At 61.1% G+C, this 45,428-nt stretch carries 40 protein-coding genes, 1 tRNA gene and 1 pseudogene (1 of these 42 running past the window's edge); 23 read left to right on the top strand and 19 right to left on the bottom strand.

The features are described 5' to 3' along the window. Positions 1 to 144, top strand: a pseudogene (locus LY631_RS18385) (autotransporter domain-containing protein); the annotation flags it as partial. Continuing rightward, positions 89 to 733: an autotransporter outer membrane beta-barrel domain-containing protein gene (locus LY631_RS18380; protein ID WP_338000449.1), complete on the top strand. Its 645-nt coding sequence runs from the start codon at positions 89 to 91 to the stop codon at positions 731 to 733. The pseudogene LY631_RS18385 and the gene LY631_RS18380, both read left to right, overlap by 56 nt. Positions 734 to 1,111: 378 nt before the next feature. On the opposite strand, the gene LY631_RS18375 is transcribed toward LY631_RS18380, so the two are convergent. The 4 genes from LY631_RS18375 to LY631_RS18360 form a co-directional block, all read right to left on the bottom strand. Further along, the gene (locus LY631_RS18375) at positions 1,112 to 1,558 is read right to left on the bottom strand and encodes a hypothetical protein (RefSeq protein ID WP_274427043.1); all 447 of its coding nucleotides are present in this window, start codon (positions 1,556 to 1,558) and stop codon (positions 1,112 to 1,114) included. A gap of 197 nt (positions 1,559 to 1,755) precedes the next feature. Next, entirely contained in the window at positions 1,756 to 3,132 is a 1,377-nt protein-coding gene (trkA, locus tag LY631_RS18370) for a Trk system potassium transporter TrkA (protein ID WP_274427042.1), read from the bottom strand. A gap of 13 nt (positions 3,133 to 3,145) precedes the next feature. After that, positions 3,146 to 4,507 carry a nitrogen assimilation response regulator NtrX gene (ntrX, locus tag LY631_RS18365; RefSeq protein ID WP_274427041.1) on the bottom strand — a complete coding sequence of 454 codons (1,362 nt, stop codon included), beginning with the start codon at positions 4,505 to 4,507 and terminating at the stop codon, positions 3,146 to 3,148. Beyond that, complete coding sequence (locus tag LY631_RS18360) at positions 4,497 to 6,758, bottom strand: ATP-binding protein (protein WP_445082908.1); 2,262 nt, start codon at positions 6,756 to 6,758, stop codon at positions 4,497 to 4,499. The genes ntrX and LY631_RS18360 overlap by 11 nt, the downstream gene beginning before the upstream one ends. Before the next feature lie 520 nt (positions 6,759 to 7,278). Between LY631_RS18360 and LY631_RS18355 the strand changes: the two genes are divergently transcribed. After that, the gene (locus tag LY631_RS18355) at positions 7,279 to 7,590 is read left to right on the top strand and encodes an autotransporter domain-containing protein (RefSeq protein ID WP_274427039.1); all 312 of its coding nucleotides are present in this window, start codon (positions 7,279 to 7,281) and stop codon (positions 7,588 to 7,590) included. A 744-nt stretch (positions 7,591 to 8,334) separates the two neighbouring features. Continuing rightward, positions 8,335 to 9,528, top strand: coding sequence for a GNAT family N-acetyltransferase (locus LY631_RS18350; protein ID WP_274427038.1), 1,194 nt, complete (start codon positions 8,335 to 8,337; stop codon positions 9,526 to 9,528). On the opposite strand, the gene LY631_RS18345 is transcribed toward LY631_RS18350, so the two are convergent. The 7 genes from LY631_RS18345 to LY631_RS18315 all read right to left on the bottom strand — a co-directional run bounded on the left by LY631_RS18345 (position 9,525) and on the right by LY631_RS18315 (position 17,376). Further along, positions 9,525 to 9,857, bottom strand: coding sequence for a hypothetical protein (locus tag LY631_RS18345; protein ID WP_274427037.1), 333 nt, complete (start codon positions 9,855 to 9,857; stop codon positions 9,525 to 9,527). The genes LY631_RS18350 and LY631_RS18345 overlap by 4 nt on opposite strands. A 455-nt stretch (positions 9,858 to 10,312) precedes the next feature. Further along, entirely contained in the window at positions 10,313 to 11,116 is an 804-nt protein-coding gene (locus LY631_RS18340) for a hypothetical protein (protein WP_274427036.1), read from the bottom strand. Then, on the bottom strand, positions 11,113 to 12,414 hold the full coding sequence (locus LY631_RS18335; protein WP_274427035.1) for an amidase family protein: 1,302 nt from the start codon (positions 12,412 to 12,414) through the stop codon (positions 11,113 to 11,115). The genes LY631_RS18340 and LY631_RS18335 overlap by 4 nt, the downstream gene beginning before the upstream one ends. Before the next feature lie 9 nt (positions 12,415 to 12,423). After that, on the bottom strand, positions 12,424 to 14,898 hold the full coding sequence (locus LY631_RS18330) for a glutamate synthase-related protein (protein ID WP_274427034.1): 2,475 nt from the start codon (positions 14,896 to 14,898) through the stop codon (positions 12,424 to 12,426). Positions 14,899 to 14,940: 42 nt separating this feature from the next. After that, a complete protein-coding gene (locus LY631_RS18325) occupies positions 14,941 to 16,128 on the bottom strand; it encodes a thiamine pyrophosphate-dependent enzyme (protein ID WP_274427033.1) in 1,188 nt (395 codons plus the stop codon). Further along, positions 16,062 to 16,670: a thiamine pyrophosphate-binding protein gene (locus LY631_RS18320; RefSeq protein ID WP_274427032.1), complete on the bottom strand. Its 609-nt coding sequence runs from the start codon at positions 16,668 to 16,670 to the stop codon at positions 16,062 to 16,064. Before LY631_RS18320 ends, LY631_RS18325 begins: the two co-directional genes overlap by 67 nt. A 163-nt stretch (positions 16,671 to 16,833) precedes the next feature. Then, positions 16,834 to 17,376 (bottom strand): YgjV family protein, encoded by a 543-nt coding sequence (locus LY631_RS18315; RefSeq protein ID WP_274427031.1) that lies wholly within the window; start codon positions 17,374 to 17,376, stop codon positions 16,834 to 16,836. Positions 17,377 to 17,553: 177 nt separating this feature from the next. Between LY631_RS18315 and arsH the strand changes: the two genes are divergently transcribed. From arsH to LY631_RS18300, 3 genes are all read left to right on the top strand, one after another. Next, positions 17,554 to 18,285: an arsenical resistance protein ArsH gene (gene arsH, locus LY631_RS18310; RefSeq protein WP_274427030.1), complete on the top strand. Its 732-nt coding sequence runs from the start codon at positions 17,554 to 17,556 to the stop codon at positions 18,283 to 18,285. Positions 18,286 to 18,352: 67 nt separating this feature from the next. Then, complete coding sequence (locus tag LY631_RS18305) at positions 18,353 to 18,673, top strand: ArsR/SmtB family transcription factor (protein WP_274427052.1); 321 nt, start codon at positions 18,353 to 18,355, stop codon at positions 18,671 to 18,673. A gap of 248 nt (positions 18,674 to 18,921) precedes the next feature. Continuing rightward, entirely contained in the window at positions 18,922 to 20,178 is a 1,257-nt protein-coding gene (locus LY631_RS18300; protein WP_274427029.1) for an MFS transporter, read from the top strand. Positions 20,179 to 20,271: 93 nt separating this feature from the next. On the opposite strand, the gene LY631_RS18295 is transcribed toward LY631_RS18300, so the two are convergent. Beyond that, positions 20,272 to 20,348 (bottom strand) — tRNA-His (locus tag LY631_RS18295). A gap of 436 nt (positions 20,349 to 20,784) precedes the next feature. On the opposite strand from LY631_RS18295, the gene LY631_RS18290 reads away from it, so the two are divergent. The 3 genes from LY631_RS18290 (at position 20,785) to LY631_RS18280 (ending at position 26,958) form a co-directional block, all read left to right on the top strand. After that, positions 20,785 to 23,973 (top strand): sensor histidine kinase, encoded by a 3,189-nt coding sequence (locus LY631_RS18290; protein WP_274427028.1) that lies wholly within the window; start codon positions 20,785 to 20,787, stop codon positions 23,971 to 23,973. A 169-nt stretch (positions 23,974 to 24,142) separates the two neighbouring features. Beyond that, a complete protein-coding gene (locus tag LY631_RS18285; RefSeq protein WP_274427027.1) occupies positions 24,143 to 25,198 on the top strand; it encodes a Fe(3+) ABC transporter substrate-binding protein in 1,056 nt (351 codons plus the stop codon). A gap of 59 nt (positions 25,199 to 25,257) precedes the next feature. Next, on the top strand, positions 25,258 to 26,958 hold the full coding sequence (locus LY631_RS18280; RefSeq protein WP_274427026.1) for an ABC transporter permease: 1,701 nt from the start codon (positions 25,258 to 25,260) through the stop codon (positions 26,956 to 26,958). A gap of 290 nt (positions 26,959 to 27,248) precedes the next feature. Here LY631_RS18280 and groL read toward each other — a convergent pair whose 3' ends face one another. Both groL and groES read right to left on the bottom strand, forming a co-directional pair. Continuing rightward, positions 27,249 to 28,898: a chaperonin GroEL gene (groL, locus tag LY631_RS18275; protein ID WP_274427025.1), complete on the bottom strand. Its 1,650-nt coding sequence runs from the start codon at positions 28,896 to 28,898 to the stop codon at positions 27,249 to 27,251. A gap of 62 nt (positions 28,899 to 28,960) precedes the next feature. Further along, the gene (gene groES / locus LY631_RS18270) at positions 28,961 to 29,257 is read right to left on the bottom strand and encodes a co-chaperone GroES (protein WP_274427024.1); all 297 of its coding nucleotides are present in this window, start codon (positions 29,255 to 29,257) and stop codon (positions 28,961 to 28,963) included. Positions 29,258 to 29,405: 148 nt separating this feature from the next. Between groES and LY631_RS18265 the strand changes: the two genes are divergently transcribed. Next, entirely contained in the window at positions 29,406 to 30,329 is a 924-nt protein-coding gene (locus LY631_RS18265) for a DMT family transporter (RefSeq protein ID WP_274427023.1), read from the top strand. Between the two features lie 9 nt (positions 30,330 to 30,338). On the opposite strand, the gene LY631_RS18260 is transcribed toward LY631_RS18265, so the two are convergent. Beyond that, a complete protein-coding gene (locus LY631_RS18260; protein ID WP_274427022.1) occupies positions 30,339 to 30,977 on the bottom strand; it encodes a DNA-3-methyladenine glycosylase I in 639 nt (212 codons plus the stop codon). Positions 30,978 to 31,209: 232 nt separating this feature from the next. Between LY631_RS18260 and LY631_RS18255 the strand changes: the two genes are divergently transcribed. Beyond that, a complete protein-coding gene (locus tag LY631_RS18255) occupies positions 31,210 to 32,016 on the top strand; it encodes a L,D-transpeptidase (RefSeq protein WP_274427021.1) in 807 nt (268 codons plus the stop codon). Between the two features lie 87 nt (positions 32,017 to 32,103). Here the strand turns inward: LY631_RS18255 and glcF are convergent, their stop codons facing one another. From glcF to LY631_RS18235, 4 genes are read right to left on the bottom strand one after another with little or no spacing between them, the layout of a single operon-like run. After that, positions 32,104 to 33,426, bottom strand: coding sequence for a glycolate oxidase subunit GlcF (gene glcF, locus LY631_RS18250; RefSeq protein WP_274427020.1), 1,323 nt, complete (start codon positions 33,424 to 33,426; stop codon positions 32,104 to 32,106). A 6-nt stretch (positions 33,427 to 33,432) separates the two neighbouring features. Further along, entirely contained in the window at positions 33,433 to 33,813 is a 381-nt protein-coding gene (locus LY631_RS18245; protein WP_274427019.1) for a DUF4870 family protein, read from the bottom strand. Between the two features lie 44 nt (positions 33,814 to 33,857). Next, positions 33,858 to 35,066: a glycolate oxidase subunit GlcE gene (gene glcE, locus LY631_RS18240; protein ID WP_274427051.1), complete on the bottom strand. Its 1,209-nt coding sequence runs from the start codon at positions 35,064 to 35,066 to the stop codon at positions 33,858 to 33,860. 59 nt (positions 35,067 to 35,125) lie between these two features. Beyond that, a complete protein-coding gene (locus tag LY631_RS18235) occupies positions 35,126 to 36,622 on the bottom strand; it encodes an FAD-linked oxidase C-terminal domain-containing protein (protein WP_274427018.1) in 1,497 nt (498 codons plus the stop codon). Positions 36,623 to 36,751: 129 nt separating this feature from the next. Here LY631_RS18235 and LY631_RS18230 point away from each other — a divergent pair, with 129 nt between their 5' ends. From LY631_RS18230 to yidC, 11 genes are all read left to right on the top strand, one after another. Beyond that, entirely contained in the window at positions 36,752 to 37,585 is an 834-nt protein-coding gene (locus LY631_RS18230) for an FCD domain-containing protein (protein ID WP_274427017.1), read from the top strand. Between the two features lie 4 nt (positions 37,586 to 37,589). Beyond that, on the top strand, positions 37,590 to 38,360 hold the full coding sequence (locus LY631_RS18225; RefSeq protein WP_274427016.1) for a (Fe-S)-binding protein: 771 nt from the start codon (positions 37,590 to 37,592) through the stop codon (positions 38,358 to 38,360). Next, positions 38,360 to 39,796 carry a LutB/LldF family L-lactate oxidation iron-sulfur protein gene (locus LY631_RS18220; RefSeq protein WP_274427015.1) on the top strand — a complete coding sequence of 479 codons (1,437 nt, stop codon included), beginning with the start codon at positions 38,360 to 38,362 and terminating at the stop codon, positions 39,794 to 39,796. Before LY631_RS18225 ends, LY631_RS18220 begins: the two co-directional genes overlap by 1 nt. Then, entirely contained in the window at positions 39,793 to 40,488 is a 696-nt protein-coding gene (locus tag LY631_RS18215) for a LutC/YkgG family protein (protein WP_274427014.1), read from the top strand. Before LY631_RS18220 ends, LY631_RS18215 begins: the two co-directional genes overlap by 4 nt. Beyond that, entirely contained in the window at positions 40,460 to 41,224 is a 765-nt protein-coding gene (locus LY631_RS18210; protein WP_274427013.1) for a metallophosphoesterase family protein, read from the top strand. The genes LY631_RS18215 and LY631_RS18210 overlap by 29 nt, the downstream gene beginning before the upstream one ends. Before the next feature lie 474 nt (positions 41,225 to 41,698). Beyond that, positions 41,699 to 42,193, top strand: a complete 495-nt coding sequence (locus LY631_RS18205) for a hypothetical protein (protein ID WP_338000447.1) — start codon at positions 41,699 to 41,701, stop codon at positions 42,191 to 42,193. A gap of 31 nt (positions 42,194 to 42,224) precedes the next feature. Further along, entirely contained in the window at positions 42,225 to 42,980 is a 756-nt protein-coding gene (locus LY631_RS18200; RefSeq protein WP_274427012.1) for a 16S rRNA (uracil(1498)-N(3))-methyltransferase, read from the top strand. Between the two features lie 87 nt (positions 42,981 to 43,067). Then, entirely contained in the window at positions 43,068 to 44,441 is a 1,374-nt protein-coding gene (locus LY631_RS18195; protein WP_274427011.1) for a glutamate--cysteine ligase, read from the top strand. 238 nt (positions 44,442 to 44,679) lie between these two features. Further along, a complete protein-coding gene (gene rpmH, locus LY631_RS18190; RefSeq protein ID WP_274427010.1) occupies positions 44,680 to 44,814 on the top strand; it encodes a 50S ribosomal protein L34 in 135 nt (44 codons plus the stop codon). Between the two features lie 25 nt (positions 44,815 to 44,839). Continuing rightward, positions 44,840 to 45,202, top strand: coding sequence for a ribonuclease P protein component (rnpA, locus tag LY631_RS18185; protein ID WP_274427009.1), 363 nt, complete (start codon positions 44,840 to 44,842; stop codon positions 45,200 to 45,202). A gap of 8 nt (positions 45,203 to 45,210) precedes the next feature. Then, on the top strand, positions 45,211 to 45,428 hold the beginning of the coding sequence (gene yidC / locus LY631_RS18180; RefSeq protein WP_274427008.1) for a membrane protein insertase YidC. The gene runs 1,621 nt beyond the window's last position; the window shows 218 of its 1,839 coding nt (coding positions 1-218); the start codon lies at positions 45,211 to 45,213; its stop codon lies beyond the right edge, outside the window.

Here is a 45,428-nt window from a genome sequence, read left to right as displayed (position 1 = left end):
GGGCTCCTCGCCGGCTACGGCCATTCCTCCTTCGATGTCGACGACCGAGCCTCGTCCGGCTCGAGCGACAATTATCATCTCGGGTTTTATGGCGGCGGCCGGTGGGATGCGATCCGCTTGTCGGGTGGGCTCGCCTATACGTGGCACGACATCGGAACGGACCGGTCGGTTGCCTTCGGCGGCTTTTCCGACAGGCTTTCGGCCGNACCGGTCGGTTGCCTTCGGCGGCTTTTCCGACAGGCTTTCGGCCGACTACGACTCCGGCACTTTCCAGGCCTTCGGCGAAGCCGGCTACCGCATCGACACGGCCGTCGCGTCATTCGAGCCATTCGTCGGCCTGGCGCATGTGAGCCTGCACACCGACGGCTTTGCCGAGGACGGTGGCGCGGCGGCCCTTTCGGCGGGCAGCCAGACCACAAGCACTACCTTCACCACGCTCGGTGTCCATGCCTCCACGCAGCTCGACTTGGGCGGCACGAGCGCGAGGGTGCATGGTTCGCTCGGCTGGCGGCATGCCTTCGGCGATACGGTGCCGCTCGCCACGCAAGCCTTTGCCGGCGGCGAGGCCTTTACCGTTGCGGGCACGCCGATCGCCGAGGACGCGGCCGTCATCGAGGCCGGGCTCGATCTTGGCATCTCAGACAGCGCCAGTCTCGGGCTGAGCTACAGCGGCCAGATCGCAAGCGAGGTGCGGGAGCATGGGTTCAACGCCAGGCTCAGCGTGAGATTCTGAGCCGGGATTTCTATCATTGGGGGACCACTGCATCGACCATCCATTTCTCCGAAGTTGGCTAAGTCCAAGACCACGCTGACTCACGATCCCAGGCGGAAGCGGCGAAAGCGCTGCTCGTGAGTGCGACATAGGCGCAACATAGAGGGAAAAAAGCGTTTAAAATCAATGGCGGGTAGAGTTCTGCAAATCCTTGCACCCCGGTTCGATTCCGGGCGAGGCCTCCATATTTCCACCGAGCATTTGAGGCTGCCTGCCCTCATGGCCACAGCTCTCCTTTGGCGCACGGCACAGCGAAACGCCAATAGGAGCAAATCCCGAACTCCCCGTCAGCCGCAGCCGACGGGGTGACAGTTCAGATCACACCACGCCGATAGCTGGTCAGGCGGCGAAGCCGAAGAAGCGGCGGACGGCATACCTCCAGCCGGCCCGCGCCTCCTTTCTTGCTATATAGCGGCGCAGCGCACTGGCGACGACCGGACCGGTCATCCTGCCGAGGTAATGGCAATCGCACAGGAGACGGTGAGCATCGGAGTCGTTGATTCCAAAGAAATCCGACGCGTCGCCCAGCCCGTCACTCTTCAAACCTTCGTCGCGCAGAGTCTGGTCTTCGTAAGCGATGGTCAGCGGCGTGTTGCTATCCCGGTAGGCTCTGCGGTCGGCGGGAGTAAGGTATTCGATCTCCCTGAGCGCGTTGAGCGGACCGCCATGGGCGTCGAGAAGCGCGGCCCAACGCTCGATGCGTTCGCGCTGGGACATCTTCTGTTGTTCCGGTGCTGGATAGGCTGTTGCGATAGCGGCAATTTCTTGCGGGCTTTGGTGCTTCATGACTACCTCCCTGCGATGAACAAACAGGTTTACAGATGAGGAGGTAGAGCGCGATTCTCGCTTCGACAGACGCTCACGAGAACTCACAGCGATCACAAATTGTATCATCGCCCGAATCGGTCGAAGCGAGGCGCAGTCCGCTGAATCACCATGCTTTGCCCGGCACATGAAAGGACCGGGACAACTTTCGAAGAAGCTTAGAAAAACTCCAGGCTCACCCGGAAAAGCTGCTCCACCTGCCGCACCGCGCTTTCCATGGCGAAAATAACAACGCGGTCCTTTGGCTTGATTCGCAGAGAGCCACTCGGCTTGATCACCTTACCCTCGCGATACACCGCGCCGACACGCATGCCGTCCGGCAGGCCCTGTTCGCCGAGCGGCGGGCCGACGAGTGGCGATGTTTCCAGCGCCTCGGCCTCGATGATCTCCGCCGCGCCGCGCTGGATGTTATGAACACCGCGAATGCGACCGCGGCGCACATGCTGAAGAACCCGCGAAATGGTCACTGCGCGCGGATTGACGTGGGCGTCGATCCCCAGCGTGTTGGCGAACTCGTGATAGGTTGGGTTGTTGATCAGCACCAGGTTGGATTTGCATCCCAGACGCTTGGCGATCACGCTCGAAAGAATATTGACCTGATCGTCATTGGTCAGCGCCACCATCAGGTCGGCGTGGGCGATATCGGCCTCCAGCAGAAGCTTCTGCTCCAGCGCGCTGCCGTGCAAGACCACGGTCCGGTGAAGCTGGTCGGCAACGCTGACGGCGCGCGTCCGATCGCTCTCGATCAGCTTGATGCGAGCGCTGCTCTGCTTGCGCTCCATGGCACGGGCGACGTAAAGGCCGATATTCCCACCGCCGGCAATGACGATCCGCGTCGCTTCCGTTTCCTCGTGACCGAACAGGCCGAGCGTGCGCCGCACCTGCTCGCGCGTGGTAACGACATAGGCCAGATCGCCGGCCATGAGCTGGTCGGCCGAGCGCGGGATGAAGAGCGAGCCGTTGCGCGAGACACCGACCACGGTCGACGGCAGGTCGGGGAAAAGCTCCGTGAGCTGCGCCAGCGGCGTGTTGATCACCGGGCATTCTTCCAGACACTCGATGGCCACCATCGCCACTTGCCCATCGGCAAACGAGACGACATCCGTCGCCCCCGGCAGGGCAATGCGCCTGAGCACCATCTCACCCACCTCGAGCTCCGGCGAGATGATCACATCGATCGGCAGGTGATCGCGCGAAAAAAGGTCCATATAGCGCGATTGCAGGTAGGACTGCGCGCGGATACGGGCGATCTTGGTGGGCACGTTGAAGAGCGAGTGCGCCACCTGGCAGGCCACCATGTTGATTTCGTCATAGAGCGTGACGGCAATGATCATGTCCGCTTCCTGAGCGCCTGCCTCGGCCATAATGCTGGGATGCGCGCCGTGGCCGACAAAGCCGCGCACGTCGAGCGTGTCGCGCACATTGCGGATCAGGTCCGGCGAGGTGTCGATGACCGACACATCGTTGCGCTCCGCCGCCAGGCGTTCCGCGATACCGTAGCCCACCTGGCCGGCACCGCAAATTATGACCTTCATGACGTACTCCGCCTTACATGCCCAGCGACTTCAGCTTTCGGTGAAGTGCGGAGCGTTCCATACCGATGAACTCGGCCGTGCGCGAGATATTGCCGCCGAACCGGTTAATCTGCGCCAAAAGATATTCCTTTTCGAACATCTCCCGCGCCTCGCGCAGAGGCAGTGCCATGATGTGCTGATCCGACTGATTCGGCACGCGCGGCATGACGTCGCCGATCTCGGACGGGAGGAGGTCCGCCGTGATCAGCCGATCCTCCTCCTCGCCGCGCGTGAGGATCAGCAGGCGCTCGATGTTGTTGCGCAGCTGGCGCACATTCCCCGGCCAGTCATGCGCCTGGAGCACGGCCATGGCATCCTCGCCCAGCCGGCGCGGCCTGATGCCGACCTGCGCGGCGATCTGCGCCATAAAGTGCTCCACAAGAAGGGGGATGTCCTCACGGCGCTCGGCGAGCGCGGGAACGTGGATGGGCACCACGGCCAACCGGTGGAACAGGTCCTCCCGGAAGCGCCCGTCCGCGATCATGCTCTCCAGATTGCGCGCCGTTGAGGAGATAATGCGGACATCCACCTTGACGCGCTTTGAGCCGCCGACACGCTCGAACTGCTGGTCGACGAGCACGCGCAGGATCTTCGCCTGGGTTTCGAGTGGCATGTCGGCCACCTCATCCAGATAGAGCGTGCCGCCATGCGCCTGCTCCAGCGCGCCGACCTTGCGTTCGCTGCCGTTAGACTCGGTTCCGAAGAGCTCTATTTCCATGCGCTCCGGCGTGATTGAAGCGGCATTCACGGAAACGAACGGGCCGCCGCTGCGCACCGAATGGGCGTGGATGGCGCGCGCGACCAGCTCCTTGCCGCAACCGGACGGCCCGATCAGCATGACCCGGCTGTTGCTTGCAGCGACCCGGTCGATCGCCTGGTGCAGATTGTTGATGGCCGTGGACGTGCCGATCAGATCGAAGCTCTCGCCGCTGCGCCGGCGCAGGTCCGAGACTTCGCGCTTGAGCCGTGACGTCTCGAGCGCCCGCTCGCAGATCAGCACCATGCGGTCGGCCTTGAACGGCTTTTCGATGAAATCGTAGGCGCCTCGCTTGATGGCGGAAACGGCGGTCTCGATCGTACCGTGACCGGAGATCATCACGACCGGCAGATCCGGGTGAATCTCCTTGATTTTGTCGAGCAGGGTCAAGCCGTCGAGCGTAGAACCCTGCAGCCAGATGTCGAGCAATACCAAGCTCGGGAGACGATCGGTGATCGCCGCCAGAGCGGAATCGCTGTCGCCCGCCGTGCGCGCTTCATGCCCCTCATCGTCCAGAATGCCCGCGACCAATTCACGGATGTCTTCCTCGTCATCGACAACCAGAATGTCAGACGCCATTGTTGACCTTTTCCGTTCCTGTGGGTTTGCCCGCCCCTGCCCTTTCATTGCCATCCGCCGCCAATCCCGGCAGAATCATGCGGATCATAGCCCCTTTTCCATTGTGAAAATCGGCCGGTGCGTCATGCAGCTCCAGCCGGCCCCCATGGTCCTCGATAATCTTTCTCACGATAGCCAGCCCCAGCCCGGTGCCTTTTTCGCGAGTTGTCATGTACGGCTCCAGGAGGCGCTGCCGGTTTTCCCGTGGCAGGCCCTTGCCATTATCCATGATGCAGATTTCGATTTCGCGACCACTATATGCGGCCTGGACCCGGATATAGCCGTGATAATTTTCCGTATCGCGCGCGCGCGCATCAATCGCCTCGGCAGCATTCTTGATCACGTTCCCAAATGCCTGGCTCATGAGCCGGGTGTCGAAGCGGCCGACCAACGGCACCTTACCAAGCGCCATTTCCACCGATGTGTCCGGGCGGCTGACGTCCACCAGGAACGCGGCCTCCCGCAGCGGCTCGCGCAGATCCAGTTCGCGGATATCCGGCTTGGGCATGCGCGCGAAGGCGGAGAACTCATCCACCATGCGGCCGATATCGCCCACCTGGCGGATGATCGTGTCCGTGCACTGGTCGAAGACCTCGCGGTCTTCCGTAATTACCTTGCCGTAGCGCCGCCGGATCCGCTCTGCCGAAAGCTGGATCGGTGTCAGTGGATTCTTGATCTCGTGGGCGATGCGCCGCGCCACATCCGCCCAAGCCGAAGTACGCTGTGCCTGCACGAGATCGGTGATATCGTCAACCGTCACCACATAGGAGTGGTCTTCAGCTTCGCCCCCTTCCTCCGTGGTGATCTGAACGTTGAAGGTCCGCTCGGCACCCATCCTGTAGAAGGTCACCTGATCCCGGTAAACCGGCCGCCCGGAGCTGCGTCCCTGCTCGAATACCCTTCCGATCTGGGGCAGAACCGTCGAAAGATTCTTGCCTACCGTCTCCGACGCGGAAATGGAAAGCATGGTCTCCGCCGAACGGTTGACGATGGAGACCGTGCCTTCTGCATCGACGCCGATCACGCCCGCGGTAACACCCGACAGGACAGCCTCGGTGAAGCGCCGGCGCTCATCGATGACGTCTCGCGCCGATATCAGCTCGTCGCGTTGCGTCTTGAGCTGGAACGTCATCTTGTTGAACGTGTCGCCGAGCGAGGCCACGTCGCCGTCGGAGGTGCGCACGGGCACCGCCACGTCCAGATTGCCGATGGAGACAGCCCCGGCCGCGCCGATCAACTGGCGAATGGGCCGCACCAGCCGGTCAGCGACGGCAATGCCGGTCCAGATCGCCGCCAGCACGATGGCAAGCGTCACGACAAGGTAAAGCAGCGCGAAGGCGACCTGCGTGTTGGTCCGGTTTGCTTCCAGCGCGCGGTATTCCCCGGTGTTCGACGCGACGATGCGTTGTGCTTTGATCACTTCCGAATCGAGTTCGCGCAGCGTGTAAAGGAAGGCGTCGGGAATTTCACGCAATCGAATCAGTGCACCGATCAGGTTGCCGGGCGGGATGTCGAAAAGCACCGGCCTACCTTCGGCAGCACTCTCCATCGCGCCATCGGGTGGCGCCGGGATCTGCACGGAATCCAGCATGTCCGCTGCCATGATAACGGACTGATCGTCCCTTAGCAGAACCGCATGATCGAGTCCCCGGCCGCTCGTTTGCTGCGTCAACAGCTGGCGAAAGCCGTTACGGTCGAGGCTGTAGAGGGTGCGCGACCGATCGAGATCGATCGCCATAGAAAGCGTCGTGCCCTGCAAGTTGCTGGCGTTCTCCCGCACATAGGCTTCCGCGATGGACATCGAAGACTGGACGATGGCCCGTGTGCGCAGTTCAAACCAGCGGTCGAGGCCGAGATCGAGCGTGATGGAGGCAATGACGGCAACGAGAATGGCCGGAATCGCCGCAACCAGCGAAAACATCGCGACGATGCGCACATGCAGCCTTGCCGCGGCCTTCCCGCCCTTGCGCGCGGCGTAAATCCGATGCGCCTCACGGGCGATAAGCGCCAGAAGCACAAGCACGAAGGCCGCGTTCACACCGATCAGCGCGAGAGTCGTGCCTGCATCGGGCGTTAACGGGGTCAGGCCCAACAGAACGGCAAAGGAAACCACGGCCGTCAGCAACGCCCCCGCCGTGGCGATGATGCCCGGCAACGCCATTAGACGCCGATTGTCATTCGGCGCAGACTGGTAAACCGCTTCTTCAGCCATAGTGGCGTGCGAACTCATAAATGGGCCCGGATTATGTCCGAGTGGCAGCGCGTGGCAGATATGCAACGCAATGTGGCAGGATTGCAACTAGCCGGCTTCATTCCTTGCCTTTACACAGGCGTGAGGCATCATTCAATCGGCGCATGCCTGATCTTCGCGCCCTGCGTGCGGCGCAAGCGACCGATATACTTACGAGCTGCCCCTTTCAGGACGGTGGTAACCGGTAAGAGCGGCACGAGCGCCCCGCCGCTTCCGGAGAACCATTCTCCATCCGAAGTGCAGTGGAGCATATCAGAGATCTGTTCCGTGACCGTGGGCTTGGCACGAACGCTCAGGCATGGATCCCAGGATAAAGTCCTGGGGTGACGGCCGAGGGAACGGCTCCGCTAAGCACCAACCTTCGAGATTAGCGCCGCCATCCCCGCCTTCGTCATACCACGGCTCGACCTTGGTATCCATGCCTGAGCGGAGACGAAACGCGCCGGCGCTTCCGGATAAGCACCCGGTGCGGGGATAAAAAATGGCGCCTCAGACATTTTCTCGGCAGATAACCCGTTGTTTTTACTTGATATCAGAAAAAGTTGGGANGCATGGCACGCTCGGCTGGCGGCACGCCTTCGGCGACACGACTCCGCTGTCGACACACGCCTTTGCCGGTGGTGATACCTTCACCGTCGCCGGCGTTCCAATCGCCGAGGATGCCGCCATAATCGAGGCTGGGCTCGATCTTGGTGTTGCCGAGAACGCCACGCTCGGCGTCTCCTACAGCGGGCAGATCGGAGACGGCGCACAGCAGCACGGGGCGAATTCCAGCCTGAGCATCCGCTTCTGACCCTAAACAATGGCCCTGCCAGAGCAGACGGATATTCACAAGTTATGCGGAACGTGACGGGGAACATGTAGCGCATTTCCGTACAATCCCCGTACGGCCCGGCCCCGTTATGTTCCGGCCGAGACGGTGACATCACTGCTCTAAACGCATAAGCCTTACGGATTATGCGACCAGCCGATCGGCTCTCTTTCCCGGACGCTGAAGGTCGTTCAGCATCGGCGTCCGACACTTACGACGCCCACGAACGCAAATGGAAAGCCTCAACATCATGCAGTGCACCCACCGGGGCGGGATGGAACAGATCTCACTGCGTCTGATGCAGGCGTTAATGGAGCGTGGTCATCGTTGTAGAAATCTTTCCTTGAACCCGCTTGGTCCTCTGCATCCGTTGCGGGATGCAACGGCATCTCGGCAGCCGGATTGCTACGCCCTTGGGTTCCAAAGCTGGCCGAGAGCGTGTCGTGACGCCCACCGCATTGCAAAGGAAATGAAAGTATTGTTGGCTGGTGGTGTCAGCAAGTCCGCTCGACGATTTTGACCAGGTAGCACCTCAATCAGACCCTGCATCGCTACGGCTTACATCATTGGTAACGTCCTCGCGTTTCTTGCGAAAAAAGGTGCTGCTGGGGTGCGGTTTTACGTTTTATGCAGGTTCATTAGCCTATACGACGCGCAGGGCCGGCCGCGTCTTCAGCGCATTTCGTGAACTCGTGGTCGCGCCGAGTGGTGAATGAGGGCCGGCCGGTGATTTTTGAACAGTGGGAAAGCGCGGCATCCGACGGCGATGACGACCCCCACGATGTGCCAGGCCAGACCACGATGGCGGATATTGAATTGTCCGTGGCTCACGATTTTGAGGACGTCCGGGAGTCGTGGCGGCAGCTTCAGCGCTCCGCCGTTCTGACGCCTTTCCAGTCGCTCGAGTGGGCCGAAGCCTGGTATGAGACCATCGGCAGGAAGCGGGGCTTCAACCTCAGGATTGTCACGGCTGAGAAAGCAGGCCGCGTCGTCCTGCTTCTCCCGCTGGTCATTTCGACAAACCGGCGCTTGAAGCGGCTTACCTGGATTGCGGGACAATGGAACGACTACAACGTACCCGTTATCGATGTATCCGAATACGCAAGATTTTCTCACCTATCGGCTGCCGAGTTCTGGCGAGAAGTTGGACGTCTCGTCCCGGAGGCTGATTTGTTCTGCCTGCCGAAACAGCCGCGGGAGTTCGGAGGCCGCCGGAACCCGTTTGTCCTCCCCGGCTGTTTGGAAACCGACAGCGCACATGCAATTGCCCTCGACTGCACATGGGAGGATTTTCAGGAACGATGCAGCAAGTCTTCCAGACGGCGCGTTCGGAAGAAGCAAAATCAGCTCTCGCGAAAGGGCAAAGTGGATTACCGCCTCGTCGAGGGCGCTGCAGAACGCCGACAAGCCGTCGGGCTGATCCTTAAATGGAAATCCGATCAACTCGAAGCACGGGGCGCGCGCAATCCCTTCGAGGACCGGGAGTTTAGTGATTTTCTCCAGAACCTTGCGGAGCATTGGCTTAATCTGCAGGTTCATCTTCTTATGCTGGATGGAAGCCCGATCGCGGGCGTTCTCGCGCTCGCAGAAGAGCGGTCCAGCATCATCTATCAGATGTGCTTCGATCCTGCGCACGAGCGGCAGTCACCAGGGCGCCTGCTTCTCGAGGAGATGATGCACAAGCATATCCAGGACGGCAAAGCTGTTTTGGATTTCGGATACGGTGACGAGCCGTACAAGGTGAAGCTGACGGACAAGCGGATGCCGTTATACCGCGGTCTGCGCGGATTTGGACTGTCAGGAAGGGTGGCCTGTTTCGCAGAGAAGCAAAAACTTCAGGTGGAACGTTTCATCAAATCCAGGCGCCGCCTGCTGCAACTCTATTACACGATGCGCGCCCGACCTAGCTCGATATCCTAAGGTGCGCGCGGCAGGCTGATCATCGCGACGGCGATGATCGCCAGGATAAGTCCCGCGCCCTGAAGCGGCCCAACGCGTTCCCCAAAGATAAAAAGCGCAACCAGATTGACCGCCAGAAGCTGAACGACGGCGGAAAGGCTCAGGGCTATGCCCATGCCGACATCCCTAATGAGCCGAAGCATAATCAGGTTTCCCACTGTATAGAGCCCCAGCGTGAGGGTGAGCCAAGCCAGGCTGTTATTGGAAAGTGCCCAAATCTTGGCTGCGCTTGCCGCAGCAATGAACATCACGGTCGATGATATCAGGAAGGCCACATTGATCGGTGTCATGCACTTCGTCCGTTTACCGCTCGGCCACGAAATTGGCGGTCCGATCTCCCAAACACGCCGGGATATCCTGTTGGTTCCAACAGGCTGACAGGCTCCATCGAGCCGTAGAAAAATTCGAACAAACCCGCACCCGGATATTTGTGCATAAGCGGCGTTTCGCGGCAACCCTGGATAACATTGAACGAGAAGGAACGGAGACCCCTACCAGTCCATACCGGCGAAATGGGGGAGCCGCCGCCGGCTCCGGCACAGCGCCTTTCGGACGCGACCGGAGTAGCTCATGGGTCACTCGCGCGGTTCGGTTCGCAGCGGGTGACCCATGACCCCGCCGTTCATCGACAGCCGCGCTTTGCGGTGACGAGGTAGCCGGTCCTCCCGCCCCCCGGGCCGGCTCAGCCCCGGGATCCCGTTCGCTCCGTGGGCGGGGTCCCGGGTGCATTCCAACGTCCGAACCTTCAGGACGCAATGGAACCATTTCGCTGCCGGTGACGCGCCATGCCGGTCATCAATGCTGTTGCAACCAAGGAAGCGCAGAGCGCAACTGCAAAAGCGGCCGCCGGCGATAGCTCGCGCAAGGTGATTGCGAGCACGAATGTGAAGACAGCGAGGCTTGAGACACCCACCAGGCCAGCATGGGTTGTTCGCCCGGCCACCGCGCCGCCGTGATCTAAATGCAGCGACAGTGCGACGACGGAAAAGCCGATGGGAAAGGCCAAAAGCAGGCCGGAAACCGACGAGCCGAGAATAGGGGCAAAAAGAGTGACGATCCCGACAAGCAGCCCGGCAGCTACGCCGCGCAGGATGAGCAGTGACCAGCGTGTCCCCGCGGTCTTTGGCTGGGCGGGATCGAGAAAACGCCGGCCAAAGCTGTGCAGCCCAAAGGTCACGGCAGTAAACAAGAGCGCACCCACGACTGGAAAATGCGGTATGCGGCTTAATGGAAGCGCGACCACGGACCAAGCCAGCAGTGAAAACAGAATTGCGGCCAGCGGCCCTTTCCGCGCGCTCGCTCCATAAGCCGCGAGAAAGACCTGTGTGGCCGAAAGCGAAAACAACGAGCCCGTGGCTGCCCGCGCGGCAAACTCCGGCGTGTGGTCGTGCAGAAGGAAGTAGAAACCCGGAGCGAGGATGATCGGGAGTCCCGCCAGAATACCGCCGATAGCAGGGCCCAGGCGCACGGCAGCCCATGCTATGAAGATCACGATCGAGGCGGTTGCCACCGCACGGACTGCAAACTCGGCGATCACACCATCCGTCATGATCGCAGGATGCGCTCCGCCCGCCGGGCCGCATCCAGAACCTGCCAGTCGCGTCCGGCATCGGCAAAGAGCATCAGCCCGGTGGCGAGTGTCTCGTCGCCTTGCATCGGGATCGTGGCCGCGCAGCCATCCAGGAAGTTGATCGCGGAGGGATTGCGCAGCATGAGACCGTTCAGCCGATCGAAATCGGCCTCCACATCGGCGGTGAGCGGGGCAACCACCGGCAGGGTGGGTACGGCAAAAACGTCGAAGTTCTTGGCCTGTTCCGCAAATTCCAAGACTGCCCGCGCGCGCTTGGCCCGCGCCTTTTTCTCATCCCCCGCAGTAAACGTTTGAGCCGCGCGAATGCGCTTGAGAACGCGCGGGTCGCCGAGAGTTTCCAGCTTGTCCAGATGGTTCTCGTGGATGCGGTGAGCGTCGCAGGCGACGATAATCCGGTTGACCTCAGCGAATCCGTCAAGGCCGGAGAAATCCACCTCCGCAATTTCGAAGTCGCCATCGCCGAGTTGGGAAAGCGCCCGTTCGAAATCACGGCTGACCTGCTCGTCAAGCCCTTCAAGGAGCGGTCCGCGCATCACGCCGATGCGCAGCGTCTTCCTCTGTGCCACCTGCGGCTCGCTGCCCGACAGAATGGAATGCACGGCCGCGCACGCCTCAATCGAATGCGCCAGCGGGCCGATGCTGTCATAAGTCCCGGAAAGCGGGAACGCACCATCGAGCGGAACCGCAGACTGCGTTGGCTTGAATCCAGCCAGCCCGTTCAGCGCTGCCGGGATACGCACCGAACCGCCCGTATCCGAGCCGAGCGCCACATCGGCAATACCGAGCGCCACCGTCAGCGCCCCGCCGGATGTCGACCCGCCGGTAATGCGCTTTCCATCGCGGCTGTTGCCTGGGTTGCCGAAATGCGGATTGAGACCAACGCCCGAATAGGCAAACTCTGACATAGTGGTGCGCCCGCAGGCAATCGCACCGGCGTGCTTGAGCCGGCTCACCGGCTCTGCGTCCGCCTCGGCTGCTGGCGACTCGGCCAGAACTTTCGAGCCGGCCGTCGTGACGATTCCCGCCTCGTCGAAAAGGTCCTTGATCGAGACGAGGAGACCGGCGAGCGGCCCCTGGTCCTTGAACTTGTCCAGGGCGGCGGCGTTGGCTGCGATCCGGCCTGCGTCGAATTGCGTGAAGATGGTTTCTAGCGTTGCCGCATCAATTTCAAGGGCACGTGCGATTGCGGTGCGGGCGCGATCGGCCGCACGAAAGGAAATGCGGCCTGAAGACGAATGGAGTGGCGAAAAACGCATGGGTGAACCTCACGCAACGACCGGAAGTGGCTTCGTCTCATAGACGTGTTCGATTCGGCGGCCCAGCCGATCGTCCACCATCTCCATTCGGAAAAACCGCGATGGACGGACGCCGCCCGAAATGACCGGGAAAGTCCCGCACATCATCGCGGTCCCTGCCTCAAATCGCGCACCGCCTCGCGCCGTGGGTGCTTTCGAGATCAGTTCGGGCAAAGGAAGGATGCCTGCCAATGTCCCCTCCTGGTAGGGCGTCCAGGACTCATGGTCAGACTCCCGCACGGAGGACCGGATGGCAATCTCGTCCAGATGACCTTCGACTTCGTGGAACGCCCAGAGCGTGGGGGCGACAGGCTTGCCGCAGACCTGCTTCGAGAGCGCGACGGAATGCGCTTCCAGATCGCGATCCGTGTGATCGGAACCAAGACCCAGGAACAGCCGCTCGCCATTGTCGATCAACACGGGCTCGGCTTCACCTGAACCCGTGTTGCCCACCGTTTCGAGCAATGGACCGGTAGAGAACAGATTCGCCGCCACGCGGTAGTAAAGCGGTACGCTGCTTGGCGGTTTGACGCCGATCTCTTCAAGCTCTGCAATGTGATGCGCGACGGCGTCGGCGTTACGACCCGTCCACCCGGCTACGATGCCGTGCCGAAGCTCAATGGAAACGGCGCCGTGTCCGGCAACTTCAAAATTGATCCTGTGGGTCATGATCACCTGGTCGGGAAACAGAAGCTTCACCCCTGCGGGCGAAAGACGCGCTTGGGGGTAAAGCTTTTTCGACCGGTGATCAATAGAATCTGGCCGGAGGCTGTACGGGTTGGTTCGGTGCCCATGTGTCGGCCTCTGTTCAGCGCTGCACTCCGAGAGATTGCCTCCGATGTTCTTCGCCGACAGCGCGGGAGATGGCGAAGGTGTCGGGGTTGGCAGCGTTCCACCAGAGTGCGTAGGGCGTTTCCTCCGGCGCGTCGATAAGCTGGTTTTTAAAACGAAGGGGTAAATCTGGTCCGCCGTACGTGCGGCAGTTGGACTGACGCGGTGGAAGAGATGGTGCGGCTCCAGATCGTGAATATGCTTTACGCCCGCCGCACTGGCCACCTGTTGTGCCTTTTCCTTGACCACCAGACCGCGCTGGCGTCCGAGATCCTGCGTCGCCACCCCCGTGGGACATGTACCCGTGTGGCAGCGCATGGATTGTATGCAGCCCAGCGAGAACATGAAGACGCGTGCGGCGTTGGTCCAGTCTGCGCCGAGCGCGATCGAATGGGCGATGCCGGAGCCTGAATGAACTTTTCCGCTCGCACCGAGCCTGATTCGGTCTTTCAAACCGGCGCCAATCAGCGCATTGCGCACGACGACGAGCCCGTCATTGAGCGGCAGGCCCACATGGTTGGACAACTCGATGGGGGCTGCACCCGTACCGCCTTCAGCGCCATCCACGACGATGAAATCGACATAGATCTGCGAGGCAAGCATCGCCTTGATGACGGCAAAGACCTCGTGCGGATGGCCGACGCACAGCTTGATGCCCACGGGCTTCCCGCCCGACATTTCGCGGAGCCTGGCGACGAATTCGAGCATCTCCCGCGGAGTCGAGAAGGTCGAATGAGCCGCCGGAGAGACGCAATCCTGACCCTCCGGTACCTTGCGCGTTTCAGCGATTTCACGCGTGACCTTCGCTCCCGGCAGAACGCCGCCGTGGCCCGGCTTGGCACCCTGGCTGAGCTTGATTTCGATCATCTTGACCTGATCGGCCTGTGCGCCTTCCTTGAAACGCTCAGGATCGAAATTGCCTCGGTTGTCGCGGCAGCCGAAATATCCTGAGCCAAGTTCCCAGATCAGGTCGCCGCCCTTGCGGTGGTAGGGGCTGATCGAACCCTCGCCCGTGTCGTGGGCGAAATTACCGATGCGCGCACCGGCATTCAGTGATTCGATCGCGCGCGCCGAAAGCGAGCCGAAGCTCATTGCGGAGATGTTCAGGATCGAGGAATCGTAAGGCTGCTTGCAATCCGGGCCGCCGATGGTGACCCGGGGGTCCTCCGTTGCCGGCTCCACCGGGGCGATGGAATGCGTGATCCACCGGAACTCGCTAGAATAAACGTCAAGCTCTGTGCCGAAAGGGTGATCGTCCTCCTGGTTGCGCGCTCTCTCATAGACGAGGTTGCGCTGATCCTGGTTGAATGGGCGGCCCTCTTGGCCGCCTTCCACAATGTAGGAGCGCAGAAAGGGGCGGAGGGTACGAAAAAAGTAGCGTGCCCAGCCGGCGCCGGGATAATTTCGCAAGATTGCATAGCGCTCCTGAAACACATCGTGAGCAGAGACCGCGAGCACGATAAGGCACACGAGGAGACCCCAAAGCCAGACAAGATTCTCGAACGCCGCAATGATGAAGACGATAGCGAGCACGAAAGCCGTAATCGGCACTATAGCGCGCCGTATGCCGGAAAGGCCGCCGAAGGAGGCCACTATGTTCTCGGCGTCTCTCATGGAATGCACTTCCCTGTTTGGCTGCGTCGCGGTAGCACCGTGTTACAGATCACGAAGGTATTTCACGTTGGCCTTCATCTGCTTGAGAACCTCGGCCCCGCGACCGGTCATCACCATTTTTGCCTCGCTGAGCGTGTAGCTTCCGAGTTGCTCCAGGCTTGTGTGCGGGGGCATGGCGACCGCGTAGCGGTCCGTCTTCACATCCATCAGTACCGGCCCGTCATGTGCCATGGCTTCCTTGATCGCACCGTCCACCTTGCCGGGATCCTCGACGGTTATGCCCTTTATGCCGCAAGCCTCCGCGACGCGGGCGAAATCGGGATTGTAAAGCTCTGTCTGGAAATTTGGTACACCGGCGAGTTGCATCTCGATCTCAACCATGCCGAGCGTGCCGTTGTTAAAGACCACAGCTTTCACCGGCAGCTTATACTGGCCGATGGTGATCAGATCACCGAGAAGCATTGAGATACCGCCATCGCCGCACATGGCGATTGTCTGGCGTCCACCCCCCGCAAGCGCCGCGCCGATTGCCTGAGGCATGGCGCTTGCCATCGAGCCGTGGGAGTAGGAACCCATGAGCGTGCGCTTGCCCGTGCTTTTCAGGTGCCTGGCGGCCCACACCGTGGTCATACCCGTATCGGTGGAGACGATCGCGTCATCGTCGGCATGGCGATTAACGGCACTCGCCAGATAATCCGGGCTGATCGCGCCGGGCTTGCCGTGGTCGTGCTCGTGGCGTTCCAACTCAGCGAGATCGCTGCGGTAGACTTGTAGGCGCTCCTGGAGAAAGCTGTCGTCGGTACGCTCCTTGATACGCGGAAGAAGGGCTTCAAGCGTCGCGCGCACATCGCCGGTCAATCCGAGTTCGACATGGGTTCGCCGGCCGAGCCGCTCGCCGTGGGTGAGAACCTGGGCCACCCTGGCATCGGTCTGGATGAATTCCGTCCAGGGAAAATCCGTCCCCAAGAGCAGCAGGGCGTCGCATTCGGTGATGGCGTCGGCACATCCTTTGCCGCCGATGAAGCCCGTCATGCCGACACCATGCGGGTTGTCGTGCTCGAGGGCCATTTTCCCCTTCAACGTCCAGCCCACGGGCGCTTTCAGCTTGTCGGCCAGGGACAGCACGAGTTCATGGGCGCCGGTGCAGCCGATACCGCCATAGATCATGGGGCGTTCGGCACCCGACAGAAGTTCCGCCAGCTTGTCCAGATCCGCGTCCGTCGGGCGCATGACCGTTTCCGGCAGATACGTAGGTGATACGATCGCCTCGCTCGGCAGCGTTTCCGGCAACAGGTCGCCGCCATACCCGAACACGCCGACGCCCTTCGGCTCACGGCATGCTGAATAGCCTGTTGCAGCATACGCGGCGCCTGGAGCGGCGTCTGGGCGAGCTGGTTATACCAGCTGCATCCGTCGAACATACGCAGATCGGTTTCCTGGAAGGACTCCATTCCGTAATCCGCGCGGCTGATGGTCGACGGCAGTGCGATGACCGGCGCACCCCAGCGATGCGCGTCATAGAGGCCGTTGATCAGGTGCACGTGCCCCGGACCCGAACTGCCGGCGCAACATCCCAGCCCGCCGAGCACGCCTTCGGCCATTGCCGCGTAGGCCCCAGCCTCTTCGTGGCGAACGTGAATCCATTGAATGCGCCCGTCCCGGCGCAAAGCGTCGTTCAGGAGGTTGAGGCTGTCACCCGTGACGCCGTAGAGTCTCTTGACCCCGGCTTCTGCCAGCATATCGACGATGGTTTCGGCGATCGTCCGCGACATTGCCCCTCCAAATATTGATACAATATAAGACGATACTTGATTGGCACTGGCAAATTTTTACCAGGGAAGAGGAAATCGTCCGTTAACGATCTGAAATTGTGCGAAGGTTTGGGGAACGAGAATGACAGTTATTGTGCGGGTCTTTGCATGTAATTCACGACCGTCATGCCGGATTTTTTTGAGTCCGGCCTCTGTCGGCGCGGCGGTCCTGGATGAGCCGGACGATCGTAACCACATTCGTGAAGAAGATGAGAATTTCGGCGATCATTGCACCTGCCGACCCGCTGATCGCATTGGCCGCGACCCAGCACAGCGCTGCGACGGCCAGGACACAGCGCATGGGAACGCCGCGCAGCATGAACATGGCCACGGTACCTAATACGCCTGCGGCTAGCGGAACAATATCGACAATTTCTTCCCAAGTTGCCCAGGCTACGAGCACATTGGCGATCAGCATGGCCGACATGACGATCCAGTTGCCTTCCATGCGGCGCGCCAGGGTAATCCGCACGATGATGAGCGCCGAAATGCCGGCGGCCACCCACGCCTCGAAAAGTGCAAACTGCACCGCGAATGCCACATTGGCGAAAATCAGGATGAACAGCAGTCGATCGTCCCGCTTGCTGGCAAAGGCGACGATGCAAAGGACAAGGGCGATTAGGCCGACGAGTTGGCCCGCCGCGGCGCGCGTGAAAAGTTCAACCATAGGCGGTCAATGACTTTGTGCCGATGCGAAGTCAAGCACGAGGAGCCTGCCTCAAATACCTCAAAATTCGATTTTCGTCGAAATAGCCTTGACGGTTAAATCGTCCGCTGGTAGATCAATATTCGAATATTCTAGAAATATGGCTAGATGCAAACCGAGTTGACAGGAGATGTCAGAATGAAGGACGATGCGCGCCCACTTGATACCTTACCCAACTTAGACGAAGAGCGGTTTCGCGAGATCGATTCCGGCTCCTTGTTCGATGTGCGGCCCTCGGCTCATCCACCGCGTATCCTGATGCTCTATGGCTCCCTGCGCGAACGTTCTTATTCGCGGCTGGCAACAGAGGAGGCCGCGCGCATTCTGCGCCGCTTGGGGGCGGAGGTGCGCATTTTCAGCCCCGCTGGATTGCCTTTGCCGGATTCAGTCTCGGCCGACCACCCGAAGGTGCAGGAATTGCGCGAGCTTTCCATGTGGTCGGAAGGGCAGGTATGGTGCTCGCCGGAGCGTCACGGCTCTATGACCGGCATCATGAAAGCCCAGATCGACTGGCTGCCTCTCTCACTAGGCGGAATGAGGCCGACCCAGGGGCGCACACTCGCCGTCACGCAGGTTTGCGGTGGTTCGCAAAGCTTCAACGCGGTCAATCAACTGCGGGTGCTCGGCCGATGGATGCGCATGTTTACCATTCCGAACCAGTCCTCGGTGCCGAAGGCGTTTGCTGAGTTCGACGAGGCCGGGCGCATGAAGCCGTCGCCCTTCTACAACCGCATCGTCGATGTGATGGAAGAGCTGGTGAAGTTTACATTGCTTCTGCGCGACCGCGCCGATTATCTCACCGACCGCTATTCCGAGCGTGTGGAGAGCGCCGAGGAAGTGGCCAAGCGAGTCAATCAGAGGGCGCAGTGAGCGTAATTTCGAGATTATTCGAAGTTAGATTGACGTGCTGTCACCCATCCCGTACCTTGCCGCCATGATGGATCATGAACAAGCCGCTGCTCAGCTCGAAGCTCTTGGCAATCCGACCCGCCTGAAGATTTATCGCATTCTGGTGCGTGCGGGGGCGGAGGGCATGGCCGTGGGGAAAGTGCAGGAAAAGCTCGACATCCCTGCCTCCACCCTTTCTCATCATTGCAAGCGTCTTGTTGACACTGGCCTGGTGACGCAGGAGCGGCATTCAACGACTCTGATTTGCCGCGCCAATTTTCCCAGGATGCAGGTACTGATCGGCTATCTGGCGGACGAATGCTGTGCGGATGGAAGCTGCCCGCCGCTTTCACAACAAGCCGAGCGGTGATGCTCTTTTTTTACCGGACTGTTTCCAATGGACTAGAAGGATAGAAAAATGGTTGTCGAGAAGCCGGACAAGCCTGAACCGCGCGAGGCGGCATGCTGTGGCGGGCCAAGCCCGGCACACGTTGATGCCTGTTGCGCCAGAGACGCCGAAGCGAAGGCCCGGGGCAAGGAAGGGTGCGGATGCGGTGATAAAACTGTATCCCGAGAGCAGGAGACGGAGAGTTCTACTTCTTGCTGCCGGGATGGGGCGTGACGGCAACTTCGGCGGAGAACGGTTCTCCCTACCCGGAATCGGGTACTGCCTGGATGATCACCGCCTTGGGGGTAGCGCAGATCTGCTCATGGGGCTCTCTCTATTATAGTTTTCCCTTGATGGCCGAGGCCATGCGCGCCGATCTCGGCTGGTCCAAGCCCGAGATTTATGGCGCGGCGACGCTCGGTATGGCGCTGGCGGGATTGGCTGCCTATCCCGTCGGCGCTGCCATCGATCGCGGACGCGGCCGCACCATCATGAGCCTGGCTTCCGTTGGAGCCGGACTGCTGCTCCTCGCCTGGTCGCAGGTATCGAACATCGTGCTGTTTTATGTGGTGCTCGCCGGACTCGGCTGCCTGCAGGCGGCGACGCTCTATGAGCCTGCGTTTGCCGTCATCACCCGGCGAGTGGGCGCACATCGCGCGCGCAAGGGTATCACGGCGCTGACATTGTGGGGTGGGTTCGCGTCCACAGTTTTCATCCCGCTCATCCAATTCCTCATCGAAGGTTACGGATGGCGCGGCGCACTGATGGTGCTTGGCGGCGTCAACATCGTCATCTGCGGCAGTTTGTACTTCCTGGCCATCGATCCAACCAAAGATTATCTCCACCCGTCGCTACAGGAGCATGGCATCCAGCCTCTGGCGGGGCGTGAGGCTATCTCCTGGGCGATCAAGCGCCCGGTCTTCTGGGCATTGATCCTTGCCTTCGTCTCCTATGCGGCGGCTTTTTCCACGCTCACCTTCCACCTCTACCCGCTGCTTCTCGAGCGCGGACTGAAGGCCGCGGATGTGGTCATCATCATCGCGGTCATCGGACCTGCACAGGTGGCGGGGCGTATTCTGATTTGGGTCTTCGCGCCCCATGCGCCGGTTCGGGCCGTAGGATCCATGATCGTGATCGTCTTTCCGCTGGCGGTGCTTGGCTTCGCCCTAGCCCCGCCGCACATCCTCACGATTGCCGCAATCGCAGCCTGCTATGGCGCCGCAAACGGCATGATCACCATCGTGCGCGGCCTCGCCGTTCCGGAGATGGTGAGCCGGGAAGCCTATGGCGCGATCAATGGCGTCCTCATTGCACCCATGAACGTCATGCAGGCCGCGTCGCCGCTGGCGGCAGCGTGGCTCTGGTCCGTCACCGGCGGCTACGATGCTGTTCTGATTGGCGTGGGTGTCGGCGCCATACTCGTGTGCATCGGTTTTTGGACGGCCACGATACTGGCGCACAGGAATGCTCGCGCATCGCTCCAATAGACCCGGCCATATGAATAGCTGGCCTCCAAAGTGTCACCCATCTCGTCGGAAAGAAGTGTAACCCATGGGGTCCGGAATGGAACCGAAGGGAAATGGTACGGTTGGGTGGATTCGAACCACCGACCTCAGGAGCCACAATCCTGCGCTCTAACCAACTGAGCTACAACCGCATGGACGTTGTTCATCCGCCGCGTCATTACGGACAATTGGGCTCATTTTCAAGAGCAATGCGTACACGCGGCGAAAATTAGACGTCATCGTCGGAAAAAAGAAAAGACCGGGGGAGGGACCCGGTCTTTTCAGCAGGAGGCCGGTAGGAGGAGGGAGGAGCCGGCCCCTGTTCTTAACGAACGCGACGCATATAGGCCGACAAAGGAAACGATGCAGCGCGACCGTTCGCCTCAGTCTGATATTTCCTGTAAGGAGAATTCACCAGAACCGTTGTGCGGATCGTTTTGTGCCGGAAAACCACCTGGGGGCCCGGGTTCGACATTAACCAAGGAAAAGAATCGCTCTGTGTGCAAATCCGGGGTTTATGGACGTGCGCTTGACGTGCTCTTATTAACGGGTGGTTAATCCATGCTCACGGGGCACGTTTCTAACTCAATGGCGTCGGCATCTTACTCCTTCCTTGACATAGCTGTCCTTGACGCGGTGCGTGAACGTTTCGCCGCCGGCGAAGCGCTCGGCATTGTGTCGACCAATCTCACGGAGATTCTCTGGGCCAATGGCGCCGGCGCGCGGTGGCTTGGCTATGCTGATATTGAGGCTGCCATTGGCAATGCCCCCCGCCTCCCTGCGGTGGCGCTGCGTCAGATTGCGGCGACACACGGCTTTCCGCATATTGGAAACGACAGGCACATCGCCCTGCGTGTGACTAGTGGCTTGAAGAGCCGGATTGTCGATCTGCAGGCGAGCACCATCGTGCTACCCCGGGGGGAAGAGGCGCTTCTTTTGGCTCTCAAGCCGGAGGCAGAATCCCGCAGCCGTGTGGTGGAGGGTTTTTCGCAGCCAGGCCACTTCGCCGCCCTGATCGATCTCGAAGGTAAGGCGGTGACAGCCACCGAAGGATTCGATGCCCTCGGCATCAGCGGTGCTACGCTCAAAGGCCTTATTCTGGATGTCGGCAGCGTGGCGGACCGTCTCGTCAAACGACATATCAAGGGAAAGCGCAGCTTTCCCGCGGGTATGGCCCGGCTTTCGGACGATCCGGCGCTGCATTTGCTCGTGGTCGTGGATGAGGGCGAAGCGGAAACCGTGGTCGAAGAGCCGGCGAACGCAACGCCCGAGCCGCCCCCGGTCGTGCGGGACGAGCTTGAACCGGTAACCGAGGATGGCAAGGAGGATGCGGATCCCATTGTCGAATCCGCCCCGGAGCCGAAAGATGCTCCGGAGCGCATGCAAACGGAAACGAGGCCAGAGCCCGCGCCGAATACGATCCGCTTTACCTGGCGCACGGATGCTGAGGGACGCTTCACGGCCATTTCACCGGCTTTCGTCGAGGCAATGGGTGAGGAGACCGGAAACGTCGTGGGTCAGACATTCCGCGAGGTTTCCAAGGCGTTCGATCTCGATCCGGAAGGCGCTATCGCGCAGCAAATGGGACGACGGGACACCTGGTCCGGCCTTACGGTGACGTGGCCGCTTTCCGGCAGCGATTTCAAGGTGCCAGTTGATCTCGCCGCCTTGCCCGCGTATGGGCGCGGACGGATTTTCGAGGGCTTTCGCGGCTTCGGGATTGCCCGTCTCGGCGAGGCACGGATCGAAACGCCCGCGCAGCGTCGCGAGCAAAAACAGGTTGAAGGCACCGTGTCTGACGCCATGCCGCTTCAGTCCGATCCCAAGCCTGCTGCATCGGGCGAAGGCCTTGAGCCGGAAGACAGTTCCCACGCTGAAACCAAGCCGGATCCCTTCATGGGGGAGGAACCGGCATTGCGGATTTCGGAAAGCCCCAACCGGCGTATCGGCGATAAGGTCATTCACCTTGCTGAACATCGGGAGGTTGTTCGTGAAACCGGGTTGACGGTCAGCGAGCGGACAGCTTTCCGCGAGATCGGGGAACGCCTGCGCCGTGCCAATCAAGCGCTGGCGGATCGCTTGGAACAAGAGAAAGACACGGAAACTCAGGAAAGGGAGGAAACGTCGGAGCCGACCGAGGCGTTGCCGACGCCTGATGTCGAGGAGTCGAATAGCGCGGAAGGGCCTGCAAACCGTAACGATCTGCTGGACGCAGACCAGGAAGAAAGGCTTCTTCCGGACGAGCGGCCCGAGCAGGATCAAGAAACCCCCGTAGCCCCGTCGGAAGCTCCCGCTGCCGAGACGGAGGTGGATACGAGCCTGCTTGCAAGATTGCCTCTGCCCATCCTCATCCATTCGGGCGACCGGCTCCATTACGCCAATCGCGAGCTTTTGCGGTTCACCGGGTACGCAGATCTTGCTGCGCTGGAAGAGGCAGGAGGCATCGGCGCGCTCTTCGACGAGCGCGAGGAAGCGCCCTCCGAGGAGAACGCCCCGGAAGCGTTGCGCCTGCGCACTGCTCAAGGGGAGAGCTTACCGGTTGAAGCACATCTTCAGTCGATCCCGTGGGAGGGCCGGACCGCCCTGATGCTTGCCCTTCACGCGCTGCCGGATAACGCTTCCGCGGAAGGAAGTTCGGCGCCAGGGACCGTTGAGGCGCTCAATGCTCGCCTTGGCGAAATGCGCGCCATCATCGATACGGCGACCGACGGCATTGCCGTCATCGAGGGCGATGGTACGATCCGCTCCATCAATCGGCCCGCTGAGGCGCTCTTCGGCTTCGATGCTGATCACGTGATAGGAAAGCCGTTTACGTCCCTCTTCGCCATCGAAAGCCAGCGTACCGTCCAGGATTACCTCACTGCACTCGCGGACAATGGCGTGGCGAGCGTCCTAAACGATGGCCGGCAGGTTATTGGGCGTGAAGCGCAGGGCGGCTTCATCCCGCTTTTCATCACGATTGGTCGCCTTCCCGACAGCGGCGGGTTTTGCGCCGTTCTGCGCGACGTCACGTCCTGGAAGCGCGCCGAGGAGGAACTGACCCAGGCCCGGGCGCAGGCCGAACACGCCTCGGCGCAGAAAAGCGAATTTCTCGCACGTGTCAGCCATGAGATCCGCACACCGCTAAACGCAATCATCGGATTTTCCGAACTGATGATCGATGAGAAGTTCGGTCCGATCGGCAACGACCGGTACCGCGACTATCTGCGCGACATCAACCGCTCGGGAAATCACGTTCTCGACCTGGTCAACGACCTGCTGGATATTTCCAAGATTGAGGCCGGGCAGCAGGAGATGCGCTATGAGGCGGTTTCGCTCAACGAGACCCTGGGCCAGGTTGTCGCCATGATGCAGCCACAGGCAAACGGCGAGCGCGTCATCATTCGCTCCAGCTTTGCCTCCCGCCTGCCGGAGGTCGTCGCCGATCACCGCACGGTGCGCCAGATCGCGTTCAACCTGCTGTCGAACGCGGTCCGGTATACGCCCGCGGGTGGGCAGATAATCGTATCCACCGCCTACAGCACAGACGGTTCGGTCACCCTGCGCGTGCGGGACACGGGTGTGGGCATGAATTCCGCCGAACTCGATGAAGCTCTCAAGCCCTTCAAGCAAATCAACGCCTTGCGGCGCAAGCCGGGCGGCGGAACCGGGCTCGGCCTGCCGCTGACACGGGCGATGGTCGAGGCAAACCGGGCACAGTTTTACATCTCATCGAACCCGGGCGAGGGCACGCTGGTGGAGGTGACCTTCCCGCCGACGCGGGTGCTGGCGGATTAGAATAAACTTGACAGTCACAGTTTAGAATAATTCTAAACTGCTGATTTTGTTGAATATTACCTTGACCAGCCCGTTGGTTTCCATCATGAGGAGTCTACGGGCGGCTTACCTTCCGCGCGAGTTTCAACCTTACCTGGGATCTTGTCTCCCACCGGCGAGGAGAGTCGATATGTTTGCCAACACCTTCCATCTGAAGACGGGCCTTGCTGCCCTAGCAGTATCCGCCGCCGCGGTGCTTCCCCCCGTTTCCGCTCAAGCGCAAGACGTTGTGAACGTCTATTCGTCGCGGCAGCCCTTCCTGATCGAGCCGCTGCTCGATGCATTCACGGAGGAAACGGGAATCGAAACCGAGGTCTTGTTCCTGCGTGAGGGACTGGAAGACCGCGTTGCCGCGGAAGGTGAGAATTCACCGGCCGACGTCATTCTGACGGTGGATATCGGCCGTCTGATCAATACCAAGGAAGCGGGCGTCACGCAGGCGGTCGAAAACGACGAGATCAACGCCAATATTCCGGAGCAGTATCGCGATCCGGAGGGGCACTGGTTCGGCGTCACGACGCGCGGGCGTGTCATCTATGCGTCAAAGGACCGTGTCGAGCAGGACACGATCACCTATGAGGAACTGGCCGATCCGAAATGGAAGGGCAGGATCTGCACGCGCAGCGGGCAGGCCATGTACAACATCGCCCTGTTCGCCTCGATGATCGCCCATCACGGCGAGGAAGAGGCCGAGGAGTGGATGAAAGGGCTGAAGGCGAACCTGGCGCGTAAGCCCGACGGCAACGACCGCGCTCAGGCCCAGGCAATCTACGCCGGCGAATGTGACCTGGGCATCGGCAACACCTATTATGTGGGGCTGATGATGAACAACGAAGAGGAGCCGGAACAGAAGGACTGGGCCGACGCGATCAAAGTTCTGTTCCCGAACTCGGAAGATCGGGGCACCCACGTCAACATTTCCGGCATGGCTCTCGCCAAGCACGCTCCGAACCAGGAGAACGCGTTGAAGCTGATGGAATTCCTCTCCGGCCCCGAGGCTCAGGCGATTTATGCCGAGCGCAATTTTGAGTACCCGGTGCATCCGGACGGCGAGGTTTCCGAGACGGTGCAGTCGTTCGGTGAGATCAAGCCGGATACGCTGTCGCTCGATGAAGTTGCCAAGCATCGCAAGGCCGCCTCGGAGATGGTGGACCGCGTCGGTCTCGACGACGGCCCTGAGAGCTGAGTGCAATTTGAGATGCAGGTGGCGAAGCCGGGCCGGATAGCTCGGCTTCGCCATTTGAGATGAGCAGCTTCACCCTCAGAGAACCACCACCCGTCCATGCGCCTCGTGCGGGCAGAACGCGCCGCCAGCGCCATCCGCTGACCCTTGCGGTCGCCACGCTCGTTGCCATCGTCGTTCTTCTGCCCATCGCGACGGTGATCATCATCGCACTTTCCGGCACGGGCGCCGACTGGCCGCATCTGGCGCGATACGTACTCCCTCAGTCCCTCCTCACTACAGTCGTGCTTCTTTTCCTCGTCGCGCTTGGCAGCGGCGTTACGGGTGTAGGCTGTGCCTGGCTCGTGGTGGCCTATGATTTTCCCTTGCGCCGCACCTTTGCGTGGGCGCTGGTCTTGCCGCTCGCTGTGCCGCCGTATCTCTCAGCCTATGCTTATGGCGAGTTCTTTCACTATGTTGGGCCAGTTCAAACGGCTTTAAGAGCGCTGTTCGGCTTCGAGCGATCAACAGACTACTGGTTCCCCGAGATCCGCTCCACTCCTGGTGCGGCCATTGTCATGAGTTCCGTCACTTTTCCTTATGTCTATCTGACGGCGCGGGTCGTTTTCATCATGCAGGGGCGGAATATCGCCGACGTGGCGCGGACGCTGGGCGCGGGGCCTGCGCGTGTCTTTCGCCGCGTCCTTGTGCCCGTCGCCCGTCCGGCAATCGTTGCCGGTCTGGCGCTGGTGCTCATGGAAACCCTCAACGATATCGGCGCGGTGGAGTTTCTCGGCGTGCGCACGCTGACGCTCTCCGTCTACTCGACGTGGCTCAACCGAGGCAGCCTTGAAGGCGCGGCTCAGATCGCGATCGTCATGCTTTTTTTTGTGCTCGGGCTTCTCTTCGCGGAGCAGGCAGCACGCCGAAAGCAGCGCTTCCATTCGGCACGCGCCACGCAGATGAAAGCGCGCCCGCCCCGAATACCGCTTTCGGGCTGGCGAGCGGCGGCTGCCTGCGCAATCGCCACGTTTCCTGTTCTCGCCGGCTTCGGCATTCCTCTTGCCGTCTTCGGACGGTACGCGCTGAACCGGCTTCACCAATTCGCCGAGCCGGCGCTTGGGGAAGCTCTGGCGACCAGCGTCGTTATCGCATTCGCCACTGCCATGCTGGCCGTTGGCGTGGCCCTTCTCCTGCTTTATGCGGTGCAGGTTGCGCGTTCTTCCATGATGCACCTCCTCGTGCGTTTTGCCACGATAGGTTATGCGCTGCCCGGGACGATCCTGGGGCTGGGCCTCATGATCTCTCTTGCGCGGTTCGACAATTTCTTTGATGCCTTGGCGCGGGATTATGCCGGATTCTCGACAGGTCTGCTCTTGACGGGGTCTGCGACCGCGGTCGTTCTCGCCTGCTCGATCCGTTTTCTCGCCCTTGCGGAAGGTGCAATTCGCGCAGGAATGGAGAAGCTTCCGCCCAATCTCGACGAGGCGGCGCGCAGCCTTGGCCGCTCGGCGCCAAGGAGCGCTGCGACCGTGCTCCTGCCGCTTCTCCAACCGGCCATTCTCACCGCCGCTATTCTGGTCTTTGTCGATACGGTGAAGGAATTGTCGGCGACAATCCTGCTCAGGCCGTTCGGCTTTAACACCCTTGCCACGTATGTCTATGAGAACGCATCCCGCGGCGCGCCGGAGGAGGGCGCCGTCGCGGCTCTGGTCATCATCGCAACGTCGATCGTGCCCGTCATCCTTCTGTCCCGTCCGCTCATGCGCGATCGAGATGCTTAAAAAAAAGCGCCCCGATTGGGGCGCAGAGTATGAGAAACAGAGTGCTGCAAAACTGGGCCTGCGGAGTCTCTCGACCGAAATGGTCTCCAGCAAGTTGTCTACGAATATTGGCGCTGTTTCTTAACAGAACCTTACCAGAATAGATGACAGCCGCCTCGCGGGAAAAGGTTCAGTTTCCTGGTAAATTTCGCTGTTAGATTTTGTTAACCCTGAACCGGACCCGCAGGGGGGAATCGAAAAAGGGCGCCCGAAGGCGCCCTTTTCCGATGGATATGCGGTTGGTTGGCTTCTTAGAAGCCCATGCCGCCCATACCACCCATGCCGCCCATGTCGCCGCCGGGGGCCGGAGCCGCACCTTCCTTCTTCGGAAGCTCGGCGACCATGGCCTCGGTTGTGACGAGCAGGCCGGCTACGGAAGCGGCATCCTCAAGCGCGGTGCGCACGACCTTCATCGGGTCGACGATGCCCATCTGGATCATGTCGCCGTACTCGCCTGTCTGGGCGTTGTAGCCGTACTTCACGTCGTCGTTTTCGAGGATCTTGCCCACGACGATCGAGGCTTCTGCACCGGCATTGGTTGCGATCTGGCGTGCCGGAGCCTGAACCGCGCGACGGACAATGTTGATGCCGGCGTCCTGGTCGGCATTATCGCCCTTGACCTTGATCGCGGCGGAAGCACGCAGAAGCGCCACGCCGCCACCGGCGACGATGCCTTCCTCGACGGCTGCGCGGGTTGCGTTCAGCGCATCGTCGACGCGGTCCTTCTTCTCCTTCACCTCGACCTCGGTCGAGCCGCCGACACGGATCACCGCGACGCCGCCAGCGAGCTTCGCAAGGCGCTCCTGCAGCTTCTCGCGGTCATAGTCGGAGGTGGTCTCCTCGATCTGCGCCTTGATCTGGGCAACACGGCCCTCGATCTCTTCCTTCTTGCCGGCGCCGTCAACGATGGTCGTCTCTTCCTTGGTGATGGAAACCTTCTTGGCACGGCCCAGCATGTCAAGCGTGACATTCTCAAGCTTGATGCCGAGATCCTCGGAGATCACCTGGCCACCGGTCAGGATGGCGATGTCCTCGAGCATGGCCTTGCGGCGGTCGCCGAAGCCCGGAGCCTTTACGGCGGCGATCTTCAGGCCGCCGCGCAGCTTGTTGACGACCAGCGTGGCGAGCGCCTCGCCCTCGACGTCCTCAGCGATGATGAGCAGCGGCTTGGACGACTGAACGACGCTCTCCAGAACAGGCAGCATTGCCTGCAGGTTGGACAGCTTCTTCTCGAAGAGCAGGATGTAGGCGTCGTCGAGCTCAGCCACCATCTTCTCGGCGTTGGTGACAAAGTAGGGGGAGAGATAGCCGCGGTCGAACTGCATGCCTTCGACAACTTCGAGTTCGGTCTCGGCGGTCTTGGCTTCCTCGACCGTGATCACGCCCTCATTGCCGACCTTCTGCATGGCCTCAGCGATCATCTCGCCGACTTCTTTCTCGCCATTGGCCGAAATCGTACCGACCTGCGCCACCTCTGCCGAGGTGTTGATCTTGGTCCGAGCATTCGCGAGGTACTCAACAACCTCGGCGACAGCCTTGTCGACACCGCGCTTCAGATCCATCGGGTTCATGCCGGCGGCAACGGCCTTGTTGCCTTCCTGCAGGATCGACTGGGCGAGAACGGTGGCCGTGGTGGTTCCGTCACCGGCGATGTCGTTGGTCTTCGACGCCACCTCGCGCACCATCTGCGCGCCCATGTTCTCGAACTTGTCTTCGAGCTCGATTTCCTTGGCGACGGTAACGCCGTCCTTCGTAATGCGCGGGGCACCGAAGGACTTGTCGAGCACGACGTTGCGGCCCTTGGGGCCGAGGGTCACCTTCACCGCGTCGGCGAGGGTGTTGACGCCACGCATCATACGCTCGCGTGCGTCACGGGAGAATTTTACTTCTTTAGCAGCCATGTTTTCCACTCCTGGGCTGATCAAAGCCCTGTTGGATTGCGTTTCGACTCAGGCTCGAAAGCTCAGCCGATGACACCCATGATGTCGGATTCCTTCATGATCAGGAGATCCTCACCGTCGAGCTTGACTTCCGTGCCGGACCACTTGCCGAAGAGAACGCGGTCGCCTTCCTTAACGTCCAGCGGAACAACCTTGCCGCCTTCGTCGCGCGCGCCGGAACCGACGGCGATAATCTCGCCTTCCTGCGGCTTCTCTTTGGCGGTGTCGGGAATGATGATCCCGCCGGCCGTCTTCTCTTCGGATTCGACCCGGCGAACGACCACACGGTCATGAAGCGGGCGAAAATTCGTTTTGGCCATGTCCTGAACCCTTGATTCGGATGATGAAATGGGCTTTCACTCCGCCCGGACAGGCAGAGCGTTGTTAGCACTCGACCGAGGTGAGTGCTAACGCCGAAGCAGATAGTCGGGCTGCCCGTTAAAGTCAAGAGAAACGGGGCCCGGATGAATGCAGAAGCACGCAATTTCCACTGACCGCCCGCTTCTGGGCGTCCTCCTCATGGTGGGCTTCTGTGCGCTGGTTCCCTTCAGCGACTCCCTTGCCAAGATTCTCGGCGAATCTATTCCGCTGTTCGAACTGCTCGTCGTCCGCTTCAGCGCCCAATCACTGCTGGTGCTGCCCTACATTTTCTGGAGCGGTCGCAGCCTTGCCATGAGCCCGCGGGTTCTCAGGCTCACCGCATTGCGTACGGTCCTGCAGGTCATCGGTATCGGCGCCATGTTCACCTCCCTCCGCTACCTGCCGCTGGCCGACGCCGTTGCCATCGCCTTCGTCATGCCCTTCATCATGCTGGTTCTCGGGCGGACGGTGTTGAACGAGGAGGTGGGGCCGCGCCGCCTTGCCGCTTGCATTGTCGGCTTCATTGGGACGCTTCTCGTAATCCAGCCAAGCTTTTCCGTCGTCGGCGTGCCGGCGCTTCTGCCGCTCCTCGTTGCGTTTGCCTTTGCACTGTACATGCTGGTCACCCGGCAGATCGTCCGGGATGCCGACCCCATCGTTCTTCAAGGCGTGAGCGGGTTCATGGCGGCCAGCGTCCTGATCGTGCTGCTCATCGTGACGGCGGGCAAAGATGTTCCGGGGTTCGGCCTGGTGATGCCGAACCAGACCGAGGCGATCCTGCTGGTCGGCCTCGGCGTGCTGGGCACCATGACCCATCTTCTAATGACCTGGTCCCTGCGGTATGCACCGTCCGCGACGTTGGCGCCGATTCAGTATCTGGAAATTCCCTTCGCCACACTCATCGGCTGGATCATTTTCCGCGACCTGCCGAATGGGTTTGCCGCAGTCGGCATTCTCATCACCATGGCTGCGGGGCTTTATATTGTCTTTCGTGAAAGGAGTCTGGCGCAGCCGGTCCCGCAGGAGACCTGAGCGCAGCCGCTAAATCGGCCGCTTCAGACGCTGCCGCTCTTCCTCAATTACCGGACGCATGAAGCAGCCTTCGATGTGATCGTTGACCAGCCCCATGGCTTGCATGAACGCGTAGACCGTTGTCGGGCCGACAAAGCTCCAGCCGCGTTTTTTCAGGTCCTTGGAGATGCGGGTGGAGACTTCCGTCTTCGGATTGGCCATCAGGGTCGGAAAATCGAGCCGTCCCGGCCGATCCTCCCGTTTTGGCTCCTGCCGCCAGAAATAGCGGGCCAAGGAGCCTTCCTCCTCGCAAAGTTCGATTGCGCGGCGTGCATTGTTGATTGTGGAGCGAATCTTGCCGCCATGCCGGATAATGCCGGCATTGCCGAGCAGCCGCTCGACATCGGCGTCGGTAAAGCCGGCCACCTTTTCGAAATCGAAACCGGCAAAGGCCTCGCGAAAATTCTCACGCTTGCGCAGGATGGTCAGCCAGGAAAGCCCGGACTGAAAGCCCTCCAGGCACAACTTTTCGAAAAGCCGCTTGTCGTCGGTGACCGGCCGGCCCCACTCGTCGTCGTGATAGGCCATGTAGTCCGGTCGATTCGCATGCCAGAAACAACGCGTCCTTCCGTCCGGTCCCTCGATCAGTCCCGTATTGTCCTGGCTCATCTCGCCCCTATCCTCGCTTAAGTTGGTGTTCACCAATCTGCTGAACGCGTCGGTAACCACACTGCTTGGTTTTCACGACATATCGCATTTAATGCTTCCGGATTCACCATTCGCTTGCAGCGCCTGTGCAGCATGCTGACAAAGTGTGTGCCGCTCCAGCGATGCAATTGTGTTCGTTGGAAGGGATTACACGTAGGAGATCGATAGCAAGCTTCAGCCGCGGGTGATCGAAATGAAGGTGATATTCAGCGCCGTAGCCATTTTGGCGATGTTGTTCGTTCCTGGCTTTGTCCAGGCGCAGAGCCGCTATTCAGAACGACCGCCGTCCCTGGTCAGTCCGGATTTGGCCGCCCCCTGGGTGCTGCAGTTGCGCAGGCCCGATACACGAGCGCAGCCGCACTACGAAACTCGCCAGCAGCAAATCCACAATCGGCAGATCCATCGTCGCCAGGTGCATCGACGGCAAGTTCATCCCGTCCCCCGCCAACGGCAGCGGTATGTCGGACGCTCCGTAGAGCGTCCGCCGCAAACGAGTACGGCGGCGGTCGCCACGCGCGCGCCGTCGGCACCAGCCCATAACATGGATCCGAAGTTCCTGCCGCAGACGGTTCCTTATGACGGGCCGCACGCGCCGGGAACGATTGTCATCGATACAGGGAGCCGCTTCCTCTATCACGTCATGGAAGGCGGCAACGCACGGCGCTATGGCGTTGGTGTGGGTAAGCAAGGTTTCGAATGGAGAGGCACGGAAAAGATCACGCAGAAACGTGAGTGGCCTGACTGGCGCCCTCCGAAAGAGATGATCGAACGCGAGCGGAAGAAGGGAAACATCCTGCCGGCGCATATGAAGGGTGGGCCGGAGAATCCGCTTGGAGCACGCGCCCTGTATCTCGGATCGACGCTTTACCGCATTCACGGCACCAATGCGCCCTGGACCATCGGCAAAGCCGTTTCGTCCGGTTGCATCCGCATGCGCAACGAAGATGTTATGGAGCTTTACGAACGTATTCCCGTCGGGGCCAAAGTCGTGGTAATCTGATTCCATTCGAACGGGGGACGAGTCGGCAGAGGGGATGCTGACTTGCCGTGAGGAAAAGGCAGCGCTTTAATCGAGGCGCTGCCTTTTCTATGCGCTCTCTTTTACGCGTCCTTCAATATCGGCAAGGCTGGCGGGCTCTGGCCCGCCATAGGCCCAATCCAGAAGCTCGACGGTGTGCACGACGGGCAAACGAGTGCCGGAACCGATCTGCGTCATGCATCCAATATTCCCCGTAGCGACCAGATCCGCATCCGTCGCCTCGACATTCTTTATCTTGCGTTCGCGCAGGCGGCCCGCGATCTCAGGCTGCAGAATGTTGTACGTCCCGGCCGAGCCACAGCACAGATGCCCTTCGGCCGGTTCCTTCACGGAAAAGCCGGCATGCGTAAGCAGTGCTTTCGGCTGGCGCGTAATCTTCTGCCCGTGCTGCATGGAGCAGGCGGAGTGGTAAGCAACGGTCAGCCCCGGCACGAAGGCCGGCTCGGGCAGGTCCAACCCGTCCAGGTATTCGGTAATGTCTTTGGCCAGTGCCGAGACCTTCGCCGCCTTGTCCGCATAGGCCGGGTCCAGGCGCAGCATATGGCCATAATCCTTGATGGTCGTGCCGCAGCCCGAGGCGGTGATGATGATTGCGTCAAGCTCGCCGTTTTCGACTTCCTTTATCCAGGCATCCACATTACGCCGCGCGAAGTCTAGCGCCTCTTCCTCCCGGCCCATATGGTGCACCAGCGCCCCGCAGCAGCCTTCGCCCTCTGGCACGGCCACCTCGATGCCGAGCCTCGAAAGCAGTCGGCTCGTCGCAGCATTGATGCCGGGGTCGAGCACGGATTGCGCGCAGCCGCCGAGGATCGCCACGCGCCCGCGCGGTTCGCCCGAAGGACGGGTAGGTTGCGGTGCGCTGCGCGGAGGCAGCCGCCCAGGAGCCAAGTCCAGCATGGAGGCAACCGGCTTCAGGCCGGGTAGCGCGCGGAATAGCGGTGCGAGAGGCCGGCCGAGCCGGCCCAGCCCGAGCGCGAATCGAAACCGCTCAGGATAAGGCAGAATTCGTGCCAGCACGGCCCGCGTGATGCGGTCGAGCAGCGGCCGCTTATAGGTCTTCTCGATATGCGCACGCGCATGGTCGACAAGATGCATATAGTTCACGCCCGAAGGACAGGTGGTCATGCAGGAGAGGCAGGAGAGGCACCTGTCGATATGCGTGACCGTGTCGCGGTCCGCGGGACGGTTGTTCTCCAGCATCTCCTTGATGAGGTAAATGCGCCCGCGCGGGCTGTCGAGCTCGTTGCCGAGCTCGACATAGGTCGGGCAGGTGGCGAGACAGAAGCCGCAATGCACACATTTGCGCAGAATCGTTTCAGATTCCGCGACCTGTGGGTCGGCAAGCTGCCTGGCCGTGAAGTTGGTTTGCATAAGAGTCTAGAGCATCCAGCTTTCAGGGTTCTTGATCGGTACGTTGCGGCTGACCTGCTGCAGACCGATGACGACGCGCACAACGGCCCAGATCGCCACCGCAAGCATGAGCAGGAACCCGATACCCACCACCATCAGGATCACGGAGACGAGTGCGAAAAGCAGGCCGATCCAAAAGGTCCGAATCGCCCAGGTGTAGTGCGTCTCAATCCATTCCTCGGACTTGCCGCGGTTGAGATAAGCCAGCACGATGCCTACCAAAGCGGTGACGCCGAGCACCAGGCTGACGAGATAAAGAACATAGATCACCTGGATATTGCTCTGCCCCGGCTCCAGCCAGCCGTTGGACTTGCTGGGCGGGTTAGGTTGTGGCGTCGTTTCGTTCATTCCTGTTTCTCCCAAGCTTCTGGAGGGGGCACTGTATCACGGGCTCAGGGGCCCGCCATCCGCCCCGGATTGAGAATGTTTTTCGGATCGAACTGCTCCTTCAGCCGGGCGGAAAGCGCGGCGAGTGCCGGCTGCTGCGGTTGGAACACCGGGATGGCGGCCCGCACAGACAAGGGCGCGCGGACAAGCGTGGCGTGCCCGCCGCCGAAATGGGCGATGATCTTGCGCAGGATTTCGGCTTCCGGATCCGCCTCCATGCGCATCCAGACAAGCCCGCCCTGCCAGTCGTAATAGACGTTTGCTCCGGCGGCGCGGCGAAAGGCGTCCACGACCTTGTGGCCCTCGCTCGGAGTGACGGAGACGCGCCAGATCGGTGCCGGCGTGCCATCGGCAAAGGGCTTGCAGTCGCGGATTTCGCGCCAGAGCGTGCGTGAGTCCTGCTCTTCGATTGTTTCAGTCGCGCCATAGGGATTCAACAGGCGGGCAAGCAGATCGAGCCGGTAATCCACGGATGGCCCGAAGCCCTCAATGCGCAGCACGGTTTTTGGCGAGCCGGTAATGGCGCTGTTCAGGAACTTGCCAACGACACCTTCCGGCAGATGCGCGGCACCGGATACCTCGCCGCTGGAGCCCATCGCTTCGGCCATGGCGGCGGCGGCCTGGGCATCGTCGAGACCGGTGACAGCAAGCGTCTTTTCGGTTTCGGCTGCCGGCAGCACCTTGAAGGTGAGGTCGGTGACGACGGCCAACGTTCCCCACGAGCCGGCAAGCCCCTTGGATAGATCGTATCCGGTGACGTTTTTCACCACGCGCCCGCCGGACTTGAAAGCCTCGCCGCGCCCGGAGACCGCGTCTATGCCCAGAATATGATCACGCGCCGCACCGGCCTTGATGCGGCGGGGGCCGGAGAGATTGGCCGCGAGTGCTCCGCCGATCGTGCCGCGCCCGAAATCGCCGCCAAGCAGCGGGCCATAGTCCATCGGCTCGAAGGCGAGTTCCTGATCGTTTTTGGCAAGAAGGGTCTGGATCTCGGCGAGCGGCGTGCCGGCCTTGGCGGAAAGCACCAACTCTTCCGGCTCATAGAGGGTAATACCGGAGAGCCCCGACAGGTCGAGCGTGTGCTCCGCCTGCACGGGCCTGCCGATGCCCTGCTTCGAGCCCTGACCGACGACCTCCAGCGGGGTCTCTTCGCCTGCAGCCCAGCGCACGGTTTCAAGCACGTCGGCCGATGTTTGCGGGGTAAAGGTGGTCATGGCTGGAGGACCGCCGTGCTTACCATGGACCATTGCACTCTGTTCTCCAGCACCACCCCTTAAAACCTCTCCAACTCGGGAAACGGCATTTGCCCGCGATGGATGTGCATTCGGCCGAGTTCGGCGCAGCGGTGAAGCTGTGGGAACATCTTGCCGGGATTGAGCAGATGGTTCGGGTCGAAGGCGCATTTAACGCGGATCTGCTGGTTGAGATCGTCCGCGGTAAACATCTCCGGCATCAGGTCGCGCTTTTCTACGCCCACTCCATGTTCCCCGGTGAGCACCCCGCCGACCTTGACGCAGAGCCGCAGAATGTCGGCGCCGAATTCTTCGGCCTTTTCCAACTCGCCCGGCTTGTTCGCATCGTAAAGCACGAGCGGATGCAGATTCCCGTCGCCGGCATGAAAGACGTTGGCCACGCGCAAACCGTATTTCTCCGAAAGCTCGCGCATACCCGAAAGCACGCGCGGCAGTTCCTTGCGCGGGATCGTGCCGTCCATGCAGTAATAGTCCGGCGAAATGCGCCCGACGGCGGGGAAGGCAGCCTTGCGCCCGGCCCAGAAGGACATGCGCTCCTCGTCCGAGTTGGAGACGCGGCTGGTGGTAGCTCCATTCGCTTTAGCCAGTTCCTCCACGCGGCCGATCAGGTGATCGACTTCCGCCTGCGGCCCGTCGAGCTCGACGATCAGGAGTGCCTCGACATCGAGCGGATAGCCTGCATGGACGAAATCTTCCGCCGCGTGAATGGCAGGCTTGTCCATCATCTCCATACCGCCGGGGATGATGCCGGCGCCGATGATATCGGCGACACATTGCCCCGCTTCCTCGCTGGAGGGAAAGCCGATGAGAAGCGCGCGCGCCGTCTCGGGCTTCTTCAGAATGCGCACGGTGACTTCTGTCACCACGCCAAGCAGGCCCTCCGAACCGGTCATCAGACCGAGAAGATCATAGCCTTCCGCATCGAGATGCTTGCCGCCGAGGCGGACGACCTCACCCGTCATCAGCACCATTTCGATCCCGAGAATGTTGTTGGCGGTCAGCCCGTATTTCAGGCAGTGCACGCCGCCGGAATTTTCCGCCACATTGCCGCCGATGGAGCAGGCGATCTGAGATGACGGATCGGGTGCATAATAAAAGCCTTTATGCTCGACCGCATTCGTGATGCCCAGATTGGTCACGCCCGGCTGTGCCACCACGGCCCTGTTGGCGTAGTCGATATCTAGAATCTTGTTGAAGCGGCTCATCACGAGCAGCACCGCATCCTGCAGGGGCAGCGCACCGCCCGAGAGCGAGGTGCCGGAGCCGCGTGGCACCACGCGGATATTGCGTTCGTGGCAATATTTCAGAATGCGTGAGACCTGCGGCACTGTCTCCGGAAGCACGACGACCAGCGGCATTTGCCGATAGGCGGTCAGGCCATCGCTCTCGAAGGCGCGCATTTCACTGTCGCTTGCCACCACGCCTTCGCCCGGTACGATAATGCGCATGTCGGCGATGATCTCCTCGCGCTTTTTCAGCGTGGCTTCATCGGCCTTGGGCATATGCGGTCCGGACATGGGGTCGTCCTCATGAGGCGTAGAGCTTACGGTACTTCACAACCGCGCTTGTCGAGATTGGTTAAAACATTTGACCAATCCTCGTCAATGTCGCTAGTTTGCGGTCGGCAGCATAAAGATCGTTGAACCGTGGATACCATCTTCTCCAGAGTTGAGCATAGCCGAACCGCAGATGCCGTAGTGCGCCAGATCGAGGGGCTGATCCTCGAAGGCGTGCTGCGTGATGGCGACCGGCTGCCGGCGGAACGCGAGCTGGCAAGCCGGATCGATGTTTCTCGGCCAATCCTGCGCAATGCGCTGAAGGCGCTGGAGGCGAAGGGACTGCTGGTAACGCGCCACGGCGGCGGCACGCATGTGGCGAACATTGTGGGCGAAGTCTTCGCCGCGCCCGTGCGTGAATTGATCGCTAGCCATCCTGAGGCCACCGCCGATTATCTGGAGTATCGCCGCGAGATCGAAGCCGTTGCCGCCGAGATGGCTGCTCGGCGGGCGACGGAGGCAGACAACGCCCTGTTGGGCGACATCATCGCCCGCATGGAACATGCTCACGCCACCGCCGACTTCGAGGCCGAGGTGGAAATCGACGTCGAGTTCCACAACGCGGTAGGCGAGTGCGCGCACAATTTCGTGCTCCTGCACACCCTGCGCTCCTGCTATCGCCTGCTCGCGGATGGCGTGTTCTACAGCCGGGCGCGCATTTACGATCTGCCTGGTGCTCGCGAGAGCCTGCTGGCCCAGCACAAGGCGATCTTCCTCGCTATTCGCGACGGCGACCCGGCTGCTGGGCGCAAGGCAGCAATCGACCACATTGCCTATGTCCAAATGGCCAGCACAGAGGCCGAGCGCACGGGTGAATGGGAGAGGATTTCGCAGCTTCGCCTTCGACAACGCTCCGGCGTCGAGGGGAAGCGTCAAACATCAAAAACCGGAAGATCCGTGGCCGCGGACACGCAAACGGGATAATGCTTTGAAACAGGAAATTTCGAAACGGCCGCGCGTCGGTCTCTTTGTCACCTGCCTGGTCGATCTTTTCCGGCCCTCCGTCGGCTTTGCCTCGGTGAAGCTCCTGGAAAAGGCCGGCTGCGACGTCGAAGTGCCGATGGCGCAGACATGCTGCGGCCAGCCGGCCTACAATTCGGGTGACCGCGCCGATACGATCGCCATTGCAAAGAACACGATCAAGGCTTTCGAGGAATACGACTACATCGTCGCACCATCCGGCTCCTGCGCGGGAATGCTGAAGAAGCATTATCCACTCCTTTTCAAGGAAAGCGCGTGGGAGGAGCGGGCCGAGGCATTTTCAGCCAGGGTGCACGAGCTCATGAGCTTTCTGGTCGATGTCATGGGGGTGGAGCGTGTGGAGGCGGCGCATGAAGGCAACGTCACCTATCACGATTCCTGCTCCGGCCTGCGCGAACTCGGCATCCAAGAGCAGCCACGCCGCCTCCTGTCCTCCGTCTCTGGGCTTCAACTGAAGGAAATGCGCGACCCGGATGTCTGCTGCGGCTTCGGCGGCACGTTTTGTGTAAAGTACCCGGACATCTCGAACAAAATCGTCGCGGAAAAAACCGATAACATCCGGGCTTCCGGCGCGGATACGCTCTTGGCGGGCGATCTCGGCTGCCTGATGAATATGGCCGGCAAGCTGCAGCGAGAAGGCGCGGAGGTCAACGTGCGCCATGTGGCCGAGGTGCTGGCCGGAATGGATGGCCCGGCTATCGGCAAGGGTGAAAGCTGATGCAGATCACATCGCCGGAATTCAAGAAAAACGCGCGCAGCGCGCTGTCCGACACACAGCTGCAGAAGGCGCTCGGCCATGTGCGCACGGGCTTCATCGACAAGCGTCAGGCCTCGGTCGATGCGCTGCCGGAGTTTGATGAACTGCGGGATTCCGCCCGTGCCATCAAGGACCATACCCTGGCGCATCTGGACCTCTACCTGGAGCGCTACGAGGAGAAGGTGAAGTCGGCCGGCGGCTATGTCCATTGGGCCGAAACGGCAGAGGATGCCCGTTCCGTCATTCTCGATATCTGCCGCGCCGCGGGCGCCCGCACGGTGACCAAGGGCAAGTCCATGATCACCGAGGAGATCGGGCTCAACGAGTTCTTCGAGAAAGAGGGCGTCCGCCCCGTAGAGACCGACCTCGGCGAGTACATCATCCAGCTGCGCGGGGAGCACCCGAGCCACATCATCGCGCCGGCGGTGCACCTCAACAAGGAACAGGTGGAGGCGGATTTTCGCCGGGTGCACGACCACCTACGCCCCAATCGCGACCTCTCGGAGCCGGAATCGCTGCTTGCGGAAGCGCGGCGTGTGCTGCGCTCGGAATACTTCACAGCCGATGTGGGTATCACCGGTGCAAACTTCCTCGTGGCCGAGACGGGCAGTTCCGTCATTGTCACCAATGAGGGTAACGGCGACCTGACTCAAACGCTGCCGCGCGTGCACGTCGTCGTCGCGTCCATCGAGAAGGTCGTGCCGACGCTGGAGGATATGAGCCAGATCCTGCGCGTTCTCGCGCGTTCTGCGACAGGTCAGGACATGAGCGTTTATACCACCGTATCCACCGGTCCGCGCCGGCCGGGGGATCCCGACGGGCCGGATGAATATCACGTCGTGCTGCTGGACAATGGCCGCTCCTCCATGCTCGGCACGGAGTTTCAGGATATGCTGCGCTGCATCCGCTGCGGCGCCTGCATGAACCATTGTCCGATTTATCATGCCGTCGGCGGTCACGCTTACGGCTGGGTTTATCCCGGTCCGATGGGCGCGGTGCTCACACCGTCCCTCGCTGGCATCGACAAGTCCGGTCATTTGCCGAATGCCTCGACCTTCTGCGGCCGCTGCGAGGCAGTCTGCCCGATGAAGATCCCGCTGCCCAAGATGATGCGGCACTGGCGCGAGCGCGAGTTCGCCAGAGGGCTCAACCCGGCCACACAACGCTACGGCCTGCGCGCCTGGGCGTTATTCGCCAGCCGTCCACGGCTCTATCATCTGGCCGCGTCGTTTGCCATTCCGGCGCTATCTTTCTTCACGGGTCGGCGGCCGCGCTTTCGTTATCTGCCCTTCGCCGGTGGCTGGACGCGCCACCGCGATCTGCCCGCACCAGAAAACCGCACCTTTCTTCAGCAGTGGCGCAGCCGCCAGGCAGCAAAGCAGGAGGCGCAGGCATGAGCGGGCGCGAGGCCATTCTGAAAAAGGTGCGCGGGGCACTCGGGGCCCCATTGGACGATGCCGCGCGTGCAAAGGCCGTCAGACAGCGGCTCGCAAAAGCGCCGACCGGCGTGGTGCCCGCGCGTGGGCGTTTGCCGGAAGAGGAACGCATTGCCCTGTTCCGCCAAATGGCGGAAAAAGTCTCGGCAACGGTCGAGCACGTCAAAAAAACCGGCGACGTGCCGAACGCCGTCGCCGCTTATCTCCGGTCCAAGAACCTGCCGGCATCGGTTCGCATGGGTGGTGATGAGCGGCTAAGGGCGATGCCCTGGGGCCGGGTAAAGGCGCTGGAAACGAAAACCGGACCTGCCGACCCCGATGACGAGGTCGGCGTCAGCCATGCCCTCGCCGGAATAGCCGAAACCGGGACGGTCGCCTTGTATTCGGGTGTGGAGAATCCGACCACTGTCAATTTCTTGCCGGAGCACCATATCGTCGTGGTTGACGCGAAGGATATCGAGGGTGACCTCGAAACGACGCTATCGAGACTGAAAAAGAGGTTTGGCAAGGGAAAGATGCCGCGTACGTTGAACCTGATTACGGGGCCGTCGCGCTCCGGTGACATCGAGCAGAAGCTGCTGCTGGGTGCACACGGGCCGCGTGCGCTGCATCTCATTGTGGTGGATGACGGCAGAATTGGGAATAAGCTCTGAGGACGCGGTAACGCCCGATGGCATGCGCATTTACGCCATCGGCGATATCCATGGTTGCCACGATCTCATGGCCGAGATGCATCGGCGCATCATGGCCGAGATCATGGCCGACCGACCGAAGGACTGGCGGATCGTTTATCTGGGCGATTATGTCGATCGCGGTCCCGACTCTCGGCAGGTGATCGATTTTCTGGCCCACGCGACGCAAACCGACCCGCGTGTGATCGCTCTTGCCGGCAATCACGACATCGGCTTCCTGAGCTTTTTGTCGGAGCCGCGCGCGGAATGCATGTTCGCCGCCTATGGTGGCGAGGCGACGGCGCGTTCCTACGGTGTGACGATCGACTTCCACCCGCCGGAGGTGCTTGCACGCGGGCACGCGGCGCTACAGGAAGCGATGCCGCACCATCATATGAAATTCCTGCACAGCCTGAAGCTTTCCGCCACTTTCGGCGACTTCTTCTTTGCGCATGCGGGTATCAGGCCCGGCGTACCGCTGGACGCTCAATCTTCTGGAGATCTGGTCTGGATCCGTGAGCAGTTTCTGGAGTTTAGAGGCCTGCACCCCAAGGTCGTGGTGCATGGGCATACCCCCGCCGCGTCAGCTGAAATCCTGCCCAATCGAATAAATCTGGATACCCGCGCTTTTCACTCCGGCCGTTTGACAGCCATGGCTTTTGAGGGAGGGCGCAAGCGCCTTTTGGAGGTGACCCGTTCTATCGAGCCAGCTGGTTGACTCCATAGCCATCAACGGTCTGGAAGGCGCCGGAGTCGGACGCGGTATAAATGCCCGCGCCACTCAATATCACGGCGGAGAGCAGCATTAGCGATAGAATTGCAACACGCATTGGCTCATCTCATTTGCTAATCATTCGTTGATTATTGAACGGAAGGCGTTACCAATCGGTTCCCCAGAACGCGGGCTTTCGAAACTTCCATTTGTTCCGGTCTTGAGGGCCCGGGGAATGGCCGGGGCGCCGAAAAATGGCAAGGCTGCAGAGAGCGCAGACCACACCTTCTCGTGAAGCTGTTACGCATCGACAACAGTTTTGGTTGGCTTCAGGATGCTTCAGAACCGCGTTGATCCCTTTGGCGCCATTCATGCCGTCCCGGATCGCGGCCTTTTCATGGGCAATCGCGGTATCATCCATGATCCTGACGCACGAACGCTTTTGAAGCGTCGCTGGTCGACCAATGCTGGATCACCTGCTTGTGCGAGTTCGGTGATCGCCGGCGCGATGTCATGGGCCGCAATGGCACGAACGGTCGCGCAGGCTGGACCGAACTCTTCTTTCTCGACGAAGTGACGGCCCTGGCAGCCGGCCATCGCCCCTGTTTTTTCTGCCGGCGCGAAGATGCGCGCGCTTTCGCCGAGGCTTTTGCGCAGGGACAAGGCGCGAGCCATTTCTCCGCGCCGGAAATGGATCGGCAACTTCACCGGGAGCGCCGAGCCTCCGGCGGCAGTGCTGAGCTGCTCGATTCGCAACCGCTGGCAGCGCTGCCCGACGGCACGATGGTTGAGCGGTGGGGGCGGGGCTACGCGTTGAAAGGCGGCCGCCTGTTGCCCTGGGGCTTTGCAGGATACGAGACGCCGCAACGCCCGGAGCAGAGCGGCTTGGGATGGTCGCTGATCACCCCGCTGGCGACGGTGGCAGCGTTACGGCAAGGCTATTGTACTGTATGGCATCCTTCCGCCAACTCTTGACCGCAGCACCGCGCCGACGCATCAAGCGTCCATGCGAGCGAACTACAAAATGCAGCGGCTTTTCCTGCCTGACGACCTTTCGGCTGGTGTATCGGTCGAGATAGGGCGGCAGCATGCGCATTACCTGGCAAATGTCTTGCGCATGCGCGAAGGGGCGGAACTGCTCGTCTTCAATGGTCGCGATGGTGAATGGCGCGCCGAGATTACAGCACTTGGCAAGAAGTTTGTCTCCCTGTCTCTACACGAGATGACGCGCGCGCAAACACCTTCGCCGGACCTTCTTTATTGCTTCGCACCGCTCAAGCAGGGGCGCATCGACTATATGGTCCAAAAGGCCGTCGAGATGGGCGTAGGTGTGCTCCAGCCGGTGGTCACACAGCACACCCAGGTACCCAAGCTTGGAATTGACCGCCTTCGCGCCAATGTCGTCGAAGCTGCGGAGCAATGCGGCATTCTTTCGGTTCCCCAGGTGCACGAGCCAGCCAAGCTGGACCGGCTACTCGCCGCGTGGGAGGAGGGCAGGCGGCTAATCTATTGCGACGAGGACGCTCCGGGCAACAACCCCCTTCCCATCGTATCCGAACTCGCCGGACAGAAGCTGGGCCTTCTTGTAGGGCCGGAGGGTGGTTTTTCGGATGGAGAGCGCAAGATGCTGCGCGCACTCTCCTATGTGGCGCCCATTCCGCTCGGACCGCGCATCCTGCGCGCCGACACGGCGGCTGTTGCCGCGCTCGCGGTGATACAGGCCGCCGCGGGCGATTGGTGCGACAACGTAGACGGGGCGTGAAAGGCATGTTCAAAACTTTTGGCTTGATTGCCGCCCCCCACATCCTCCATCAGGTTGCACCTTAAAACAGGGCCGGAGAGAAAAACCATGGCGCGGGATACGACGGACGACCGGCCTATCGAGAACAAGGACGATCTGATTGCCTATCTCGCCTCGGGCTGCAAGCCGAAGCAGGATTGGCGCATCGGAACGGAACACGAGAAGTTTCCGTTCCACGTCGACGGCAATGGACCGGTTTCCTATGAAGGCCAGCGGAGCATCCGCGCCCTGTTGGAAGGCATGCAAAAGACGCTCGGCTGGAATCCGATCATGGATGACGGGCGGATCATCGGCCTTGTCGAGCCAACGGGGCAGGGGGCTATCTCACTGGAGCCGGGCGGTCAGTTCGAGCTTTCGGGCGCGCCTCTCGAGACACTGCACCAGACCTGCCGCGAGGGGAACGCGCATCTCGCCCAGCTTCGCGAGATTGCCGAGCCTTTGGGCATTCGCTTTCTTGGCCTCGGGGCCAGTCCGAAATGGCGGCTGTCCGAAACGCCAAAGATGCCGAAGTCGCGCTATGACATCATGACGGCTTACATGCCGAAGGTCGGCAGCCACGGCCTCGACATGATGTACCGCACCTGCACAATTCAGGTGAACCTGGATTTTTCCTCCGAGACGGACATGCGGCGCAAAATGCAGGCGGGCATGAGGCTACAGCCTTTGGCCACGGCGCTGTTCGCCAATTCCCCCTTCTCCGACGGCGCGCTCAATGGCTTCCAGTCGTGGCGGGCGGAAATCTGGCGCGATACGGACAATCAGCGGGCCGGGCTGCTGCCATTCGTGTTCTCGGAAAACTTCGATTTTGCCGATTATGTCGACTGGGCGCTCGATGTGCCCATGTATTTCGTCCTCCGTAAGGGACGGTATTTCGACTGCACCCATGTGACGTTCCGCCAGTTCATGGAAGGCGCCCTGCGCGACTCGGTGCCGCAGGGCATGCCCACCATGGGCGACTGGGCCAACCATCTGTCCACGCTGTTTCCCGATGTGCGGCTGAAGCGCTTTATCGAGATGCGCGGGGCCGATGGCGGACCATGGCGCCGCATCTGTGCCCTTCCCGCCTTCTGGGTCGGCCTGCTTTATGACAATGCCGCCCTGGACGCGATCGAGGATCTCACCAGAGCCTGGAGCCTTGAGGAGGTCGACGGCCTGCGTGATGCCGTGCCGGTCGAGGGCCTGTCGGCGACCTTCCGCAACCACGAACTGCGCGAGACCGCGCGTGAGGTTCTGGCCATCGCCCGCATTGGGCTGGCCAACAGGGCACGAATGAACAATGAGGGTTATGACGAAACGGGCTTTTTGACCCCGCTCGATGAGGTTGTGGCGCGCGGCACGACCAGCGCGGAAGAAATGGTCACCGCCTACAACACGCGCTGGGGCGGCTCCATCGAACCGGTTTTCTTCGAACACGCGTATTAGGAAAGTAGGGAAGTACGACTGAATCCGACATCACCGCCATGGCGTTCGTACGTCCAACCCCATTCCCTAATCCTTTATTCCCTACTCCTCATTCATTGACTTTCCGAAGCCCACTTTTTATAAGCCCCGCACGTTCGGGCCGACCGCCCGGCGCTTTTTTGGTGCGTCCTGGCGGTCTGAATGCTCCTGTTCATCGAGACAGAATGAAGAAGGGCCGCACACCGCGGTATTTAAACAAATGAAGCGCACTTATCAGCCCTCGAAACTCGTTCGTAAGCGCCGGCATGGTTTCCGTGCACGCATGGCCACAAAGGGCGGCCGCCGCGTTATCGCCGCTCGCCGCAGCCGCGGCCGCAAGCGCCTCTCGGCCTGAACCCCGAGGTGTGGAGCCGGGGGCATTGGCGGGCCGGCCGCAAGAAAAGCATCCCTTGCGGCTTAAGAAGCGCGCCGAGTTTCTGGCCGTCCGCCGAGGCGTCAAACGTGGCGGTCCCCTTTTCCTCCTTGAGGTTCTGGAGCGCGGCGACGATGGTCCGCCGCGCCTCGGTGTCACCGTGACGAAGAAGGTCGGCAATGCCGTGGAGCGAAATCGTATCCGCAGGCGTCTGCATGAAGCAGTGCGTGTCCATGCCGCGGGTGACATGGCGCCCGGCACTGATTATGTGATTGTCGGAAGGCGCGAAATCCTGAGCGCACCATTCGGGGCGCTGAAGGATGAGCTTTCCCGCCGTTTTCGCGGCAAGAAACCCGTCCATACGGGCTAAGGACATCCATGGACAATAATCGTAATTTCCTCATCACGATCGCGCTGTCGGTGCTTATCCTCACCTTGTGGCAGGTGTTCTATATGAACCCGCGCATCGAGGCGGAGCGCGAGGCGCAGGAGCAAGCCCAGTCGCAATCCGGCACGACGACCGCGCAGAATGGTGCAACGGCTCCCCAGGATGCACAAACTCTGGAAGGGGGCACCATCCCCTCCGCCGGCGACCC

Source organism: Chelativorans sp. YIM 93263, from assembly GCF_028767125.1.
Taxonomy (GTDB): Bacteria; Pseudomonadota; Alphaproteobacteria; order Rhizobiales; family Rhizobiaceae; genus Chelativorans.
This window is presented reverse-complemented; position numbering and strand designations above follow the sequence as displayed.

Excerpts from the sequence above, each read along its gene's own strand:
- LY631_RS18375 (WP_274427043.1), bottom strand. The coding sequence starts at position 1,558 with ATGAAGCACCAAAGCCCGCAAGAAATTGCCGCTATCGCAACAGCCTAT.
- trkA (WP_274427042.1), bottom strand. The coding sequence starts at position 3,132 with ATGAAGGTCATAATTTGCGGTGCCGGCCAGGTGGGCTACGGTATCGCG.
- ntrX (WP_274427041.1), bottom strand. The coding sequence starts at position 4,507 with ATGGCGTCTGACATTCTGGTTGTCGATGACGAGGAAGACATCCGTGAA.
- LY631_RS18360 (WP_445082908.1), bottom strand. The coding sequence starts at position 6,758 with ATGGCTGAAGAAGCGGTTTACCAGTCTGCGCCGAATGACAATCGGCGT.
- LY631_RS18345 (WP_274427037.1), bottom strand. The coding sequence starts at position 9,857 with ATGACACCGATCAATGTGGCCTTCCTGATATCATCGACCGTGATGTTC.
- LY631_RS18340 (WP_274427036.1), bottom strand. The coding sequence starts at position 11,116 with ATGACGGATGGTGTGATCGCCGAGTTTGCAGTCCGTGCGGTGGCAACC.
- LY631_RS18335 (WP_274427035.1), bottom strand. The coding sequence starts at position 12,414 with ATGCGTTTTTCGCCACTCCATTCGTCTTCAGGCCGCATTTCCTTTCGT.
- LY631_RS18330 (WP_274427034.1), bottom strand. The coding sequence starts at position 14,898 with ATGAGAGACGCCGAGAACATAGTGGCCTCCTTCGGCGGCCTTTCCGGC.
- LY631_RS18325 (WP_274427033.1), bottom strand. The coding sequence starts at position 16,128 with ATGCGCCCGACGGACGCGGATCTGGACAAGCTGGCGGAACTTCTGTCG.
- LY631_RS18320 (WP_274427032.1), bottom strand. The coding sequence starts at position 16,670 with ATGTCGCGGACGATCGCCGAAACCATCGTCGATATGCTGGCAGAAGCC.
- LY631_RS18315 (WP_274427031.1), bottom strand. The coding sequence starts at position 17,376 with ATGGTTGAACTTTTCACGCGCGCCGCGGCGGGCCAACTCGTCGGCCTA.
- arsH (WP_274427030.1), top strand. The coding sequence starts at position 17,554 with ATGAAGGACGATGCGCGCCCACTTGATACCTTACCCAACTTAGACGAA.
- LY631_RS18305 (WP_274427052.1), top strand. The coding sequence starts at position 18,353 with ATGGATCATGAACAAGCCGCTGCTCAGCTCGAAGCTCTTGGCAATCCG.
- LY631_RS18290 (WP_274427028.1), top strand. The coding sequence starts at position 20,785 with ATGGCGTCGGCATCTTACTCCTTCCTTGACATAGCTGTCCTTGACGCG.
- LY631_RS18285 (WP_274427027.1), top strand. The coding sequence starts at position 24,143 with ATGTTTGCCAACACCTTCCATCTGAAGACGGGCCTTGCTGCCCTAGCA.
- LY631_RS18280 (WP_274427026.1), top strand. The coding sequence starts at position 25,258 with ATGAGCAGCTTCACCCTCAGAGAACCACCACCCGTCCATGCGCCTCGT.
- groL (WP_274427025.1), bottom strand. The coding sequence starts at position 28,898 with ATGGCTGCTAAAGAAGTAAAATTCTCCCGTGACGCACGCGAGCGTATG.
- groES (WP_274427024.1), bottom strand. The coding sequence starts at position 29,257 with ATGGCCAAAACGAATTTTCGCCCGCTTCATGACCGTGTGGTCGTTCGC.
- LY631_RS18265 (WP_274427023.1), top strand. The coding sequence starts at position 29,406 with ATGCAGAAGCACGCAATTTCCACTGACCGCCCGCTTCTGGGCGTCCTC.
- LY631_RS18260 (WP_274427022.1), bottom strand. The coding sequence starts at position 30,977 with ATGAGCCAGGACAATACGGGACTGATCGAGGGACCGGACGGAAGGACG.
- LY631_RS18255 (WP_274427021.1), top strand. The coding sequence starts at position 31,210 with ATGAAGGTGATATTCAGCGCCGTAGCCATTTTGGCGATGTTGTTCGTT.
- glcF (WP_274427020.1), bottom strand. The coding sequence starts at position 33,426 with ATGCAAACCAACTTCACGGCCAGGCAGCTTGCCGACCCACAGGTCGCG.
- LY631_RS18245 (WP_274427019.1), bottom strand. The coding sequence starts at position 33,813 with ATGAACGAAACGACGCCACAACCTAACCCGCCCAGCAAGTCCAACGGC.
- glcE (WP_274427051.1), bottom strand. The coding sequence starts at position 35,066 with ATGACCACCTTTACCCCGCAAACATCGGCCGACGTGCTTGAAACCGTG.
- LY631_RS18235 (WP_274427018.1), bottom strand. The coding sequence starts at position 36,622 with ATGTCCGGACCGCATATGCCCAAGGCCGATGAAGCCACGCTGAAAAAG.
- LY631_RS18220 (WP_274427015.1), top strand. The coding sequence starts at position 38,360 with ATGCAGATCACATCGCCGGAATTCAAGAAAAACGCGCGCAGCGCGCTG.
- LY631_RS18215 (WP_274427014.1), top strand. The coding sequence starts at position 39,793 with ATGAGCGGGCGCGAGGCCATTCTGAAAAAGGTGCGCGGGGCACTCGGG.
- LY631_RS18210 (WP_274427013.1), top strand. The coding sequence starts at position 40,460 with ATGACGGCAGAATTGGGAATAAGCTCTGAGGACGCGGTAACGCCCGAT.
- LY631_RS18200 (WP_274427012.1), top strand. The coding sequence starts at position 42,225 with ATGCGAGCGAACTACAAAATGCAGCGGCTTTTCCTGCCTGACGACCTT.
- LY631_RS18195 (WP_274427011.1), top strand. The coding sequence starts at position 43,068 with ATGGCGCGGGATACGACGGACGACCGGCCTATCGAGAACAAGGACGAT.
- rpmH (WP_274427010.1), top strand. The coding sequence starts at position 44,680 with ATGAAGCGCACTTATCAGCCCTCGAAACTCGTTCGTAAGCGCCGGCAT.